Source organism: Pseudomonas sp. BIGb0558, assembly GCF_024807515.1.
GTDB lineage: Bacteria > Pseudomonadota > Gammaproteobacteria > Pseudomonadales > Pseudomonadaceae > Aquipseudomonas > Aquipseudomonas yamanorum_A.
Window position 1 is genome coordinate 111351 of record NZ_JANUEW010000013.1, and the last position, 55360, is coordinate 166710.

At 62.0% G+C, this 55360-nt stretch carries 59 protein-coding genes (2 of these 59 only partly in view); 42 read left to right on the forward strand and 17 right to left on the reverse strand.

Annotated elements, in window-relative coordinates:
• A protein-coding gene (locus M2400_RS17575; RefSeq protein ID WP_177042935.1) for an ATP-binding protein crosses the window boundary here: on the forward strand, nucleotides 1-833 show its 3' portion. 514 nt of this gene lie to the left of the window's left edge; 833 of the gene's 1347 nt are visible here — the last part of the coding sequence; its start codon lies beyond the left edge, outside the window; its stop codon occupies nucleotides 831-833.
• 173 nt (nucleotides 834-1006) lie between these two features.
• Here the strand turns inward: M2400_RS17575 and M2400_RS17580 are convergent, their stop codons facing one another.
• Nucleotides 1007-2005 (reverse strand): AraC family transcriptional regulator, encoded by a 999-nt coding sequence (locus M2400_RS17580; protein WP_177113694.1) that lies wholly within the window; start codon nucleotides 2003-2005, stop codon nucleotides 1007-1009.
• A gap of 332 nt (nucleotides 2006-2337) precedes the next feature.
• Between M2400_RS17580 and M2400_RS17585 the strand changes: the two genes are divergently transcribed.
• Together M2400_RS17585 and M2400_RS17590 are read left to right on the forward strand one after the other, a co-directional pair.
• Complete coding sequence (locus M2400_RS17585; protein ID WP_010165794.1) at nucleotides 2338-3672, forward strand: dicarboxylate/amino acid:cation symporter; 1335 nt, start codon at nucleotides 2338-2340, stop codon at nucleotides 3670-3672.
• A 152-nt stretch (nucleotides 3673-3824) separates the two neighbouring features.
• Entirely contained in the window at nucleotides 3825-5006 is a 1182-nt protein-coding gene (locus M2400_RS17590; protein ID WP_259196016.1) for a CaiB/BaiF CoA-transferase family protein, read from the forward strand.
• Nucleotides 5007-5129: 123 nt separating this feature from the next.
• On the opposite strand, the gene M2400_RS17595 is transcribed toward M2400_RS17590, so the two are convergent.
• Both M2400_RS17595 and M2400_RS17600 read right to left on the reverse strand, forming a co-directional pair.
• Nucleotides 5130-5624, reverse strand: coding sequence for a SprT family zinc-dependent metalloprotease (locus M2400_RS17595; protein WP_026077778.1), 495 nt, complete (start codon nucleotides 5622-5624; stop codon nucleotides 5130-5132).
• A gap of 129 nt (nucleotides 5625-5753) precedes the next feature.
• Entirely contained in the window at nucleotides 5754-6356 is a 603-nt protein-coding gene (locus M2400_RS17600; RefSeq protein WP_177042938.1) for a Yip1 family protein, read from the reverse strand.
• A 386-nt stretch (nucleotides 6357-6742) separates the two neighbouring features.
• Here M2400_RS17600 and ttcA point away from each other — a divergent pair, with 386 nt between their 5' ends.
• Both ttcA and M2400_RS17610 read left to right on the forward strand, forming a co-directional pair.
• Nucleotides 6743-7567 carry a tRNA 2-thiocytidine(32) synthetase TtcA gene (gene ttcA / locus M2400_RS17605; RefSeq protein ID WP_177077375.1) on the forward strand — a complete coding sequence of 275 codons (825 nt, stop codon included), beginning with the start codon at nucleotides 6743-6745 and terminating at the stop codon, nucleotides 7565-7567.
• Between the two features lie 67 nt (nucleotides 7568-7634).
• Nucleotides 7635-8306 (forward strand): DNA-3-methyladenine glycosylase I, encoded by a 672-nt coding sequence (locus M2400_RS17610; protein WP_088424607.1) that lies wholly within the window; start codon nucleotides 7635-7637, stop codon nucleotides 8304-8306.
• A 113-nt stretch (nucleotides 8307-8419) separates the two neighbouring features.
• On the opposite strand, the gene M2400_RS17615 is transcribed toward M2400_RS17610, so the two are convergent.
• Genes M2400_RS17615 through arsC form a run of 3 tightly spaced genes read right to left on the reverse strand, consistent with a single transcriptional unit; the run spans nucleotide 8420 to nucleotide 9781 of the window.
• Nucleotides 8420-8833 carry a DUF2069 domain-containing protein gene (locus tag M2400_RS17615; RefSeq protein ID WP_177042941.1) on the reverse strand — a complete coding sequence of 138 codons (414 nt, stop codon included), beginning with the start codon at nucleotides 8831-8833 and terminating at the stop codon, nucleotides 8420-8422.
• Nucleotides 8817-9431 carry an NAD(P)H:quinone oxidoreductase gene (gene wrbA / locus M2400_RS17620; RefSeq protein ID WP_017475837.1) on the reverse strand — a complete coding sequence of 205 codons (615 nt, stop codon included), beginning with the start codon at nucleotides 9429-9431 and terminating at the stop codon, nucleotides 8817-8819. Before wrbA ends, M2400_RS17615 begins: the two co-directional genes overlap by 17 nt.
• A complete protein-coding gene (gene arsC / locus M2400_RS17625; protein WP_177042942.1) occupies nucleotides 9428-9781 on the reverse strand; it encodes an arsenate reductase (glutaredoxin) in 354 nt (117 codons plus the stop codon). The genes wrbA and arsC overlap by 4 nt, the downstream gene beginning before the upstream one ends.
• A 115-nt stretch (nucleotides 9782-9896) precedes the next feature.
• Here arsC and M2400_RS17630 point away from each other — a divergent pair, with 115 nt between their 5' ends.
• Complete coding sequence (locus M2400_RS17630) at nucleotides 9897-10358, forward strand: TlpA disulfide reductase family protein (RefSeq protein WP_010165813.1); 462 nt, start codon at nucleotides 9897-9899, stop codon at nucleotides 10356-10358.
• A 99-nt stretch (nucleotides 10359-10457) separates the two neighbouring features.
• On the opposite strand, the gene M2400_RS17635 is transcribed toward M2400_RS17630, so the two are convergent.
• From M2400_RS17635 to M2400_RS17650, 4 genes are all read right to left on the reverse strand, one after another.
• Complete coding sequence (locus M2400_RS17635) at nucleotides 10458-10862, reverse strand: META domain-containing protein (protein WP_177042943.1); 405 nt, start codon at nucleotides 10860-10862, stop codon at nucleotides 10458-10460.
• A complete protein-coding gene (locus M2400_RS17640) occupies nucleotides 10859-11299 on the reverse strand; it encodes a hypothetical protein (RefSeq protein WP_177042944.1) in 441 nt (146 codons plus the stop codon). The genes M2400_RS17635 and M2400_RS17640 overlap by 4 nt, the downstream gene beginning before the upstream one ends.
• Before the next feature lie 71 nt (nucleotides 11300-11370).
• On the reverse strand, nucleotides 11371-12360 hold the full coding sequence (locus tag M2400_RS17645; protein WP_259196013.1) for a 2-hydroxyacid dehydrogenase: 990 nt from the start codon (nucleotides 12358-12360) through the stop codon (nucleotides 11371-11373).
• 231 nt (nucleotides 12361-12591) lie between these two features.
• Nucleotides 12592-15345: a response regulator gene (locus M2400_RS17650; protein WP_177042946.1), complete on the reverse strand. Its 2754-nt coding sequence runs from the start codon at nucleotides 15343-15345 to the stop codon at nucleotides 12592-12594.
• A 205-nt stretch (nucleotides 15346-15550) separates the two neighbouring features.
• Here M2400_RS17650 and M2400_RS17655 point away from each other — a divergent pair, with 205 nt between their 5' ends.
• Both M2400_RS17655 and M2400_RS17660 read left to right on the forward strand, forming a co-directional pair.
• Nucleotides 15551-16279: a response regulator transcription factor gene (locus M2400_RS17655; RefSeq protein ID WP_259196012.1), complete on the forward strand. Its 729-nt coding sequence runs from the start codon at nucleotides 15551-15553 to the stop codon at nucleotides 16277-16279.
• Entirely contained in the window at nucleotides 16266-17636 is a 1371-nt protein-coding gene (locus tag M2400_RS17660) for a sensor histidine kinase (protein WP_259196011.1), read from the forward strand. Before M2400_RS17655 ends, M2400_RS17660 begins: the two co-directional genes overlap by 14 nt.
• Before the next feature lie 3 nt (nucleotides 17637-17639).
• Here the strand turns inward: M2400_RS17660 and M2400_RS17665 are convergent, their stop codons facing one another.
• Complete coding sequence (locus M2400_RS17665) at nucleotides 17640-18155, reverse strand: DUF2062 domain-containing protein (RefSeq protein ID WP_177077363.1); 516 nt, start codon at nucleotides 18153-18155, stop codon at nucleotides 17640-17642.
• Between the two features lie 147 nt (nucleotides 18156-18302).
• On the opposite strand from M2400_RS17665, the gene M2400_RS17670 reads away from it, so the two are divergent.
• The 10 genes from M2400_RS17670 to M2400_RS17715 all read left to right on the forward strand — a co-directional run bounded on the left by M2400_RS17670 (nucleotide 18303) and on the right by M2400_RS17715 (nucleotide 26843).
• On the forward strand, nucleotides 18303-20594 hold the full coding sequence (locus tag M2400_RS17670) for a DNA internalization-related competence protein ComEC/Rec2 (protein ID WP_259196010.1): 2292 nt from the start codon (nucleotides 18303-18305) through the stop codon (nucleotides 20592-20594).
• A gap of 31 nt (nucleotides 20595-20625) precedes the next feature.
• A complete protein-coding gene (locus M2400_RS17675; RefSeq protein WP_177042951.1) occupies nucleotides 20626-21261 on the forward strand; it encodes a MotA/TolQ/ExbB proton channel family protein in 636 nt (211 codons plus the stop codon).
• Nucleotides 21258-21686 carry a biopolymer transporter ExbD gene (locus M2400_RS17680; protein WP_177042952.1) on the forward strand — a complete coding sequence of 143 codons (429 nt, stop codon included), beginning with the start codon at nucleotides 21258-21260 and terminating at the stop codon, nucleotides 21684-21686. Before M2400_RS17675 ends, M2400_RS17680 begins: the two co-directional genes overlap by 4 nt.
• On the forward strand, nucleotides 21686-22696 hold the full coding sequence (gene lpxK, locus M2400_RS17685; protein ID WP_177113680.1) for a tetraacyldisaccharide 4'-kinase: 1011 nt from the start codon (nucleotides 21686-21688) through the stop codon (nucleotides 22694-22696). Before M2400_RS17680 ends, lpxK begins: the two co-directional genes overlap by 1 nt.
• 24 nt (nucleotides 22697-22720) lie before the next feature.
• Nucleotides 22721-22906, forward strand: coding sequence for a Trm112 family protein (locus M2400_RS17690; RefSeq protein WP_003174668.1), 186 nt, complete (start codon nucleotides 22721-22723; stop codon nucleotides 22904-22906).
• Nucleotides 22903-23667, forward strand: coding sequence for a 3-deoxy-manno-octulosonate cytidylyltransferase (gene kdsB, locus M2400_RS17695; protein WP_259196008.1), 765 nt, complete (start codon nucleotides 22903-22905; stop codon nucleotides 23665-23667). Before M2400_RS17690 ends, kdsB begins: the two co-directional genes overlap by 4 nt.
• Nucleotides 23667-24131: a low molecular weight protein-tyrosine-phosphatase gene (locus M2400_RS17700; protein WP_010165863.1), complete on the forward strand. Its 465-nt coding sequence runs from the start codon at nucleotides 23667-23669 to the stop codon at nucleotides 24129-24131. The genes kdsB and M2400_RS17700 overlap by 1 nt, the downstream gene beginning before the upstream one ends.
• Nucleotides 24128-25147, forward strand: coding sequence for a UDP-N-acetylmuramate dehydrogenase (murB, locus tag M2400_RS17705; protein ID WP_259196007.1), 1020 nt, complete (start codon nucleotides 24128-24130; stop codon nucleotides 25145-25147). The genes M2400_RS17700 and murB overlap by 4 nt, the downstream gene beginning before the upstream one ends.
• Before the next feature lie 125 nt (nucleotides 25148-25272).
• Nucleotides 25273-26259, forward strand: coding sequence for an XdhC family protein (locus M2400_RS17710; RefSeq protein ID WP_259196006.1), 987 nt, complete (start codon nucleotides 25273-25275; stop codon nucleotides 26257-26259).
• On the forward strand, nucleotides 26256-26843 hold the full coding sequence (locus M2400_RS17715) for a nucleotidyltransferase family protein (RefSeq protein ID WP_177042957.1): 588 nt from the start codon (nucleotides 26256-26258) through the stop codon (nucleotides 26841-26843). Before M2400_RS17710 ends, M2400_RS17715 begins: the two co-directional genes overlap by 4 nt.
• Nucleotides 26844-26909: 66 nt before the next feature.
• Here the strand turns inward: M2400_RS17715 and rne are convergent, their stop codons facing one another.
• Complete coding sequence (gene rne / locus M2400_RS17720) at nucleotides 26910-30164, reverse strand: ribonuclease E (protein WP_405046175.1); 3255 nt, start codon at nucleotides 30162-30164, stop codon at nucleotides 26910-26912.
• 738 nt (nucleotides 30165-30902) lie between these two features.
• On the opposite strand from rne, the gene rluC reads away from it, so the two are divergent.
• The 3 genes from rluC to M2400_RS17735 are packed head-to-tail and all read left to right on the forward strand — an operon-like array spanning nucleotide 30903 to nucleotide 33525.
• Nucleotides 30903-31862, forward strand: coding sequence for a 23S rRNA pseudouridine(955/2504/2580) synthase RluC (rluC, locus tag M2400_RS17725; RefSeq protein ID WP_004371325.1), 960 nt, complete (start codon nucleotides 30903-30905; stop codon nucleotides 31860-31862).
• Nucleotides 31849-32511 carry an HAD-IA family hydrolase gene (locus M2400_RS17730; RefSeq protein WP_259196003.1) on the forward strand — a complete coding sequence of 221 codons (663 nt, stop codon included), beginning with the start codon at nucleotides 31849-31851 and terminating at the stop codon, nucleotides 32509-32511. Before rluC ends, M2400_RS17730 begins: the two co-directional genes overlap by 14 nt.
• A gap of 21 nt (nucleotides 32512-32532) precedes the next feature.
• Complete coding sequence (locus M2400_RS17735; RefSeq protein WP_177042960.1) at nucleotides 32533-33525, forward strand: S49 family peptidase; 993 nt, start codon at nucleotides 32533-32535, stop codon at nucleotides 33523-33525.
• Between the two features lie 129 nt (nucleotides 33526-33654).
• Here the strand turns inward: M2400_RS17735 and M2400_RS17740 are convergent, their stop codons facing one another.
• Nucleotides 33655-34233, reverse strand: a complete 579-nt coding sequence (locus M2400_RS17740; RefSeq protein ID WP_259196002.1) for a nucleoside triphosphate pyrophosphatase — start codon at nucleotides 34231-34233, stop codon at nucleotides 33655-33657.
• A gap of 105 nt (nucleotides 34234-34338) precedes the next feature.
• Between M2400_RS17740 and M2400_RS17745 the strand changes: the two genes are divergently transcribed.
• From M2400_RS17745 to M2400_RS17845, 21 genes are all read left to right on the forward strand, one after another.
• Nucleotides 34339-34866 (forward strand): YceD family protein, encoded by a 528-nt coding sequence (locus M2400_RS17745; RefSeq protein ID WP_017475815.1) that lies wholly within the window; start codon nucleotides 34339-34341, stop codon nucleotides 34864-34866.
• Nucleotides 34867-34879: 13 nt separating this feature from the next.
• Nucleotides 34880-35062 (forward strand): 50S ribosomal protein L32, encoded by a 183-nt coding sequence (gene rpmF / locus M2400_RS17750; RefSeq protein WP_004371305.1) that lies wholly within the window; start codon nucleotides 34880-34882, stop codon nucleotides 35060-35062.
• A gap of 4 nt (nucleotides 35063-35066) precedes the next feature.
• The gene (gene plsX, locus M2400_RS17755) at nucleotides 35067-36077 is read left to right on the forward strand and encodes a phosphate acyltransferase PlsX (protein ID WP_177077350.1); all 1011 of its coding nucleotides are present in this window, start codon (nucleotides 35067-35069) and stop codon (nucleotides 36075-36077) included.
• Nucleotides 36078-36203: 126 nt separating this feature from the next.
• The gene (fabD, locus tag M2400_RS17760) at nucleotides 36204-37142 is read left to right on the forward strand and encodes an ACP S-malonyltransferase (protein ID WP_177042963.1); all 939 of its coding nucleotides are present in this window, start codon (nucleotides 36204-36206) and stop codon (nucleotides 37140-37142) included.
• A gap of 27 nt (nucleotides 37143-37169) precedes the next feature.
• Nucleotides 37170-37913 carry a 3-oxoacyl-ACP reductase FabG gene (gene fabG, locus M2400_RS17765; protein ID WP_004371297.1) on the forward strand — a complete coding sequence of 248 codons (744 nt, stop codon included), beginning with the start codon at nucleotides 37170-37172 and terminating at the stop codon, nucleotides 37911-37913.
• Nucleotides 37914-38105: 192 nt separating this feature from the next.
• Complete coding sequence (gene acpP, locus M2400_RS17770; RefSeq protein WP_003175607.1) at nucleotides 38106-38342, forward strand: acyl carrier protein; 237 nt, start codon at nucleotides 38106-38108, stop codon at nucleotides 38340-38342.
• Between the two features lie 110 nt (nucleotides 38343-38452).
• Nucleotides 38453-39697: a beta-ketoacyl-ACP synthase II gene (gene fabF / locus M2400_RS17775; protein WP_259195997.1), complete on the forward strand. Its 1245-nt coding sequence runs from the start codon at nucleotides 38453-38455 to the stop codon at nucleotides 39695-39697.
• Nucleotides 39697-40512 (forward strand): aminodeoxychorismate lyase, encoded by an 816-nt coding sequence (gene pabC / locus M2400_RS17780; RefSeq protein ID WP_259195996.1) that lies wholly within the window; start codon nucleotides 39697-39699, stop codon nucleotides 40510-40512. Before fabF ends, pabC begins: the two co-directional genes overlap by 1 nt.
• 1 nt (nucleotide 40513) lies before the next feature.
• On the forward strand, nucleotides 40514-41638 hold the full coding sequence (mltG, locus tag M2400_RS17785; protein WP_259195995.1) for an endolytic transglycosylase MltG: 1125 nt from the start codon (nucleotides 40514-40516) through the stop codon (nucleotides 41636-41638).
• A 19-nt stretch (nucleotides 41639-41657) separates the two neighbouring features.
• Nucleotides 41658-42290: a dTMP kinase gene (gene tmk, locus M2400_RS17790; protein ID WP_259195993.1), complete on the forward strand. Its 633-nt coding sequence runs from the start codon at nucleotides 41658-41660 to the stop codon at nucleotides 42288-42290.
• A complete protein-coding gene (locus M2400_RS17795; RefSeq protein ID WP_259195991.1) occupies nucleotides 42283-43272 on the forward strand; it encodes a DNA polymerase III subunit delta' in 990 nt (329 codons plus the stop codon). The genes tmk and M2400_RS17795 overlap by 8 nt, the downstream gene beginning before the upstream one ends.
• Nucleotides 43273-43335: 63 nt before the next feature.
• Nucleotides 43336-44121, forward strand: a complete 786-nt coding sequence (locus tag M2400_RS17800; RefSeq protein ID WP_177042968.1) for a TatD family hydrolase — start codon at nucleotides 43336-43338, stop codon at nucleotides 44119-44121.
• A 436-nt stretch (nucleotides 44122-44557) separates the two neighbouring features.
• Nucleotides 44558-45211: a TetR/AcrR family transcriptional regulator gene (locus M2400_RS17805; RefSeq protein WP_004371278.1), complete on the forward strand. Its 654-nt coding sequence runs from the start codon at nucleotides 44558-44560 to the stop codon at nucleotides 45209-45211.
• Nucleotides 45212-45353: 142 nt separating this feature from the next.
• Nucleotides 45354-46322, forward strand: a complete 969-nt coding sequence (locus M2400_RS17810; protein ID WP_259195990.1) for a GTP 3',8-cyclase MoaA — start codon at nucleotides 45354-45356, stop codon at nucleotides 46320-46322.
• 75 nt (nucleotides 46323-46397) lie between these two features.
• Nucleotides 46398-47003, forward strand: a complete 606-nt coding sequence (locus M2400_RS17815; protein ID WP_177042970.1) for a DUF4823 domain-containing protein — start codon at nucleotides 46398-46400, stop codon at nucleotides 47001-47003.
• A gap of 17 nt (nucleotides 47004-47020) precedes the next feature.
• The gene (locus M2400_RS17820; RefSeq protein WP_259195988.1) at nucleotides 47021-47581 is read left to right on the forward strand and encodes a DUF1285 domain-containing protein; all 561 of its coding nucleotides are present in this window, start codon (nucleotides 47021-47023) and stop codon (nucleotides 47579-47581) included.
• 70 nt (nucleotides 47582-47651) lie between these two features.
• A complete protein-coding gene (locus tag M2400_RS17825; RefSeq protein WP_259195987.1) occupies nucleotides 47652-48365 on the forward strand; it encodes a GntR family transcriptional regulator in 714 nt (237 codons plus the stop codon).
• Nucleotides 48362-49363, forward strand: a complete 1002-nt coding sequence (locus M2400_RS17830; RefSeq protein ID WP_177042973.1) for an ADP-ribosylglycohydrolase family protein — start codon at nucleotides 48362-48364, stop codon at nucleotides 49361-49363. The genes M2400_RS17825 and M2400_RS17830 overlap by 4 nt, the downstream gene beginning before the upstream one ends.
• 198 nt (nucleotides 49364-49561) lie before the next feature.
• Nucleotides 49562-51028 (forward strand): cytosine permease, encoded by a 1467-nt coding sequence (locus tag M2400_RS17835; RefSeq protein ID WP_177042974.1) that lies wholly within the window; start codon nucleotides 49562-49564, stop codon nucleotides 51026-51028.
• Nucleotides 51021-51941, forward strand: coding sequence for a PfkB family carbohydrate kinase (locus M2400_RS17840; RefSeq protein ID WP_259195986.1), 921 nt, complete (start codon nucleotides 51021-51023; stop codon nucleotides 51939-51941). The genes M2400_RS17835 and M2400_RS17840 overlap by 8 nt, the downstream gene beginning before the upstream one ends.
• A gap of 38 nt (nucleotides 51942-51979) precedes the next feature.
• A complete protein-coding gene (locus M2400_RS17845; protein ID WP_259195985.1) occupies nucleotides 51980-52708 on the forward strand; it encodes a class I SAM-dependent methyltransferase in 729 nt (242 codons plus the stop codon).
• Between the two features lie 5 nt (nucleotides 52709-52713).
• Here M2400_RS17845 and M2400_RS17850 read toward each other — a convergent pair whose 3' ends face one another.
• From M2400_RS17850 to M2400_RS17865, 4 genes are all read right to left on the reverse strand, one after another.
• Nucleotides 52714-52980: a hypothetical protein gene (locus M2400_RS17850; protein WP_017475797.1), complete on the reverse strand. Its 267-nt coding sequence runs from the start codon at nucleotides 52978-52980 to the stop codon at nucleotides 52714-52716.
• Nucleotides 52981-53028: 48 nt separating this feature from the next.
• Complete coding sequence (locus M2400_RS17855; protein WP_259195984.1) at nucleotides 53029-53376, reverse strand: hypothetical protein; 348 nt, start codon at nucleotides 53374-53376, stop codon at nucleotides 53029-53031.
• Between the two features lie 85 nt (nucleotides 53377-53461).
• On the reverse strand, nucleotides 53462-54655 hold the full coding sequence (locus M2400_RS17860; protein ID WP_177077335.1) for an MFS transporter: 1194 nt from the start codon (nucleotides 54653-54655) through the stop codon (nucleotides 53462-53464).
• Nucleotides 54656-54741: 86 nt separating this feature from the next.
• Nucleotides 54742-55360, reverse strand: partial view of an HD domain-containing protein gene (locus M2400_RS17865; protein ID WP_177077333.1) — the 3' portion only. It continues 41 nt past the right edge of the window; 619 of the gene's 660 nt are visible here — the last part of the coding sequence; the start codon falls outside the window, past its right edge — the gene reads right to left on this strand; it ends in the stop codon at nucleotides 54742-54744.

Genomic DNA, 55360 nt, shown 5'->3' on the forward strand with positions numbered 1-55360 from the left:
CCGCCTTGCTGGTGCTGCTCACCCTGTTGTGGCTGGGCCTGACCTGGGGCCTGCAAGCGCTGCGCCGGCTGAGCCAGGAACTGGATGAGATCGAAGGCGGCACCCGGGAAAGCCTCAGCGAGCAACACCCCCGCGAACTGCTGCGCCTGACCGGCTCCCTCAACCGCTTGCTCCACAGCGAGCGTGAGCAACGTACCCGTTACCGCGACTCCCTGGACGACCTGGCCCACAGCCTGAAAACCCCGTTGGCGGTGTTGCAGGGCGTGAGCGAAGACATGGCCCAGCGCCCCGAAGACCGGGACCAGGCCTGGGTGCTGCAATCGCAGATCGAGCGCATGAGCCAGCAGATCAGCTACCAGTTGCAACGTGCCAGCCTGCGTAAAAGCGGCCTGGTGCGCCACCAGGTGCGGCTGGAGCCGGTGCTGCAAAGCCTGTGCGACACCCTGGACAAGGTCTACCGCGACAAAGGCGTGAAGGTGGCTTTTGATTTGCCGGAAGAGTGCGACGTGCCGATCGAGAAGGGCGCTTTGCTGGAATTGCTCGGCAACCTGCTGGAAAACGCCTACCGCCTGTGCCTGAGCGAAGTGCGCATCAGCTTGCAGGAAAGCCTGGAAGGCACCGAGCTGTGCATCGAAGACGACGGCCCCGGCGTGCCACCGGACCAGCGTGCGCGAATCCTGCAAAGGGGCGAGCGGCTCGACCGCCAGCATCCGGGGCAGGGGATTGGCCTGGCGGTGGTCAAGGACATCATTGAAAGCTACAGCGCACGGCTGACCCTTGGGGATTCACCGCTGGGTGGTGCCGCGTTCAAGATCCACTTCCCGGCTGCTTGAATGCATCCAGGCTCAGTGAGCTTCCTGTGGCGAGGGAGCTTGCTCCCGTTGGGGCGCGAAGCGGCCCTCAAACCTGCCACCCAGTTCTCACAGGAATACACTGTTGGCTGCTTTGGGTCTGCTGCGCAGACCAACGGGAGCAAGCTCCCTCGCCACACATTTTGCATTCGCCTTCAGTTTTCCTGTGCTCTATAAGCCCCCGGCGTCAGCCCGGTCCACTTCTTGAACGCCCGATGAAACGCCGACGGTTCGGAAAACCCCAACTGCTCGGCGATTTCCTGCAACGACAAATCCGCCCGTCCCAAATGATAAATCGCAATGTCCCGGCGCAACTCATCCTTGAGTGCCTGAAAGCTGGTGCCTTCCTCCCGCAAGTGCCGACGCAAGGTCTGCGGGCTGATATGCAGGTGCTGGGCGACAGCTTCCAGGTCGGGCCAGGGCGTGCGGTCGCGGCTCAATAGACGCCGCAATTGGCTGCTCAAGCTGTCGCCTTCATCCGGCCGCGACAACAGGTCGGCCGGTGAGCGCTCAAGGAAGTGCTTGAGGGTGCGCTCGTCCTGCAACAGCGGCAGGCTCAGGTAGCGGCTGGGAAACACCAGGCTGCTGGTGGGCGCTGCAAATATCTGCGGGCAGGGGAACAGCAGGTCGTATTCGGTGGCGTGGGGCGGCATCGGGTAGCTGAACGTGGCCTGGTCCAGGCGGATGCGCTGGCCAATCAGCCAACTGCCGAGGCGATGCCAGATCACCAGCAGGCATTCGCTGAGGAAGTGATCCGGGTCCCAGAGCTGCGAATCATCCAGGCTCAAGCGGGCCATTTCGCCTTCACGCGTCAGGCGCCAGCGCGGACCCTGCGGGAATAGGCTATAAAATAATAAGCCACGCTCCAGAGCCTTCTCCAGGGTGCGGCAATGGATCAGCGCGTGGCACATCATGGCGAAGGTGCCGCGCTTGCTCGGGCCTTCGGCGAAACCCAGGTATTCGTCATCCAGCGCCAGCCACAGCATCTGCAGCAAACGCGTGAATTGCTCCGGGGCGATGCGGGCGCGGGGTTCGCTCAGCAGTTCCGGGGTAATGCCCACTTGCTGCAGCAGGCCCGAATAGTCATAGCCGGCCCGGCGTGCACCGCCGAGCGCGGCCCGGGCGTAGTGACTGGCGATGGTACGTTCACGCATAGAGGCCTCGTCCATTGAGTGGCGGATGTTAGCCACACCGGGTGAGTGCAACAAGGCGGATATCCGCCAAATTGTAGGACGGGATTGGGCAGCCAGGCGGAAATCCGCCACTGCCTGCAGGTGGAGCCTGAAGCTGAAAATACCCCGAGCGCTGATGTCTAAAGGCCTTCAGCGGTTTTCAAGGAAAGTGGCACGACGCTTGCGATAGGAGACGCAGATCTGCCGTGCGCAGCTCGCAAAAAACAAATCCCTCCAGTGCAGGAGGGTTCGCAATTCAAGTGTCGTGGGCAATGGCGGATATTTGCCACACGGGACGATTGAGGAACTTTGCAATGACGACTCGTCAGCCACTGTACAAATCCCTGTATTTCCAGGTGATCGTTGCAATCGTTATCGGTATTTTGCTCGGTCACTTCTACCCGCAGACCGGCGTGGCCCTCAAGCCACTGGGTGACGGCTTTATCAAGCTGATCAAAATGGTCATCGCCCCGATCATCTTCTGCACCGTTGTCAGCGGCATCGCTGGCATGCAAAGCATGAAATCGGTCGGCAAAACCGGCGGCTACGCGCTGCTGTACTTCGAAATCGTTTCCACCATCGCCCTGCTGATCGGCCTGGTCGTGGTCAACGTTGTGCAACCGGGCGCCGGCATGCACATCGACGTGGCTACCCTGGACGCCTCTAAAGTCGCTGCCTACGTGACTGCCGGTGCCGACCAGAGCATCGTTGGCTTCCTGCTGAACGTGATCCCGAACACCATCGTCGGCGCATTCGCCACCGGTGACATCCTGCAAGTGCTGATGTTCTCGGTGATCTTCGGTTTCGCCCTGCATCGCCTGGGTGCCTATGGCAAGCCGGTGCTGGACTTCATCGATCGCTTCGCCCACGTGATGTTCAACATCATCAACATGATCATGAAGCTCGCGCCACTGGGTGCCCTGGGCGCCATGGCGTTCACCATCGGTGCCTACGGTGTAGGTTCGCTGGTGCAGCTGGGTCAGCTGATGATCTGCTTCTACATCACCTGCATCCTGTTCGTGTTGATCGTGCTGGGTGGCATCTGCCGCGCTCACGGCTTCAGCGTCCTGAAACTGATCCGCTACATCCGTGAAGAACTGTTGATCGTACTGGGTACTTCCTCGTCCGAATCCGCACTGCCACGCATGCTGATCAAGATGGAACGCCTGGGCGCCAAGAAGTCGGTAGTGGGTCTGGTTATCCCGACTGGCTACTCCTTCAACCTGGACGGTACTTCGATCTACCTGACCATGGCTGCCGTGTTCATCGCCCAGGCGACTGACACCCACATGGACATCACCCACCAGATCACCCTGTTGCTGGTTCTGCTGCTGTCCTCCAAGGGCGCGGCTGGCGTCACCGGTTCGGGCTTCATCGTACTGGCCGCGACCCTGTCGGCTGTCGGCCACCTGCCGGTTGCCGGCCTGGCGCTGATCCTGGGTATCGACCGCTTCATGTCCGAAGCCCGCGCACTGACCAACCTGGTCGGCAACGCCGTTGCGACCCTGGTTGTGGCCAAGTGGGTGAAGGAACTGGACGAAGACAAGCTGCAAGTCGAACTGGCTTCCGGTGGTCGCGGTATCTCCGAGACTCGTGAAGAAGACGACCTGGGCGTGGCCGAAGGCCCGACCCCAACCGCCGTCAAGTAAGGCTGCACCGTTTGTGAAAAACCCATCTTCGGATGGGTTTTTTTATGCCTGTGCAAAACCACAACGGTCACTTCCGATGATGGTTTATGTGATTGCCGCTTGGGCTCAGGTTTGCCTACTCTGTGAGCTATCGAACCGGAATCGGAGTCTTCATGTCAGGCCCCTTGGCGTCCCTCAAAGTACTGGATTTCTCCACCTTGCTGCCGGGGCCGTTCGCCTCGTTGCTGCTGGCCGACATGGGCGCCGAGGTGCTGCGCATCGAATCCCCCACCCGCATGGACCTGCTGCGGGTATTGCCGCCCCACGACCAGGGCGTGTCCGCCAGCCATGCCTACCTGAACCGCAACAAGCGCAGCCTGGCCCTGGACCTCAAGCAGGCCGAGGCCGTGGCGATCGTGCGACAACTGGTGGCGGACTACGACATCGTCCTGGAGCAGTTTCGCCCCGGGGTCATGGAGCGCCTGGGCCTGGGCTACGAAGCGTTGAAGGCGATCAACCCGAAGCTGATCTATGTCTCCATCACCGGCTACGGCCAGACCGGCCCCTACAAGGACCGCGCCGGCCATGACATCAACTACCTGGCCCTGGCCGGTATCGCCAGCTACACCGGGCGCCAGGACAGCGGGCCGTTGCCCCTTGGCGTGCAGTTGGCAGACGTGGGCGGCGGCTCGTTGCACGCGGTGATCGGCTTGCTGGCGGCGGTGATCGCCCGGCAGCAGAGTGGAGTGGGGCAGTACCTGGACGTGAGCATGACCGATTGCGCCTTCAGCCTGAATGCCATGGCGGGTGCGGGTTACCTGGCCTGCGGTGTGGAACCGGCGTGGGAGAACCAGGTGCTCAATGGCGGCAGCTTCTATGACTATTACCGCTCGCGTGAGGGGCGCTGGTTGTCGGTGGGCAGCCTGGAACCGGCCTTTATGCAGCAGTTGTGTACAGCGCTTGGGCGCCCAGAGTTGGCGGCGCAGGGGTTGTCGCCCAGGCCTGAGCAGCAGAAAGCCCTCAAGCTGGCATTGCAGGTCGAGTTCGAGAAACGCAGTTTTGATGAGCTGTGTGCGTTGTTTGCCGGGATTGATGCGTGTGTCGAGCCGGTGTTGAGTTTGAGCGAGGCTGTCGAGCACCCACAGTTGAAAGCCCGGGAGTTGGTCAGCCAGGTACCGCGGGGCGATGGTTCCAGCCAGGCGCAAATGGCCTGCCCGCTGAAGTTTTCCGAGGGTTTACCGGCGGCCAGGCACATTGGCGCGGCGGTGGGCGCTCACAGCGATGAAGTGCTGGCTGAGTTGGGATTCAGTGTTCAGCGGATAGACGATCTGCGGCGTGCCAAAGTGATTCAGTAGTGCTTGGGCTGACGCCATCGCAGGCAAGCCAGCTCCCACATTTGACTGCATTCCAAAGGTGGAACCCGGTCTAATGTGGGAGCTGGCTTGCCTGCGATGAGGCCCTTACAGGCACCACAAAACTCACTCCACCCGGGTTTCCCCGGTAAACACCAAAGTCTGCCGACACCGGCGGCACAAATACCGTCGCCCCTGGCTCACCAACCCGTGACGCTGGGGCGAAAACGGAAAGTCGCTGTCGGCACACGGGCAGCGGTAGATATACCGCGTCACGCGCCGCCGCTGGATTTCATAGGTGTGGCAGCGATCCGGCGGCAGTTCGTACACCCCGCGCATGATCAACTGCCATTCCTCGCCATGGGGCTGGATGCGCTCGCCGAACAATTGGTGGGCAATCAGGTGCGCCACTTCATGGGCGACCGTCTGTTTAAGGAAGTGCTGGCTGTTTTCACGGTACAGCTGCGGGTTGAAGCGCAGCAGGTTCTCGTGCAAATGCGCGACACCGGCCTTCTGGCCCCGCAGCTTGAGGCTGACCTGGGGGCGCTTGAAGCTTCGTTTGAAAAAGGATTCGGCTTGCAGGAAACAATCTTCGACGCGGGTATTGAGTTGCTCGGGCATGCTGTACATATCTCCAGAGATGTCCAGTATGCCGCAAACAACGGTGTATCCGAATCTGTCAGGCGCCGAATGGTCATGCATAACGCACAAAGCCACCTTGCGGTGGCTTTTCCTGCGGGTTGAACCGCGTCAGTTGGTGTAGATCGGGCCTACGCCCAGCCCCCAGACGATCACGGTAAAGGCCATGATCGCCACCAGTACCACCAGGCCTACCGCCAGTACCGAACTCGAAAACAGGAAGCCCTCGTCCGGGTGGATGTTCATGAAGGTCGGCAGCCCGACGTACAGCAGGTACACCGTGTAGCAAATGGCCGCAGTGCCAACCACCATGCCCAGCCACATATGTGGGTATAGCGCCGCCAGCCCGCCGATAAACAGGGGCGTCGCGGTGTAGGTGGCAAACGCCACGCAGCGCGCCATGCTGGGGTTGGCGTCATAGGTGCGGGCCATCCAGTGGATAAACGCGCCCATCACCGCCACGCCACCGAGCATCGCGGCGTAGGACATGATGGTCATCCACAGCGCGCTTTCCACCGTCAGCATCACCGGGGCGCGGCTGCCGATGACCCAACCTACTTGAGTGGTACCGATAAAGGCTGATACCGCGGGGATCGCCGCCAGAATCAGCGTGTGGGTGAGGTACATGTGGCCGATGCTTTCTTCTTTATCGCCACGAATTTCCCGCCATTCCTGATCGGGGTGGGTGAAAAGTCCCACGACGTGATGGATCATGCCAGTCACTCCTGTCGTTATTACCATCGCCCCCCAGTGGAGCGCCCACGGGCCAATTGGCCTGAAAGGTCTGGATATATGTGCGACCTTATGTCGCAGTATAGGAACTGATGACCGGAAAAACTGTAAGGCTTTAGAGCAAATTGCGCTGTAAACATTGGGCTTAATCGCGCGGAGGTCTGTCAGGGGTAACCCCGGCAACTGTGGGAGCTGGCTTGCCTGCGATGCAGGCACCTCGGTGCTTCAGACAAACCGAGTTGATCCCATCGCGGGCAAGCCCGGCTCCCACCCAGGCCGGCTCCCCACTGGAACGGCGTCGCTCATAGTGGATTTTTTGCGTAAAATACCCGGCTTTTCGTCACACACCTTTCGCGGATCCAAGCGCCATGGGCACTCTTACGGTCAACCAGAACAAACTGCAAAAACGCCTGCGTCGCCAGGCTGGTGAGGCAGTCGCCGATTTCAACATGATCGAAGAGGGCGACAAGGTCATGGTCTGCCTGTCCGGCGGCAAAGACAGCTACACCCTGCTCGACGTGCTGATGCACCTGCAAAAGGTCGCGCCGATCAAGTTCGACATCGTCGCCGTGAACATGGACCAGAAGCAGCCGGGGTTTCCCGAGCATGTGCTGCCGGCCTACCTCAAGGAATTGGGGATCGAGTACCACATCGTCGAGAAAGACACCTATTCGGTGGTCAAGGAACTGGTCCCGGAAGGCAAGACCACCTGCTCGCTGTGCTCGCGCCTGCGCCGTGGCACGCTCTACACCTTTGCCGACGAAATCGGTGCGACCAAGATGGCCCTGGGTCATCATCGCGATGACATCGTCGAAACCTTCTTTCTCAACATGTTCTTCAACGGCAGCCTCAAGGCCATGCCGCCCAAGCTGCGGGCCGACGACGGGCGCAACGTGGTGATTCGCCCGTTGGCGTACTGCCATGAGAAAGACATCCAGGCGTACTCCGACCTCAAGCAATTCCCGATCATCCCGTGCAACCTCTGCGGCTCCCAGGAAAACCTGCAACGCCAGGTGGTCAAGGACATGCTCCAGGAGTGGGACCGCAAGACCCCGGGCCGCGTCGACAGCATCTTCCGCAGCTTGCAGAACGTGCAGCCGTCGCAGTTGGCCGACCGTAACCTGTTCGACTTCACCAGCCTGCGTATCGACGAAAGTGCCGCATCGCGCTTCGTCAGCGTAGTGAACCTCTGAGCGTTTTCACCGCTCTGACAGACGGCGCTCCTGGGCGCCGTTTTCATTTCAATCCTTAGGAGAGGGCATGCGCGATTACAAGTGGCTGCACGAATATTGTCTGAACCGTTTTGGTTCGGCGGCCGAGCTGGAAGCCCATCTGCCTGTGCCCCTGACCCCGGCGCAATTGCGCAAGATCAGCGATGACCGCTACCTGTCGACCCTGTCGCTGCGGGTGTTTCGCGCCGGGCTCAAGCACAGCGTGGTGGACGCTAAGTGGCCGGCATTCGAGCAGGTGTTCTTTGGGTTTGACCCTGAAAAAGTCGTGCTGATGGGTGCCGAACACCTGGAGCGGCTGATGCAGGACACCCGCATCATCCGCCACTTGGGCAAGCTCAAGAGCGTGCCGCGCAATGCGCAGATGATTCTGGATATCGAGAAGGAAAAGGGCAGTTTCGGTGCGCTGATTGCTGACTGGCCGGTGACCGATATCGTCGGCCTGTGGAAATACCTGAGCAAGCACGGCCACCAGTTGGGCGGGCTGTCGGCGCCGCGTTTTCTGCGGATGGTCGGCAAGGACACGTTCGTGCCGAGCTATGACGTAGTGGCGGCGCTGAACGCGCAGAAGATTGTCGACAAGGTGCCCACCAGTCTTCGGGACCTGGCCACGGTGCAGGGTGCGTTCAACCAGTGGCATGCCGAGAGCGGGCGGCCGATGTGCCAGCTGTCGATGATGTTGGCCTACACCGTCAACCATTGAGATCGCGTTGACGCTATCGCAGGCAAGCCAGCTCCCACATTTGACCGAGTTGTCATGGATGACAATGATCACTGTGGGAGCCGGGCTTGCCCGCGATGACTGGCTGTCAGACGCTACAGGCCTTCCCCCGCCAACCGCCGATTCAACTGATGCCGGTACCGCACATACATCAACGCGGTGCAGAACACCGCCAGGCTCGCCAGCATCTCCAGCACCCCAAACCATTGCCGGTTCGGGTCATACGCGGCCAGCGCGCCCTTGATGAAGTAAAGATTCACCACAAAGCACATCCACGAATGCCCACGCGCGCTGCCCAAAATCATCCCCGGTGCCAGCAATAGCAGCGGCACCAGCTCGATCAGCAGAATCACCCACGGCCGTGCGCCATGCAGGTCGGCAAACACCAGATAGTAAACACACAACAACCCCACCAGACCCAGGAATGCCAGCAGGCTCAACGCCCGCATCGCCTTGACCCGTGGCTCCAGCCACGCCTGGGACGGCAGTGCCTTAGGCTTCCTGGCCACGGCCGTTCTCCAGTAGCGCGGCGGTCTTCGCCAGGCGCAGGCCGAGGGCGCGGCACAGGGCGATCTCGTGCTGATCCAGCGCGCGCTTGCCGTCGGCACCGGAATGGTGGCTGGCGCCATACGGCGTACCGCCGCCTTTGGTGTCGAGCAGTGCCTGTTCGCTGTAGGGCAGGCCGGTGATCAGCATGCCGTGGTGCAGCAGTGGCAGCAGCATCGACATCAGCGTGGTTTCCTGGCCGCCGTGCAGGCTGGCGGTGGAAGTGAACACACCCGCCGGCTTGCCCACCAGTGCGCCGGTCAGCCACAGGTTGCTGGTGCCGTCGAGAAAGTACTTGAGCGGCGCGGCCATGTTGCCGAAACGGGTCGGGCTGCCCAGGGCCAGGCCGGCGCAGTTCTTCAGGTCGTCGAGGCTGCAGTACAGCGGGCCATCCACCGGAATGTCCGGCGCTACGGCTTCGCATTCGCTGGAGATGGCCGGCACGGTGCGCAACCGCGCCTCCAGCCCGGCTTGCTCGACGCCCCGGGCAATCTGCCGGGCCATTTCGCTGACCGAGCCGTTGCGGCTGTAATACAACACCAGCACATACGGCGCACTCACGAAACCAGCTCCAGGACATTTTCCGGAGGACGGCCAATCACGGCCTTGTCGGCGGTTTCGAGGATCGGGCGTTCCATCAGTTTCGGATGAGCGGCGATGGCGGCAATCAACTGCGCTTCGCTGAGGCTGGCGTCGGCCAGGTTGAGGGTTTTGTATTCGTCTTCGCCGGTGCGCAGCAGTTGCCGCGCGCTGATCCCAAGCTTGCCCAGCAAGGCCTGCAATTGCGCGGCGTCGAGCGGGGTTTCCAGGTAGCGCACCACGGTTGGTGTCAGGCCACGGGCCTCCAGCAGTTCGAGCGCACCGCGGGATTTCGAGCAGCGCGGGTTGTGATAAAGCGTCAGATCGGTCATGTGCGGGTCGCATCTTGCGTTAGGTGGCGGGTATTCTACCCGCGCTGCGTCACGTCCTTAAACCATGAGAGGCGATCGGCCGCAGCCAATGTTCATTTTTACGAAGGATTACCCCATGACGAGGCGACTGTTAGGCGCATTGGCAATCATCGGCACACTGCTGCTCAGCGGCTGTGGCAATGACTATGGCGTTGACCAATACGGTCAGAAAGTGGCCGCCGAACGCCTGGACAAGCAATGGCTGGTGGTCAACTACTGGGCCGAGTGGTGTGGCCCGTGCCGTACCGAAATCCCGGAGCTGAATGCCTTGGCCGAACAGCTCAAGGGCCAGTCGGTGGGCGTATTTGGCGTGAACTTCGACAACGCCCAGGGTGAAGAACTCAAGAGCGCCAGCGAGAAGCTGGGCATCAAGTTCACCGTATTGGCGCAGAACCCGGATGAAATCTTCGATATTCCCCGCAGCGAAGCGTTGCCGGTGACCTACATCATCGATGACAAGGGCAAGGTGCGCGAGCAACTGATGGGTGAGCAGACGGCCGAGGGTGTGTTGGCCAAGCTCAAGGCGTTGCGCGGTTAAATGTAGGAGCTGGCTTGCCAGCGATGCAGGCAACTCGGTCTGTCAGCCAGACCGAGGCGATGCCATCGCAGGCAAGCCAGCTCCCACAGAAGAGCGGAATCAGCCTTCTTCCAGCCACAACCGCAATGGCAGGCCATCCGCCGGCCAGAAACGGGTCTGTTCGATCGGCGAGATGTCCCAGCGTTGCACGCCTTGCAGGGCCTGGAAGAAACGGTGCTCCTGCTCCATCAGCGCTTCGGCGCAGAGTTTGCGGGTGCTGCCGACCTTGCCGAAGGTCAGCTTGTCGCCGTCCAGGGTGTAGGGCGCGAACCAATGGTTGCAGCCACCATTGCCGTAGGCCCGGCCATCGGCGCCGAGGGTCACGGTCAGGTGCGCGTAATCCATCAGCGGCCGTTCACCGATCCACTCCACCACGTAGCTGTGATCCTGCTTGAGCTTGACCTCGTCGCTGGCGCAGCCCGCAAGGCCTGCACCCAGCACGGCCAGCATCAGCACGGCTTTCATTGCGCGGCCTTCTGGCATTTCGGGCAGCGGTGCTTGTCGCCCAGGGTGGCCCAGCCCAGCTCGCTGACACGCGCGGTAGCGGCCGGTTGCAGCGGCTCTTTGCTCAGCTTGGTTTCCACCGCGAATTCAAACTCCAGCACGTTGTCGCAGCTGTCGCAGTTGACCTTCCAGGTGTGAATCTCCAGTTCGCCGAACTTTGGCCCCTGGGCCATGGCGACCCACTGGCCTGCCGGGCGGATGGAGTAGCGCGCATCGCCTTCGACGGTCAGGCGCATCGACAGGGTTTTACTGCCGCGCAGGGTGACGATCAGAACGTCGCCGTTCTTGATCGAGCCACCGTTGCCGGTGACTTGATAACGGCCCGGCACCAGGGCGCGGCATTCGATCAGGGTGTGTTGCGGGCTCAGCAAGCTGAAGCGGAAATCGTGTTCGGCCATGGATCCTCCAAATAGGCGCGGCATCCTATCACGGGCCGCCACCCATCATGGCGCGGCTATGTGACCGCTGATCATCCTTCGACGAGGTTTTGCGCCCGCCCATCAGCCCACGCCGTGATGTTGGCCAGGGTGGTGCCGGCAATCGCCCCCAGCGCCTCGCGCGTCAGGAAGGCCTGGTGCGCGGTGATGATCACGTTGGGGAAGGTCAGCAGGCGCGCCAGCACGTCGTCTTGCAGGGGCAGGTCCGAGCGGTCTTCGAAAAACAGCTGGGCCTCTTCTTCATACACATCCAGCCCCAGGTAGCCGAGTTGGCCGTCCTTGAGCGCGTCGATCAGCGCCGGGGTGTCCACCAGGCCGCCGCGCCCGGTATTGATCAGCATCGCGCCGGGTTGCATATGGGCCAGGCTCCGGGCGTTGATCAGATGTTTGCTGTCTGCCGTCAGCGGGCAATGCAGGCTGATGATCTGTGACTCGCCGAGCAACTGCGCCAGGCTCACGTAGCGCGCGCCAAGGGCTTCGACCTGCGGGTTGGGGTAGGGGTCGTACGCCAGCAACTGGCAGCCGAACCCGGCCATGATCTTGGCGAATGTGGCGCCGATCTGCCCGGTACCGACCACGCCGACGGTCTTGCCCACCAGGTCGAAACCGGTCAGGCCATGCAGGCTGAAGTCGCCGTCGCGGGTGCGGTTGTAGGCGCGGTGCAGGCGGCGATTGAGGGCCAGGATCAGCGCGACTGCATGTTCGGCCACTGCATGGGGCGAGTAGGCCGGCACCCGCACGATGGTCAGGCCCAGGCGCTTGGCGGCGGCCAGGTCGACATGGTTGTAACCGGCCGAGCGCAGGGCGATCAGGCGGGTGCCGCCGTTGGCTAGTTGCTCCAGCACCGGGGCGCTGAGGTCGTCATTGATAAAGGCGCAGACCACTTCATGGTGTTCGGCCAGGGCCACGGTGTCGAGGTTCAGCCGGGCCGGTTGGAATTGCAGTTGCATGCCTGCGGGCAGCGGTTGGGCGAGAAAACTGTCGCGGTCGTAGGTTTGGCTGCTGAAGAGGATGATGCGCATCAAATATTCCTTCTTGATGATTGAAAGCTGCTTTTGTGGCGAGGGGCTTGTTTGTGGCTAGGGAGCTGCTGTGGCAAGTGAGCTGCTGTGGCGAGGGAGCTTGCTCCCGCTGGAGTGCGAAGCGCTCCCAAGATTTTTGGGGCCGCTGCGCAGCCCAGCGGGAGCAAGCTCCCTCGCCACAGCAAGCTCCCTAGCCAAAGACAAGCTCCCTCTCCACATTGCCCCGAAAGTTTACGCGCTCACCCGCGCCTCGCTGGCCAGCCGCGCTATCGCCATGTCCAGTTCATCCAGGGCCGGCATGGCCTTGGCATCGTCCTGTTTGAGCAGGGTTTCGGCCCGTTGGCAGGCCGCGCGCAGTTGCGGCACGCCGCAATACCGGGTGGCGCCGTGCAGGCGATGAACCCGCTCGATCAGGGCGTTACGGTCGTTGGCGTCACGGGCCACGCGGATCGCTTCCCGGTCAGCCTCCAGCGAAGCCAGGAGCATCGCCAGCATGTCCGCTGCCAGATCCGCCTTGCCGGCAGCCAGTCGCAAGCCTTCTTCATGGTCCAGTACCGGCAGTTGCGTGGCCTGCCCGAAACTTTCGGCGCCGCGCTCCGGGCCTTGGTTGCGCAGGGCCAGCCCGGTCCATTTCAACACCACCTGGGCCAGTTGCCGTTCGCTGATGGGCTTGGTCAGGTAGTCATCCATGCCACTTTGCAGCAACGCACGTTTTTCGTTGGCCATGGCGTGGGCGGTCAGCGCGACGATGGGCAGCGGCGTGCCGTGGCGTTCGCTTTCCCATGAGCGAATCGCTTCGGTGCTCTGGCGCCCGTCCATGCCGGGCATTTGCACGTCCATCAGCACCAGGTCGAAGGCTTCCTGCTTCACCGCTTCGATGGCCGAGTAACCGCTTTCCACCGCCTGGACCTTGGCGCCCATGTCTTCCAGCAGGGTTTGCACCAGCAGCAGGTTGGCCGGGTTGTCGTCGACACACAGTACCCGTGGTGCGCGACTCGACAGCGGCTCGCCGGGTTCGCTGCGCAGCGGGCGCGGGCTGATCAGGTCGGCCAGGGCGCGGCGCAGTTTGCGTGTGCAGGCGGGTTTGGCCTGCAGTTGACTGTTGGGGTTGGGCACCGACGGGTTGAACAGCAGCTGTTCGGTGGTGGGGCACAGCACCAGCACCTTGCAGCCCAGGTGCTCGAGGTCCCACAGGTGTTGGTTCAAACGCTCCGGTGGAATGTCGTTGGCGGTGATACCCAGTACCGCCAGGTCAATCGCCTGTTCGGTCTGGTGGGCGCTGGTGATGCCGTTGGTCAGGCTCTCCAGGCTGTTGAACGGGGTGACTTCCAGGCCGCAGTCTTCCAACTGATGTTGCAGGGCCTGGCGCGCCAGCTCGTGGTTTTCCAGCACCGCCACGCGCCGGCCCAGCAGTGGCGCGCAGGGCAGGTCTTCGACGTCGTCGCGGGTTTTCGGCAGGTTCAGGCTGATCCAGAATTCCGAGCCTTCCCCCGGCGTGCTGTCGACGCCAATCTCACCGCCCATCTGTTCGATCAGGCGCTTGGAAATCACCAGGCCCAGGCCGGTGCCGCCGGGTTGGCGTGACAGCGAATTGTCCGCCTGGCTGAATGCCTGGAACAGCGCGCGCACGTCCTGGTTCGACAGGCCGATGCCGGTGTCCTGCACGCTGATGCGCAGTTGCACGCTGTCTTCCTGTTCGTCTTCAAGCATCGCGCGGGCAACGATGGTGCCTTCGCGGGTGAATTTGATCGCGTTGCTCACCAGGTTCGTGAGGATTTGCTTGAGCCGCAGCGGGTCACCCACCAGCGACAGCGGCGTGTCGCGGTAGACCAGGCTCACCAGCTCCAGCTGTTTGGCGTGGGCGGCCGGGGCGAGGATGGTCAGGGTGTCTTGCAACAGGTCCCGCAGGTTGAACGGGATGCTGTCGAGCACCAGCTTGCCGGCTTCGATTTTCGAGAAGTCGAGGATTTCGTTGATGATGCCCAACAGGTTGTCGGCGGACTTTTCGATGGTGCCCAGGTAATCCAGCTGGCGGGGCGACAGCTCGCTTTTCTGCAACAAGTGGGTGAAACCGAGGATGCCGTTCAGCGGTGTGCGGATTTCATGGCTCATGTTGGCCAAAAACTCCGACTTGATGCGGCTGGCTTCCAGCGCTTCCTTGCGGGCCAGGTCCAGCTCGATGTTCTGGATCTCGATGGTTTCCAGGTTCTGCCGCACGTCTTCGGTGGCCTGGTCGATGCTGTGTTGCAATTCTTCCTGGGCATTTTGCAGGGTCTCGGCCATGCGGTTGATGCCCGAGGCGAGGTGATCGAGTTCCTGGCTGCCCAGTGGCGGCAAGCGGGTTTCCAGATTGCCGTCCTTGAGCTGCGCCACGGCCTGCTTGATCAGGCCAATCGGCGAGTTGATCGTACGGCTGATGCGCAACGCCAGGGCTGCGGTGCAGATCAGGCCGATGGCGATCAGCAGCAGGCTGGCGAACAGGCTGCGATAGCCGCGCAGCAACATGCCATTGTGGGAAAGCTCCAGCTCGACCCAGCCCAGCAGGCGGTCGGACTCATCCGGGATCAGCTCACCGGCGAGGTTGCGATGGCGGCCGAACACCGGCAGCAGATAGCGGGTTGCGTCATTGCCGGTGCGCTGCAACAGGTGCGAACTGTTGCCGATGGGCGGCTGGTTGAGCATGGTCGGGCCGGCGTGGGCCAGGGGCGTACGGTCGGGCCCGAGGAACGACACGGCGCGCACGTCGGTTTGTTCCAGGGACTGGGTGGCGATGCGTTCCAGCAGGTCGGTGTTTTTGGTGCCCAGTGCTGGTGCGACCAGCGGTGCCAGTTGCTCGGCGATCATCTCGCCCCGTTGCAGCAACTGCGACTGCAGTTCCGACAGTTGCATCCAGGTGAAATAGCCGCCCAGCAGCAACGCCATCAGGCTGGTAGGCAATAAGGTCAGCAACAGTACGCGGCCTTTTATCCCCATTCTTCTAAGCACGCCACTCTCCTGCTACCACACTGTTGTCGAAATTCCACGCAGGCATCCGGCCCGCGCCACCTGCGCAGTGTAGCCATTTGCGCGGTCTGGAATCTTGCAAATTAATGACCTGAGGCAAACCTTGGACCATCGGACGCCCGGCGGCGGTTGCTCATGGGGGGGCAATCTTGAATAATCAGTCATTGAGAATGACTTGCAGACGCTAATGAATCCCGTAGCACTTGGCTTACCCAGTATCCTGGCGATTGAAGATGATCCTGTGCTTGGCGCCTATGTCCATGAGCAGTTGGGCCGCTGTGGCTTCCAGGTGACCTGGTGCCAGGACGGCCAGCAGGGTCTGCAAATGGCCCGCGATCAAAGCTTCGACGTGGTGTTGATGGACATCCTGTTGCCGGGCATGGACGGCTTGTCGGTGCTCACGCATTTGCGCCAGAGCCATTCGATCCCGGTGATCCTGATGTCGGCCCTGGGCGCCGAAGCCGACCGCATCAGCGGCTTTCGCCTGGGGGCGGATGATTACCTGCCCAAGCCATTCAGCATGGCTGAGTTGCGGGTGCGCATCGAAGCCATACTGCGCCGGGTTGCCCTGGATCGGCGGCCGTTGCCGGCCCTGGCGACGGTGCGCGACGATGCCCTCGGCCTGCGGTTCGATGATGAACTGTGTGACGTCTTTCATCGGGAGTACTGGGCCGGGCTGACCCGCAGCGAATATCGCCTGCTGGAAACCCTGCACCGCAACGGCGAGGAAGTCCTCAGCAAAGCCTTCCTTTACCAGCATGTCTTTCAGCGCGGCTATGCGCCTCATGATCGCAGCCTGGACATGCACATCAGCCAGATTCGTCGCAAGCTCAAGGCTATTGGCTACAGCGAGCGGGAAGTGCGCACGGTGTGGGGCAAGGGCTATGTGTTGAGCGGTCACGATGACGGGCTTTAAGGCCACCCTCAAACGGCTGCCGGGCAAGCATTCGTTATTCTGGAAACTGGCCTGCCTGCTGATCGCCTTCTGCCTGCTGATGATCTGGCTCAGTTGGTCCTGGGGCCGGTACATGGAAGAGCAGAATGCCTTTCTGTCCAGTGAGGCCCGCGCCACTTTGAGCGGTTATGCGGCCGGCGCGGAACTGGCCTGGAACAAAGGCGGCAACGCCGGTGTAGATGCGTGGTTGAGCACCATGGGCAAGCACGAGCGCACGTGGCTGGGCGTTATCGGTAACGATCTGCAATCCCTGAGCAGCTACCCGCTGACAGACAAGGAAAGCCAGCGCCTGACCTTCCTGCGTGGCCTGGACTGGCCCGTCAGCCGGCATGCCAAAGGCCTGCCGTGGTTGAAAATCCCGTTTCCGGGTGACCCGGGTGCGGGATCCCTGGTGATTGAATTGCCACGGCGCTTTATGCCCGGGCAAAACCAATTGTTCTGGCGGATTGTGACCAATGGCGTGATTCCCGGCCTGTTCACCCTGCTGTTGTGCATCGGCCTTTACCGGTTGCTGATCATGCCCCTGAACCATCTGCGGGAGCAGGCCAATGCCTGGCGTGCCGACCAGTTGAGCACCCGGCTGTCCCGCGACACCACCAGCCGCCAGGATGAGCTGGGGGAATTGGGCCGCGCGTTTGACCAGATGTCTGAACGCTTGCAAGGCACCGTGGCCCTGCAACAGCAAATGCTGCGGGATTTGTCCCATGAGTTGCGCACGCCGCTGAGCCGCTTGCGCGTCGCCTGCGACAGCGAGCAGGACCTGACCCAGCTGCGCGAACGCCTGGGCAGGGAAGTCGACGGCATGCAACGCCTGGTGGAAGACACCTTGCAACTGGCCTGGCTCGACACCGAACGTGCGCCGCTGCCCAAGGAGGACATCCAGGTGCAGGCGCTGTGGGACATGCTCCGGGAAAACGCCTGTTTTGAAAGTGGTTGGCCGCCGTCACGTTTACAGTGCGAACTTGAGGCTGACTGCTGGGTGCGCGGCAATCTGAACCTGCTGGCCCAGGCACTGGAAAACATCCTGCGCAATGCCATCCGGCATTCTCCGCCAAGCGGGACGGTGCAATTGGGCGGGCAACGCGAGGGTGATCATTGGCACTTGTGGCTGGAAGACCAGGGCGGCGGGATCGATGAATTGGAACTGGAGCGGATCTTTGCGCCGTTCACCCGGCTGGACGGTTCACGCCCCGGCGACGGTGGTTTTGGCCTGGGGTTGAGCATTGCGCGCAACGCCGTGCAGCGCCAGGACGGCAGCCTGTGGGCGGAAAACAGCGGCCAGGGGTTGCGCGTGCATATGCGCTTGCTGGCTCGCTAACCCTTACCTCCTGCGCTGTTTGCGTTTTTTCCACTGGCGGGCAACCCACCAGCGCCAGTAACCCATGGTCAGGCAATACCCCAGCGCCGCCATCACCAGCCCCAATACCACCGAGCCCAGCAGGAAGGGTTGCCACAGCGTCGACAGTTGCCCGCTGATCCACTCCCAGGTCAGCTCGTCGGGCATGCTGCGGGGCGGCACGTTCATCAGCCAGGCGCCCGTCATGTAGGTGCAGAAGAACACCGGCGGCATGGTGATCGGGTTGGTCAGCCACACCAGGCTGACGGCAATCGGCATGTTGCCGCGCACGCTGATGGCGAGGACCGCGGCCAGCAGCATCTGCAAGGGAATAGGGATAAACGCCGCGAACAGGCCCACCGCCATAGCGCGGGCGACCGAGTGCCGGTTGAGGTGCCAGAGGTTCGGGTCATGCAGCAATTTGCCGAGAAAGCGTAAGGACTTGTGTTCCCGAATGCTGGTCGGATCGGGCATGTACCGTTTGAATAAGCGCCGTGGCATAAGGGGTCCAGGTCAGTTCGAGGGGCAAGTATGCCCGCATTCCATGAACGGGAAATTCAGACTTTGTGACAAATAATAATAGGCCGCATTTACAGGCCGGCTAAGACTCAATGGGTCACTTTCAAGGAAAGATCCATGAGAACAGGGATGTTCACACTCGCGCTGGGGCTGCTCGCCTTGCGCTTTTTACCCGTGTTGCCGTCCAGCGGCTGGCTGCTGTTGATGCCGGTGCTGGCCCTGATGTTGTTGCCTTTTCGTACGTATCCGCTGGCGTTTTTCCTGCTCGGATTGAGCTGGGCGTGCCTCAGTGCACAGTGGGCACTGGATGATCGATTGGCCCCGCATCTGGATGGCCAGACCCGCTGGGTGGAAGGGCGTGTTACCGGGTTACCGCAGCAGACGGGCGACGGTGTGCGCTTTGAACTGACCGACAGCCGGTCACGCAAGGCGCTGCTGCCCAAGCACATCCGTGTGTCCTGGCGTGGCGGCCCGCCGGTTCAAAGTGGTGAGCGCTGGCGGTTGGCCGTTACGCTCAAGCGTCCCGCCGGTTTGCTGAATGCCGAGGGATTTGACTATGAGGCCTGGTTGCTGGCCCAGCGGATTGGCGCCACCGGCTCGGTCAAGGATGGCCAGCGGCTGGCGCCTGCGCGGCATGCCTGGCGTGACGGGGTTCGCCAGCGGTTGTTGGCGGCGGATGCCCAAGGGCGCGAGGCGGGCCTGGCGGCGTTGGTGCTCGGGGATGGTTCCGGGTTGGCCGCCGAGGATTGGCAGGTTCTGCAAGCGACCGGCACCGTGCATTTATTGGTGATTTCCGGCCAGCACATTGGCCTGCTCGCAGGGTTGATCTATGGCCTGGTGGCCGGTCTGGCGCGTTATGGATGTTGGCCGAAACCCTTGCCGTGGTTGCCCTGGGCCTGTGGCTTGGCATTCGCTGCGGCGCTGGGCTACGGCCTGCTGGCGGGTTTCGAGGTGCCGGTGCAGCGGGCCTGCGTAATGGTGGGATTGGTCCTGCTGTGGCGCCTGCGCTTTCGTCACCTGGGCATCTGGTGGCCGCTGTTGCTGGCGCTGAATGCCGTACTGATCCTCGAACCGTTGGCCAGTCTGCAGCCGGGATTCTGGCTGTCATTTGCGGCGGTGGCCGTGCTGATTTTGGCGTTCAGTGGTCGGCTGGGGCCGTGGAGTGCCTGGCAGGCCTGGACCCGGGCCCAATGGTTGATTGCCATCGGCCTGTTTCCGTTGCTGCTGGTGCTCGGGCTGCCCATCAGCCTGAGCGGGCCGCTGGCCAACCTGGTGGCGGTGCCGTGGATCAGCCTGGTGGTATTGCCCCTGGCGTTGCTGGGTACGGCGTTATTGCCGCTGCCTTATATAGGTGAGGGGTTGTTGTGGCTGGCGGGTGGCACGCTGGGCTGGCTGTTCAAGGCCCTGGCGCTGCTGGCGCAGTACATGCCGGCCTGGGTTCCGGCGCAAGTACCGGCAGGCTATTGGCTGGTCAGTGCGTTGGGCGCGGTGCTGTTATTGATGCCCAAGGGCATCCCGTTTCGGCTGCTGGGCTGGCCGATGTTGCTGCTGGCGGTGTTTCCACCTCGGGAGTCGGTGCCCCACGGGCGGGTCGAGGTGGTGCAACTGGATGTTGGCCAAGGGTTGTCGATCATCCTGCGTACCCGCAACCATGTGCTGCTGTATGACGCCGGGCCGCGCTCCGGCGAGTTCGACCTGGGCGCTCGTGTCGTGTTGCCCGCGTTGCGCAAGCTGGGGGTAGCGGAGCTGGACGTGATGCTGCTCAGCCATGCCGACGCTGATCATGCCGGTGGTGCATTGGCTGTCGCCCAAGGGATGCCGATCAAGCGTGTGATAGGCGGTGAAACAGAGCGGTTGCCAGTCTCTCTCGGTACTCAACCCTGTGTCAGCGGCGAGCAGTGGCAGTGGGACGGCGTGACGTTCGAGCTATGGCAATGGCCTGATGCGACGGACGGTAACCAGATGTCCTGCGTATTGCTCGTGCAGGCCAATGGCGAGCGGTTGTTGCTGACCGGGGATATTGACCGCGAGGCCGAGCGAGCATTGCTCGCCACACCCTTGGGCGCCCCTGTCGATTGGCTGCAAGCGCCGCATCATGGCAGCCGCAGCTCGTCTTCATGGCCATTCCTGCTGCGCCTGGCGCCCAAGGCCGTATTGATTTCCCGTGGCCGCAGCAATGGGTTTGGCCATCCGCATCCGCAGGTGCTGGAGCGTTACCAGGCTGTGGGCAGCACAATTTATGACAGCGCCGAACAAGGCGCGCTGCGCCTGCAACTGGGCACCTTCCAGCCGCCGGTGGCCGCGCGCAGCCAGCGGCGTTTCTGGCGCGAGCGCCCGCCGCAAAACAGCGTTACCAAAGACCGGCCGCTGCGACAGGATGCTCTGGGGCAGGCCAGCCCTTCCACCGGACCCTTATGGTAAAGTGGCGCACTTTTTCGAGGGGACATTCACTGTGTGGGAATTGGTCAAATCCGGCGGCTGGATGATGTTGCCGATCATTTTGAGTTCCATCGCCGCACTCGGCATCATCGCCGAACGCCTGTGGACCCTGCGTGCCAGCCGTGTAACACCTGACCACCTGCTGGGCCAGGTCTGGGGCTGGATCAAGAACAAACAGCTCGACAAGGCCAAGCTCAAGGAACTGCGCGCCAACTCGCCCCTGGGTGAAATCCTCGCCGCCGGCCTTGCCAACTCCAAGCATGGTCGCGAGATCATGAAGGAGTGCATTGAAGAGGCTGCTGCCCGGGTCATCCATGAGCTGGAGCGCTATATCAACGCCCTGGGCACCATCGCCGCCATGGCGCCATTGCTCGGGCTGCTCGGCACCGTGCTGGGCATGATCGATATTTTCAGCTCCTTCATGGGCTCGGGCATGACCACCAACGCCGCGGTGCTGGCCGGTGGTATTTCCAAGGCCTTGATCACCACGGCGGCGGGCCTGATGGTCGGTATTCCTTCGGTGTTCTTCCACCGTTTCCTGCAACGGCGCATCGATGAGCTGGTGGTGGGCATGGAGCAGGAGGCCATCAAGCTGGTGGAAGTGGTGCAGGGCGACCGTGACGTGGACTTCGTTGAGGGCAACGCGTGAAATTTCGCCGCAAGCAACGGGAAAACGTCGATATCAACCTGGCGTCGTTGATCGACGTGGTGTTTATCCTGCTGCTGTTTTTTGTCGTCACCACCACCTTTACCCGGGAAACCCAACTGCGGGTCGACCTGCCGGAAGCCGTCAGCGGCTCCCCGGCGGAAGACCAGCAGGCCAAGCAACTGGACATCGCCATCAGCGCCGATGGCGTGTTCTCGGTGAATAACCAGTTGCTGGAGAAAAATGACCTGGCCAGCCTGATGGATGCGCTGCAAAAAGAGTCGGGCGGTGATACCAACCTGCCACTTTCCATCAGCGCCGATGGCAACACCAAGCATCAGGCCGTAATCACGGCAATGGACGCTGCCGGCAAGCTCGGCTTCAGCCATTTGCGCATGACCACCGTCGAGGCGGCGAGCCAACCCTGATGGCCATCACCGATCGTTTGCTCAAGGCCTGGTACGAAGGCCATCCGGCGCTCGCGTTGTTGCAGCCGCTGGAATCCCTCTATCGCCGGGTGGTACAGCGCAAACGCGCGCGGTTCCTGGCGGGCGAGGGCGAGATATATCAGTCGCCGGTGCCGGTCGTGGTGGTGGGCAACATCACCGTCGGCGGCACCGGCAAGACCCCCTTGATTCTCTGGCTGATCGACCATTGCCAGCGCAGCGGCTTGCGCGTCGGTGTGGTGAGCCGCGGCTATGGCGCCAAGCCGCCAGCGTTTCCATGGCGGGTTGAAGCCAGTCACACCGCCGCGCAGGCGGGGGATGAACCGCTGCTGATCGTGCAGCGCAGCGGCGTGCCGCTGATGATCGACCCCGACCGCAGCCGCGCGGTAAAGGCGCTGCTGGCCAGCGAAACCCTCGACCTGATTCTCTCCGACGACGGCCTGCAACATTACCGCCTGGCCCGTGACCTGGAACTGGTATTGATTGATGCCGCTCGTGGGCTCGGTAACCGCCGCTGCCTGCCAGCGGGCCCGTTGCGTGAGCCGGTCGAGCGTTTGCAGAGCGTCGATGCGCTGCTTTACAACGGCGCGGGTTCTGACCGTGACGATGGTTTTGCCTTCCGCCTGCTGCCCACCGCGTTGGTCAACCTGCACACCGGCGAACGCAAACCCGTCGATCACTTCCCGGTGGGGCAGCAGGTGCACGCGGTGGCCGGCATCGGTAACCCGCAACGTTTCTTCAACACCCTTGAAACGCTACACTGGCGCCCAATACCCCATGCTTTTGCCGACCACGCGCCGTATAGCGCCGAGGTCTTGAATTTCACACCGGCACTGCCGTTGGTCATGACGGAAAAGGACGCGGTGAAGTGCCGCGCCTTTGCCAGGCCCGACTGGTGGTACCTTGCGGTGGACGCGGCACCGTCACCGGCGTTTGTCGCCTGGTTCGACACGCAGTTGATGCGCTTGCTGCCCGCTCGCCTTTTGCCTTAAAACGCTGCTCTCCAGGACACACTCATGGACACCAAACTGCTCGATATCCTCGCTTGCCCGATCTGCAAAGGCCCGCTCAAGCTCAGCGCCGACAAAACCGAGCTGATCAGCAAGGGCGCCGGCCTGGCGTACCCGATCCGTGATGGGATTCCGGTAATGCTCGAAAGCGAAGCCCGTACCCTGACCACCGACGAGCGCCTGGATAAATGACCACCGCCTTCACTGTTGTCATCCCGTCCCGCTACGCCTCCACCCGCCTGCCCGGCAAACCACTGCAACTGATCGGCGATAAGCCGATGATCCAGCTGGTGTGGGAACAGGCCTGCAAAAGCAGCGCCGAACGGGTGGTGGTCGCGACCGACGATCCGCGCATCATCGAGGCCTGCAAAGGCTTTGGTGCCGAAGCGGTGCTGACCCGTGAAGACCACAATTCCGGCACCGACCGCCTGGCCGAAGTGGCCACCCAGCTGGGGCTGGCGGCGGACGCCATCGTGGTCAACGTGCAAGGCGACGAGCCGTTGATTCCGCCCTGCGTGATCGACCAGGTGGCAGCCAACCTGGCAGCCCATGGCGAAGCCCGCATGGCGACCCTGGCCGAGCCGATTGAAGACATCGAGACCCTGTTCAACCCCAACGTGGTGAAAGTGGTCAGTGACCTCAATGGCCTGGCGCTGACCTTCAGCCGCTCCACCTTGCCATGGGCGCGGGATGCGTTTGCCAAGCAGCCTGACGTGCTGCCGGCGGGCGTGCCTTACCGCCGCCACATCGGCATCTACGCCTACCGCGCCGGTTTCCTGCATGACTTCGTCAGCTGGGGCCCGTGCTGGCTGGAAAATACCGAATCCCTGGAACAACTGCGGGCTCTGTGGCACGGCGTGCGCATCCACGTGGGCGATGCCCTGGAAGCGCCACCGGCCGGTGTCGACACCCCTGAAGACCTCGAGCGCGTTCGTCGCCTGCTGGGGGCCTGATGCAGGTTCTGTTCGTCTGCCTGGGCAACATCTGCCGTTCACCGACGGCAGAAGGCGTGTTGCGCCACAAACTGCGGGAAGCCGGCCTGGCTGATCAGGTTGAAGTGGCCTCCGCCGGCACCGGTGAATGGCACGTGGGCAATCCGCCGGACAAGCGCAGCCAGCGGGCAGCGCTGCAGCGTGGCTACGACTTGTCGGCCCAGCGGGCCCAGCAGGTCTCCCGGGCCGACTTTTCCCGCTACGACCTGATCCTGGCCATGGACCAGAGCAACCTGCGTAACCTCAAGGCGATGCAGCCGGCCCAAGGCAAGGCGGACCTGGATCTGTTCCTGCGCCGTTACGACTCGGTGGTGGATGAAGTACCGGACCCTTACTACGAAGGCGACCAAGGCTTCGAAACCGTCCTCGACCTGATCGAGCGCGCGTGTGACTTGTTGGTGATTGAATTGAAGGGCCGGTTATGACGTTGCAGGTGCAAGCCCAGGTTTCGCTCAAACCGTTCAACAGCTTTGGCATCGACGTGCGCGCCCGGCTGTTTGCCGAGGCCCATAACGATAGCGACGTGCGTGAAGCCTTGGCCTATGCCGCCGGGCATCAACTGCCATTGCTGGTGATTGGCGGCGGCAGCAATCTGTTGCTGACCCAGGATATCGACGCGCTGGTGCTGCGCATGGCCAGCCAGGGCATCCGGGTCGTGCAGGATGATGGCATCCAGGTGGTGGTTGAGGCCGAAGCTGGCGAAGCCTGGCATCCGTTTGTGCTGTGGACCTTGGCCCAGGGTTTTTCCGGCCTGGAAAATCTCAGCCTGATCCCCGGCACCGTTGGCGCCGCTCCCATGCAGAACATCGGCGCCTATGGTGTGGAGATCAAGGACGTGTTCGCCGGCCTGACCGCCCTCGATCGCCACACCGGCGAGCTGCGGGATTTCAGCCTGGCCGAGTGCAACTTTGCCTACCGCGACAGCCTGTTCAAGCACGAAACCGGCCGCTGGCTGATCCTGCGGGTGCGTTTTGCCTTGAGTCGCGCCGCGCACCTGAAGCTGGAGTACGGGCCGGTGCAACAGCGCCTGACCGAACAAGGCATTACGCAGGCCAGCCCGAGCGACGTCAGCCGCGCCATTTGCAGTATTCGCAGCGAGAAACTGCCGGACCCGGCGGTGCTCGGCAATGCCGGCAGCTTCTTCAAGAACCCGCTGGTGTCACAGGCGCTGGCCGCCGAGTTGCAGCTTCAATATCCGGACATGGTGGCTTACCCCCAGGCCGACGGGCAGATGAAACTGGCTGCCGGCTGGCTGATCGACAAGGCCGGCTGGAAGGGCTTTCGCGACGGTGATGCCGGCGTGCATCGCTTGCAGGCACTGGTGCTGGTGAACTACGGCGCGGCCACCGGCCAGGACATTGCCGGCCTCGCGTTGCGTATCCAGCAGGACATCGAAAAGCGTTTCCAGGTGGTGCTGGAAATGGAGCCCAATCGCTATTGAACTAAGCTTGTTTTTTGACGCACCAAGCCCTGCATTGCAGGGCTTTTTTATTTGCGCTGAGTTAACTTAGCTGACTACTCATATTTTTATCCGCTCACGGAAGATTGGCAGGAGGCGAACGCCTGATGGACAGCGTCGATCTGAATGTATTGCGCAGCGTATTGGAATGGCGCCGCGCCGGGCAGCGGGTGGTGCTGTACAGCGTGGTCCAGACCTGGGGCAGCGCGCCACGTCCGCCGGGGGCCATGCTGGCCCTGCGCGGTGACGGGGTGGTGATTGGCTCGGTGTCGGGCGGGTGCATCGAGGATGACTTGATCGCCCGTTTGCAGGATGGCCGGCTGCCTGACGACGGGCCGCCTGTGCAGTTGGTGACCTATGGCGTCACCCGCGACGAGGCTGCGCGTTTTGGCCTGCCTTGCGGTGGCACCCTGCGCCTGACCGAGGAGCGGGTGGGGGATCCGGGTTGGGTGGCTGAACTGCTGGCGCGCTGTGAGGCGCACGAGATTGTCGCCCGCGAGTTGGACTTGGCCACCGGTGAGGTGGTGCTGAGCGGTGCGAGCAAGACCGATGTGGTCAGCTTTGACGGCGAGCGATTACGGGCGATTTATGGTCCGCGCTGGCGCCTGCTGTTGATCGGTGCGGGCCAGCTGTCACGGTACGTGGCGGAAATGGCGCGGTTGCTGGATTTCGAAGTGCTGATCTGCGACCCGCGCCAGGAGTTTGTCTATGGCTGGGAAGAACAGCACGGGCGTTTTGTGCCGGGCATGCCGGATGAAGCGGTGCTGAATATCCAGACCGACGAACGCACCGCCATTGTCGCGCTCACCCATGACCCGCGCCTGGATGACATGGCGTTGTTGACGGCCCTCAATTCCAGGGCGTTCTACATTGGTGCCCTGGGTTCGCGGGTCAACAGCCAGAAGCGCCGGGAAAATCTCGCGGCGCTCGGGTTGAGTGTGAACGCCATTGCGCGGCTGCATGGGCCTATCGGCCTGCATATCGGCAGCCATACACCGGCGGAGATCGCCTTGTCGTTGATGGCGGAAATCGTCGCCATCAAGAACGGGATTGATCTGTTGCAGAAAAAGCCGTTGCAGGCAGCCGTCAGTTGACGGGCATCACCGCGATCATCCTGGCGGCGGGGCAGGGCAGTCGTTTTCGGGCTGAGGCGGGTGCCGATCAGGACAAGTTGCTGGCGCCCTGTGTGGGCCGGGACGGCGTCACGCGGCCGGTAATCGAACAGGTGCTGGTGAGTTTGCCATCTGCCGTTGCAAAACGTTGGTTGGTGACGTCGCCGGATCGCGCGGAAGTCATCCGGTTGGCAAAGGTGCACGGTTGCGAAGTGCTGCTGTTGCGCTCGCCGGGCATGGGCGACAGCATCGCCGCCGCAGTGGCTGCCAGTGGGCCGTCTGCCGGTTGGCTGGTGGTGCTGGGGGATATGCCGTTTATCCTGCCTGCGAGTATCGGGCAGGTGATGGCAGGCGTTGGAGAGGACGGTATCAGTGTCCCGGTGCACGCAGGCCAGTATGGTCATCCTGTAGGATTTGGCCGTTCGTTCGGCCCGGCATTAATGGCACTGACCGGTGATCGCGGAGCAAAGCCACTGTTTGCCCATGCCTCGCTACAGGAAGTGGCAGTCGATGATCCCGGTGTGTTGTGGGATGTGGACGTGCCGGCTTTGCTGAACTACCGCTAGCTGATAGGCAGACATAAAAAAGCCCCGCCTGATCACTCAGGCGGGGCTTTTTAGTAGCCGATGGAATCAGACGAGGGGTTTAGGCTCGTGCTCTTCTTCCAGGGCTTTAGGCTGGTGCTCTACCACTTCTTCAACGGAACGCACTTTCTCGTCGATGACAGGGGCAGTGTGCTCAACCACGGCTTCGGTGACCGGAGCAGGGGCTGCTTCGACCACTTCAGCAACGGCTGGAGCTGCTTCGGCAGCGGCCTTGGCAGCAGCGGCGGCTGCTTCAGCTTCCTTGCGACGACGACGCACTTCACGCGGGTCATTCGGCGCACGGCCGTTTTCGGTCAGGGCGCTGACTGGAGTGGCTTCAACCACCGGAGCGGCGACTTCGGCAACCACTGGCGCTTCAACCACTGGCTCAGGCTCGGCAACCACGGCAACAGGTTCCGCGGCGACAACCACTTCAGCGACTGGCGCTGGAGCTTCTTCGACGACTGGAGCCGGTGCTGGTGCTTCGACTGCTTCAACCACTGCGGCTGGCTCGGCGGTCCACTGGAACGCGGTCTGTTCTTCGCGAACTTCACGCACTTCAGGGGTTGGCTCTGCAACCGGTGCTTCAACAGCGGCTTCAACCACTGGCTGTTGTTCAACAACAACCTCAGGCTCGGCAACCACTTCAGCTACAGGCTGAGGCTCGCGAGCTTCACGAACGTGACGAACCGGCGCTACTTCCACTTCCACTTCCGGAACAGCTGGCGCTTCGACCGGAGTCGTTGCTTCAACTACCGGTGCTTCGACGACTGGCGTCTCTACAACGGTGTTTTCCTGGATGGCGGCGGTGGCGGCTTCAGCTTGCTCGTTGGCTTGGGCTTCAGCAGGTGCGCTGATGACCGAGCTGGCAACAGCGGCGGTAACGGCCAGGCCGGCAGCCAGTTCGGCGCCAGTCGGTTCGCCAGTAGCGGTAGCTTCGCCGGTCTCTTCCGAGCCTTCGATTTCATTGCCGTTGGCATCACGTTGACGCTCACGACGGTTGCTGCGACGACGCTGACCACGGGAGCGGCGGCGTGGACGATCGCCTTCGGCGTTGTCCTGGCCGTCTTCCTGTTGCTGGTCTTCGTTGGACAGCAGCTCTTCTTCTTCACCGGCTGGAGCCGCTTGCTCGGCACGTGGTTGACGCTCTTCACGAGGAGGGCGTGGCGCACGTTCTTCACGGGGCTGGCGAGCTGGACGCTCTTCAGCGGTGGCAACGGTTGCAGCAGCGGCGGCTACGGCCGGAGTGGCATCCAGCGGCTCACGCAGTTCACGCACGCGTTCTTCGCGCTCGCCACGTGGCTTGCGGTCTTCACGAGGGGCGCGTGGAGTGCGCGGTGCACGTTCTTCGCGCGGTGCGCGCTCTTCACGGGCTACGGCTGGGGTTTCTTCACGGGCTTCGCGCGGTTGGCGCTCTTCACGTGGCGCGCGATCTTCGCGAGGTGCACGTTCTTCACGAGGCTTGCGCTCTTCGTCACGGCGACCGTTGCGATTGCGGCTCTGCTGGCGACCGTTGCGACGCTCTTCATTGCGCGCAGGGCGTTCAGTCACAGGCTTCTCGACCACAACCGGCGCAACCGGCTCTTCCTTGGTGGCGAACAGGCTGACCAGCGACTTCACCAGGCCTTTGAACAGGCTTGGTTCAGGCAGGGTAACTGGCGCGGCAACCGGAGCGGCAGCTTCAACCGGAACCGGTGCGTTGGCACGGGCTGGTGCGGTCTTGACGGCAGCTTCCTGGCGAACCAGGGTGCGGGTCGCAGCAGCTGGCTGGACTTCTTCCACTTCGGCAGCGGCAGCAGCGATTTCGTAGCTGGACTGGTTGACGTGGGCTTCCGGGCTGTCATCACGCAGGCGCTGCACTTCGAAGTGCGGCGTCTCGAGGTGATCGTTCGGCAGGATGACGATGCGGGCACGAGTGCGCAGTTCGATCTTGGTGATCGAGTTGCGTTTTTCGTTGAGCAGGAACGCAGCGACCGGGATCGGCACCTGGGCGCGCACTTCGGCAGTGCGGTCTTTCAGGGCTTCTTCTTCGATCAGGCGCAGGATCGCCAGGGACAGCGATTCAACGTCACGGATGATGCCGGTGCCGTTGCAACGCGGGCAGACGATGCCGCTGCTTTCGCCCAGGGATGGACGCAGGCGCTGACGGGACATTTCCAGCAGGCCGAAGCGGGAGATACGGCCGACCTGTACGCGGGCACGGTCAGCTTCCAGGCATTCGCGGACTTTCTCTTCCACGGCGCGCTGGTTCTTGGCCGGGGTCATGTCGATGAAGTCGATCACGATCAGGCCGCCGATGTCACGCAGGCGCAGCTGGCGGGCGATTTCTTCAGCCGCTTCCAGGTTGGTCTGCAGGGCGGTTTCTTCGATGTCGCTACCCTTCGTGGCACGCGCCGAGTTGATGTCGATGGACACCAGGGCTTCGGTCGGGTCGATCACGATGGAGCCGCCGGAAGGCAGTTCGACCACGCGCTGGAAAGCGGTCTCGATCTGGCTTTCGATCTGGAAACGGTTGAACAGCGGAACGCTGTCTTCGTACAGCTTGATCTTGCTGGCGTACTGCGGCATCACCTGGCGGATGAAGGTCAGGGCTTCGTCCTGGGCTTCAACGCTGTCGATCAGCACTTCGCCGATGTCCTGGCGCAGGTAATCGCGGATGGCGCGGATGATCACGTTGCTTTCCTGGTAGATCAGGAACGGCGCGGAACGATCCAGCGAAGCTTCTTTGATAGCGGTCCAGAGTTGCAGCAGGTAGTCGAGGTCCCACTGCATTTCTTCGCTGCTGCGGCCAAGGCCGGCAGTGCGCACGATCAGGCCCATGTCGGCCGGAGCGATCAAACCGTTCAGCGCTTCACGCAGTTCGTTGCGCTCTTCGCCTTCGATGCGACGGGAGATGCCGCCGGCACGCGGGTTGTTCGGCATCAGGACCAGGTAGCGGCCAGCCAGGCTGATGAAGGTGGTCAGGGCGGCGCCCTTGTTGCCACGTTCTTCTTTTTCCACCTGGACGATGACTTCCTGGCCTTCGCTCAGGACGTCCTTGATGTTCACGCGGCCTTCAGGAGCTTTCTTGAAGTATTCGCGGGAGATTTCTTTGAGGGGCAGGAAGCCATGGCGCTCGGAGCCGAAATCGACAAAGGCAGCCTCAAGGCTTGGTTCGATGCGAGTAATCCGGCCTTTATAGATGTTGGCCTTCTTTTGCTCGCGTGCACCGGACTCGATGTCCAGGTCGTAGAGGCGTTGGCCATCTACCAGTGCAACACGCAACTCTTCGGGTTGAGTTGCGTTAATCAGCATTCTTTTCATGTTGTACCGTCGGTTTCCGGGCTGCCGGAAACGGCGTTCGGCACACACGACTTCTCACGGTCGGTGTCAGGTGCGTCAAGAGTGGTTGGCCACTCCAGTGTCCAGCAATACCCGCCAAAATGGGCGATATCGCGACGTACGCTTCCTGCTTGCTGTGGTGACTTAAGCACTCAGTCAGGAGGAGGAATCAACCGGCGACTGTGGACGAGATGAAGCGTCTAAATATAAGCCTAGTGCTACACGGTCCGACGGTTGTGCATCTCCACCCTACACGTATCCCTGATAATTCGGGTGCTGCCGCGCGCAGAATCCGCAGCGGGTTGGCATTTACCGTGTTCTCCAATGGGGAGAACACGCTCATGGCTAAACAAGACCGGGTGTGGGCGACTGTGCTCTCACTCAGCTCGTAACAGGCGTTGTTTCCGAAGCATTCGCCGTGGTCTGGCTCAAGACTGACTGCACTTTGTGAACTGGCCGTAAATATCGGCGCAAAAGGCGAGTAATCACTCTGCTTCTTGCACTCGCTTCAGGCCTCATGTCACCTGCGCTTGTTACAATCTCGAGCCTTCCAGGGTGGCGAAAGCCCCGTAGGACGGCCTCGCGTCCTGATGAATTGCGATGGTCAGGGCCGGCAGTTTGCCGCTAGTCCTCTGTCCAGGCCGCTTTTGGCGGCGTTCGCGACTATAGCAGCAATGATTAAGTGCTTCAATTCCATAAAAAATTGTTATCATCGCCGCCATGACGACTACCGCCCCCCAGACCCCCAGCGTCCAGCTGCTTGAGGTCTCGCCGGAATATGCCGGCCAACGCATCGACAACTTTCTTCTTGCCAGGCTCAAAGGCGTGCCCAAGACCTTGATTTACCGCATTTTGCGTAAAGGCGAAGTGCGCGTGAACAAGGGCCGGATCAAGCCCGAGTACAAGCTGCAGGCGGGCGACATCGTCCGTGTGCCGCCGGTGCGGGTGCCTGAGCGGGACGAACCGGTCCCCCTGGCCCAAGGCCTGTTGCAACGCCTTGAGGCGTCGATTGTCTTTGAAGACAAGGCGCTGATCGTGATCAACAAGCCTTGCGGCATCGCCGTTCACGGCGGCAGTGGCCTCAACTACGGGGTGATCGAAGCCTTTCGTCAGTTGCGCCCGGACGCCAAGGAGCTGGAGTTGGTCCACCGTCTGGACCGCGACACCTCCGGCCTGCTGATGATCGCCAAGAAGCGCAGCATGTTGCGCCACCTGCATGCCGCCCTGCGCGGCGATGGCGTGGACAAGCGCTACATGGCGCTGGTACGCGGCAACTGGGCAACCTCGATCAAGAGCGTCCGCGCGCCGTTGCAGAAGAGCAACCTGCGTTCCGGCGAACGCATGGTCGAGGTGGACGAGGAGGGCAAGGAGGCGCTGACCCTGTTCAAGGTACTGCGCCGCTTTGGTGACTTCGCCACCATGGTCGAGGCCAAGCCGGTCACCGGCCGTACCCACCAGATTCGGGTGCACACCCTGCACGCGGGCCACTGCATCGCCGGCGATACCAAATACGGCGACGAGGATTTCTCCAAGGAGATTCGCGATCTGGGTGGCAAGCGCCTGTTCCTGCACGCCTACATGCTCACCGTGCCGCTGCCCGATGGCGGCGAATTGAAGCTGCAAGCGCCTGTCGATGAGATGTGGGCCAAGACCGTGGAGCGCCTGAGTGTCGCACCTTGACTACAAGCTGCTGATCTTTGATTGGGATGGCACGTTGTGTAATTCCATTGGTCGGATTGTCGAGTCGATGCACGCTGCGTCGACCCGTTCCGGTTACGCGTTGTGCGACGACCTGGCGGTCAAGGGCATTATCGGCCTGGGCCTGCCGGAAGCGATCCGCACCCTGTATCCGGAGATCGGCGACGACGACCTGATAGCCTTTCGTCAGCACTATGCCGATCACTACATGGCGCTGGATGCCCAGCCTTCACCGCTGTTTGAAGGCGTAGCCCAGGCCATGGAAGCGTTTCGCGCCGACGGCTATCACCTGGCAGTGGCCACCGGCAAGGCCCGTCGCGGCCTGGATCGGGTGCTCAAGGCGCATGGCTGGGAAAATTATTTCGACGCCACCCGTGCGGCGGATGAAACCGCCAGCAAACCCCATCCTCTGATGCTCGAACAGATCCTCGCTCAATGCGGTGTGTCGCCTCGGCAGGCGTTGATGGTGGGGGATGCGTCGTTCGACCTGATGATGGCGCGTAATGCTGGCATGGACTCCGTGGCGGTCAGCTACGGCGCCCAGTCTGCCGAGGCATTGCAGGCGTACGAGCCGAGACTGACGATTGACCGTTTTTCTGAATTGCAGGCCTGGCTGAGCCGGGCCCATTAAGTCTTTGCTGGGGTAGATGGCATGACCGACGAGTGGAAAGCGCCTGAGAAGGCCAATGCCGATAACAATGGCGATGACAGAAGCTGGAAGTTGCTGGAGAAGACCCTGCTGGCCAGTGTGCAGGAACAGCGTCGCTCCCGGCGTTGGGGGATCTTTTTCAAGCTTCTGACCTTTATTTACCTGCTGGGCATGCTGGCGTTGTTCAGTCCGCTGATGGATATGGAAAAGAGCGCCACCCGTAGCGGTAACTACACGGCGTTGATCGAAGTGCGAGGGGTGATTGCCGACAAGGAGTCCGCCAGTGCCGACAATATTGTCAGCAGTCTGCGGGCCGCTTTCGAAGACTCCAAGGTCAAGGCCGTGATCCTGCGCATCAACAGCCCGGGTGGCAGTCCGGTGCAGTCGGGTTATGTGTATGACGAGATTCGTCGCCTGCGCGCCTTGCACCCGGACATCAAGCTGTATGCAGTGATTTCCGATCTGGGGGCCTCGGGTGCCTATTACATCGCCAGCGCGGCCGACCAGATCTACGCCGACAAGGCCAGCCTGGTGGGTTCCATTGGTGTGACGGCGGCCGGTTACGGCTTTGTCGGCACCATGGAGAAGTTGGGGGTTGAACGCCGTACCTATACGTCCGGCGAGCACAAGTCGTTCCTGGATCCGTTCCAGCCGCAAAAGGCGGATGAAACCCAGTTCTGGCAGGGCGTGCTGGATACCACTCATCGGCAGTTCATTGCCAGCGTCAAGCAAGGGCGCGGTGACCGGCTCAAGGATAAAGAGCATCCGGAATTGTTCTCCGGCCTGGTCTGGTCCGGCGAGCAAGCGCTGCCGCTGGGCTTGATCGATGGCCTGGGCAGTGCAAGTTCGGTGGCGCGGGATGTGATTGGCGAGAAAGAACTGGTGGACTTCACGGTTCAGGAATCGCCGTTTGACCGTTTCTCCAAGAAGCTGGGTGCCAGCGTGGCTGAAAAGCTGGCGCTGTACATGGGCTTCCAGGGGCCGACCCTGCGCTGAGACCTCAACGCAGCACGGTTCAAAATGTGGGAGCTGGCTTGCCTGCGATAGCATCACCTCGGTGCGACTGATGGACCGAGGTGTCTGCATCGCAGGCAAGCCAGCTCCCACATTTGTTTTGGGGTGTTCTCAGGGAATCTGCACGCCTTCGGCCAGCAGCATGTCCACCAGTCGAATCAATGGCAGGCCGACCAGGCTGGTAGCGTCCGGGCCTTCGGTGCTTTGAAACAGGCTCACCCCCAGCCCTTCGGCCTTGAAGCTGCCAGCGCAGTCGTAGGGCTGTTCGATGCGCAGGTAGCGCTCGATGCGCGCTGCGTCCAGTGTGCGCATGTGTACGGTGAAGGGGATGCAGTCGACCTGGCAGTGCCCGGTGTCACTGTTCAGTAGTGCCAGCCCGGTGAGGAAGCTGACGCGCTTGCCACTCGCCGCCAGCAGTTGCTCACGGGCCTTCTCGAAGGTGTGGGGCTTGCCGATGATCTGGCCGTCGAGCGCGGCGACCTGGTCCGAGCCGATAATCAGGTGCCCCGGATGACTGCTGGCCAGGGCGCGAGCTTTTTCTTCGGCGAGGCGCTTGACCAGTTCCACGGCGGACTCGTCCGGGCGGCGGCTTTCGTCGATATCCGGCGAGCTGCAGATAAACGGCAGGTGCAGACGATTCAGCAATTCCCGGCGATAAACCGAGCTGGAAGCGAGTAATAAAGGCAGCATGGGCGTCTCCTCAAGGCAGTCGCGGATTCTAGCGGGGAGGCCCCGCGACGGACAGGGCTGAATTTCCTTTGACATGGGCGGGTGCATCCCTATAATGCTGCGCCTATGTTGAATGACCCGATTCCACCTCACGTTGACCCGCGCAAATTGGCTGATCGTGGCACTACCCTTCAAGGTGAAGTGCTGCTGGCCGATTTGGAGAGACTCTGCGACCCGCTTTCCGACACTGTCGGTACGGTGCAGGCTAAATTCGTTTTTGAACGAGATGAACGTAAGTCTGTGGTAATCCACAGCTTTATCGACACCGAAGTCAAAATGGTTTGCCAGCGTTGTCTTGAGCTGGTCACCCTGCCGATCCACAGCGAATGCAGTTATGCTGTGGTGAAAGAGGGTGCGAATACCCAGTCGTTGCCGAAAGGTTATGACGTGCTGGAACTGGGCGAAGATCCTTTGGATCTGCAGTCACTGATCGAGGAGGAGCTTTTGCTCGCCTTGCCCATTGTGCCTGCTCATCATCCGGAAGAATGCCAGCAGCCGGCGGGTCTCGATGAGCCCGAACCGAGCGAGGACGAGGTAACGCGGTCCAACCCGTTCAGTGTATTGGCGCAGTTAAAGCGTGACCCAAACGTTTAGGAGTTAATCAATTATGGCTGTTCAGCAGAACAAAAAATCCCGCTCTGCCCGTGACATGCGTCGTTCCCACGACGCCCTGACGGCAAGCACTCTGTCTGTAGAAAAAACCACCGGTGAAGTTCACCTGCGTCACCACGTATCGCCAGAAGGCGTATACCGTGGCCGTAAAGTGATCGACAAGGGCGCTGACGAGTAATCACTTGTCTGCTCAAGTCATCGCGATTGACGCAATGGGCGGGGACTTCGGTCCCCGCAGCATTGTTCAGGCCTGCATTGCTTGCCTGTCTGCCACGCCCTCGCTGCACCTGACCCTCGTCGGTCAACCCTCCTTACTTGAAGAACTGATTGCCAGCCATCCGGCGGTGGATCGCGCGCGCCTGACGATTACTCCGGCCAGCGAAGCCATCACCATGGATGAAAAGCCTGCCCAGGCCTTGCGCGGCAAACCTGATTCTTCGATGCGGGTGGCCCTGGAGCTGGTGCGCGACGGCAAGGCCCAGGCCTGTGTCAGTGCCGGCAACACCGGGGCGTTGATGGCGTTGTCCCGGCATGTGCTGAAAACCCTGCCGGGAATTGATCGGCCGGCGATGGTTGCGGCGATCCCGACCCAGCAGGGCTACTGCCAGTTGCTGGACCTGGGGGCGAACGTCGATTGCAGTGCCGAGCACCTGCTGCACTTTGCCCTGATGGGCTCGGTGGCAGCCGAAGCGCTGGGTGTGGCCCGGCCACGGGTGGCCTTGCTGAATATCGGCACCGAAGACATCAAGGGCAACCAGCAGGTCAAGCTGGCAGCGACGTTGTTGCAAAGCGCGCGCGGCTTGAACTACATCGGTTTTGTCGAGGGTGACGGTTTGTACCGCGGCGAAGCGGACGTCGTGGTGTGCGACGGGTTTGTGGGCAATATCCTGCTCAAATCCAGCGAAGGCCTGGCGACCATGATTGCCGGGCGCATCGAGGCCTTGTTCAAGCGCAACCTGGCTTCGCGGCTGGTGGGCGCTTTGGCGTTGCCCTTGATGCGGCGCTTGCAGGCTGACCTGGCACCGGCGCGGCATAATGGCGCGAGTTTCCTGGGGTTGCAGGGTATTGTGGTGAAAAGTCACGGCTCGGCAGGGGTGCAGGGTTTTCAAAGCGCCATCCAGCGCGCCTTGATCGAGATCCAGGAAAACCTGCCGCAACGCTTGCACGGGCGCCTTGAGGACCTGTTGCCTTAGGCGAATCGGGCCGGAAATGCTTAAATGTGACCGGCCAGTTCAATTGACCATCCAATCTGTCAGTTTCTTGTGCTCCCACATGTGGGGCGCCAATTTCCGACGACCAGATCATTAGGGGCTTGTTACATGTCTACATCCCTCGCATTCGTCTTTCCAGGGCAGGGTTCGCAGTCCCTCGGCATGTTGGCCGAGCTGGGCGCGGAACATCCGCTTGTACTGGAAACTTTCAAGGAAGCTTCCGATGCCTTGGGTTACGACCTGTGGGCACTGACCCAGCAAGGGCCGGAAGAGCTGCTCAACCAAACCGACAAGACCCAACCGGCCATCCTGACCGCCTCCATCGCCCTGTGGCGCCTGTGGCTGGCTGAAGGCGGTGCGCGTCCGGCCTACGTCGCCGGTCATAGCCTGGGCGAATACAGCGCCCTGGTGGCGGCTGGCAGCCTGACCCTCGGTGAAGCGGTCAGGCTGGTCGAGCGTCGTGGCCAGTTGATGCAGGAAGCGGTTCCGGCCGGGCAGGGCGGCATGGCTGCTATTCTTGGCCTGGAAGATGCTGACGTGATTGCTGCCTGTGCCGAAGCGGCCCAGGGTGAAGTGGTCAGCGCCGTGAACTTCAACTCCCCTGGTCAGGTGGTGATCGCCGGTGCCAAGGCCGCTGTAGAGCGCGCCATCGAAGGCTGCAAGGCCCGTGGCGCCAAGCGTGCATTGCCGCTGCCGGTCAGCGTGCCGTCCCACTGCGAACTGATGCGCCCGGCTGCCGAGCGTTTCGCCGAGTCCGTCGCCGCCATCAACTGGCAGGCGCCGCAGATTCCGCTGGTGCAGAACGTCAGCGCCGCGGTGGCTCCCGACCTGGAAACCCTCAAGCGCGACCTGCTGGAGCAGCTGTACAAGCCGGTTCGCTGGGTTGAGTCGGTGCAGACCCTGGCCGCCAACGGCGCCACTCAATTGGTAGAGTGCGGCCCGGGCAAAGTCCTGGCCGGCCTGAACAAGCGTTGCGCCGAAGGCGTGTCGACTTCCAACCTCAATACCCCGGATGCCTTCGCTGCCGCTCGCGCAGCCCTGGCCTGATAATTTCCGAACCTAGGAGAAGCCTGCATGAGTCTGCAAGGTAAAGTTGCACTGGTTACCGGCGCTAGCCGTGGCATTGGCCAGGCGATCGCCCTGGAGCTGGGCCGTCTGGGCGCTGTGGTCATCGGTACCGCCACCTCCGCCGCCGGCGCTGAGCGCATTGCTGCGACGTTGAAGGAGAACGGCGTTCAGGGCACCGGCCTTGAGCTTAACGTGACCAGCGATGAGTCCGTGGCTGCCGTGTTGGCTGAAATCACAGCGCAATTCGGTGCACCGGCTATTCTGGTGAACAATGCCGGTATTACCCGCGATAACCTGATGATGCGCATGAAAGACGACGAGTGGCATGACGTCGTGGATACCAACCTGAACAGTCTGTTTCGCCTGTCCAAGGGTGTTTTGCGCGGCATGACCAAGGCTCGTTGGGGTCGAATTATCAATATTGGCTCCGTAGTGGGTGCCATGGGCAACGCAGGCCAAGTAAACTACGCAGCCGCCAAGGCCGGTCTGGAAGGTTTCAGCCGTGCACTGGCGCGTGAAGTGGGCTCGCGGTCGATTACGGTCAATTCGGTGGCCCCAGGGTTCATCGACACCGATATGACCCGCGAACTGCCTGAAGCGCAGCGTGAAGCGTTGCTGACGCAGATTCCGCTGGGCCGTCTGGGCCAGGCTCAAGAGATCGCGAATGTGGTCGCTTTCCTGGCATCCGACGGTGCGGCATACGTGACTGGGGCTACAATCCCGGTGAACGGCGGGATGTACATGAGTTAAATTGTGACGGATCGCTTCAAAAAAATGTCATACGAGCTGTCTAAAATCCGTTATAAAGCTGCAATCTATTTATAGGCAGATGGCCGATAGGGTACGAGGGTGAAGCTTTCAGTTGAAAAGCTGAAAAGCCTTTCTATACACTTACCCACTGGCCAGCTGCCTGAATTTGTCCATTAGGAGTGAAAACAAGGTATGAGCACCATCGAAGAGCGCGTCAAGAAAATCGTTGCTGAGCAACTGGGCGTTAAAGAAGAAGAAGTGGTAAACACTGCTTCCTTCGTTGAAGACCTGGGTGCCGACTCCCTTGACACCGTTGAGCTGGTGATGGCTCTGGAAGAGGAATTCGAGACCGAAATCCCGGACGAAGAAGCTGAAAAAATCACTACCGTTCAAGCTGCTATCGACTACGTTACTAGCCACCAGGCGTAATAGTTTGTAATCGTCGCTTGCTGTGATGGAAAAACCGCACTGCCCTATGGCGTGCGGTTTTTTCCTTTAAGCCTGATGCAAAGTGTCGTCATTAGAAAAAGGAGAGTGCTGTGTCGCGTAGACGCGTCGTAGTCACCGGTATGGGTATGTTGTCGCCACTGGGTACGGATGTGCCGAGCAGTTGGCAGGGCATTCTGGCTGGCCGCAGTGGTATTGGTCTGATCGAACACACGGACCTTTCTGCCTATTCCACCCGTTTTGGCGGCTCGGTAAAGGACTTCAATGTCGAGGAATATCTCTCGGTCAAAGAGTCCCGCAAACTCGACCTGTTCATTCAATACGGCCTGGCAGCCGGTTTTCAGGCGGTGCGTAATGCCGGCCTGGAAGTTACCGACGCCAACCGTGAGCGCATCGGCGTGGCCATGGGTTCGGGTATTGGCGGTCTGACCAATATCGAAGAAACCAGCCGCACGTTGCACGAGTCTGGCCCTCGTCGAATTTCACCGTTCTTCGTGCCTGGCTCGATCATTAATATGATTTCCGGTTTCCTGTCCATCCACTTGGGTGCCCAGGGGCCTAACTACGCCATTTCCACGGCGTGCACCACGGGTACTCACTGCATCGGCATGGCGGCGCGCAACATCGCCTATGACGAAGCCGACGTGATGATCGCCGGCGGCGCCGAGATGGCCGCCTGTGGCCTGGGCATGGGCGGCTTCGGCGCGTCCCGCGCACTGTCGACCCGCAATGACGAGCCGACCCGTGCCAGCCGTCCCTGGGACAAGGGCCGTGACGGCTTTGTGCTGGCCGACGGTGCCGGTGCGCTGGTACTCGAAGAGCTGGAGCACGCCAAGGCCCGTGGCGCCACTATCTACGCCGAGCTGATTGGTTTCGGCATGAGCGGTGATGCGTACCACATGACCTCGCCGCCGTCGGACGGCGCCGGTGCGGCACGTTGCATTACCAACGCGTTGCGTGATGCCAAGGTCAACATCGACCAGGTGCAGTACATCAACGCCCACGGCACTTCTACGCCGACGGGTGACCTGGCGGAAGCCGAGGCCATCAAGTCGGTGTTCGGCGAGCACGCCTACAAGCTGGCGGTCAGCTCCACCAAGTCCATGACCGGCCACCTGTTGGGCGCGGCGGGCGCGGTCGAGGCGATCTTCAGCGTGCTGGCCATCAAGGATCAGGTCGCTCCGCCGACCATCAACCTCGATGAGCCGGATGCAGGCTGCGACCTGAACTTCGTGCCGCACGAAGCGCAGAAGATGCCGATCGACGTGGTGCTGTCCAACTCGTTCGGTTTCGGTGGTACCAACGGTTCCCTGGTGTTCCGCCGGTTCGCCGAGTGATGGAGAGCTGGGTCGACGGTCAGCCGGCGGGCGCAGTGCCCCTGAAAGACCGTGGCCTGGCGTACGGTGATGGGTTGTTCGAGACCATTGCCGTCAAGGCCGGGCAGCCCGTGCTGCTCGACCGCCACCTGCAGCGCCTTGAAGAGGGTTGCAGGCGGTTGGCGATTGTTGCGGATCAGCCGTTGATCCGCAGCGAATTGCTGGCCTATGCCGCCGCCCTCGGTGACGGTGTACTCAAGTTGATCCTGACCCGTGGCGACAGCCAGCGCGGTTATGGCATCAGCGCTGGCGCTCCCGCGCGGCGCATTCTGCAAGGCAGTCCGCCTGCCACTTATCCCCCGGAACATGCAGCCTCAGGCATTCGCCTGTTTGCGTGTACCACCCGTTTGTCCGAGCAGCCGTTGCTCGCTGGCCTCAAGCACCTCAATCGCCTGGAACAGGTGTTCGCCCGCGCCGAGTGGCAGGATGCCGAGCACGCCGAAGGTTTGATGCTGGATATGTCCGGTCGAGTCATCGAAGGCGTGTTCAGCAACCTGTTCCTGGTGCGTGACGGCGTGTTGCTGACCGCTGATCTGAATCGCTGCGGTGTCGCCGGCGTCATGCGGGCCGAGGTGTTGGCCCAGGCGCAGGCGTTGGGCATCCCGACGAGCGTGGCCGATATCAGCCTTGAGCAGCTGCAACAGGCCGACGAAGTCTTTGTGTGCAACAGCGTATATGGCATTTGGCCGGTGCGCGGATGTGCTGCGATGAGCTGGCCGGTTGGGCCGCTCACCCGTAAACTGCAGGGCATTGTTCGCGCACTATTGGATATTTGATTTGAGACGTAAATTTGTATTGCTGCTGGAGATCGGTCTGGTCCTGGCGGGTTTGCTGCTGGGCGCTTCGGCCTGGAAGCTGAACTCGGCCCTTGAACAACCCCTGAATCTGACCCAGGAGCAATTGCTGGACGTACCGGCCGGTGCGACGCCCACCGGCACCTTCAATCGCCTGGAAAATGACGGCGTGCTCAAGGATGCGTTCTGGTTGCGTCTTTACTGGCGCTTCAACCTCGACGGCCAGCCGCTGCACAGCGGTGAATACCGCATGACCCCGGGCCTCACCGCCGAAGGCCTGATCGGCCTGTGGCAACGTGGCGAAGTGGTGCAGTACAGCATCACGCTGGTGGAAGGCTGGAACTTCCGCCAGGTGCGCGCCGCCCTGGCCAAGCATGAAAAGATCGAGCAAACCCTGTCGGGCCTGACGGACAGCGAAGTCATGGAAAAACTCGGCCACCCAGGCGTGTTCCCGGAAGGCCGCTTCTTCCCGGACACCTACCGCTTCGTGCGTGGCATGAGCGATGTCGAGTTGCTGAAAAAATCCTACAACCGTCTGGACGACGTCCTCGCCCAGGAGTGGAGCAAACGTGCGGCCGATGCGCCGTACACCGAACCCTATCAAGCGCTGATCATGGCCTCGCTGGTGGAGAAAGAGACCGGTGTGCCGGAAGAACGCGGCCAGATTGCCGGGGTGTTCGTGCGGCGCATGCAGATCGGCATGCTGCTGCAAACCGACCCGACGGTGATCTACGGCCTCGGCGAGCGCTATACCGGCAAGCTGACCCGCGCCCATCTCAAGGAAGCCACGCCCTACAACACCTACGTGATCGCCGGCCTGCCGCCGACGCCGATTGCCATGGTCGGGCGCGAGGCGATCCATGCCGCGCTGAACCCGGTAGCCGGGAGCAGCCTGTATTTTGTCGCCCGTGGCGACGGCAGCCATATTTTCTCGGACAACCTGGATGCGCATAACGCCGCAGTGCGTGAGTTCCAGATGAAGCGTCGCGCCGATTACCGTTCCAGCCCGGCGCCCGCGCCGGCGGCAAAACCTGCGGACGCGCCCGTGGATACGCCCGCCGAGCCGTCTCCCGCACCCGACGACGCCGCACCGCAAAGCCCGCAATGACTCTGACTAAGGACTGCCTGTGACTGGCTTGTTTATTACCCTGGAAGGCCCGGAAGGCGCCGGCAAAAGCACTAACCGCGAATACCTGGCCGAGCGCCTGCGCGCCGAAGGTATCGAAGTGCTGCTGACCCGCGAGCCCGGCGGCACGCCGCTGGCCGAGCGCATCCGTGAAGTGCTGCTGACCCCGGGCGACGAACAGATGAACCCCGACACCGAGCTGCTGCTGGTGTTCGCCGCCCGCGCCCAGCACCTGGCCGAAGTCATCCGCCCGGCCCTGGCCCGTGGCGCGGTGGTGATTTGCGACCGGTTTACCGATTCGACCTACGCCTATCAGGGCGGCGGCCGGGGTTTGTCCCTGGAGCGCATTGCGACCCTGGAGACCTTCGTCCAGGGCGATCTGCGTCCCGACTTGACCCTGGTGTTCGATCTGCCGGTGGACGTCGGCATGGCCCGCGCCACTGCCCGTGGTCGCCTGGACCGTTTCGAACTGGAAACCCAGGTTTTTTTTGAGGCCGTGCGCAGTGCGTTTCTCAAGCGTGCCGAAGCCGACCCTGCCCGGTATTACCTGCTGGATGCCGCGCAGCCTCTGACTCAAGTACAACAGGCGATTGACGCCCTGTTGCCGAAACTCGTGGAGCGTGTCCGTGGCTGAAGCCTACCCGTGGCAGGACAGCCTCTGGCAGCAACTGGCAGGCCGTGCCCAGCACGCCCATGCCTACTTGCTCCACGGCCCGGCGGGCATCGGCAAGCGCGCCCTGGCCGAGCGGCTGATGGCCAGCTTGTTGTGCCAGCGGCCCAACGGCCTGGAAGCCTGCGGGGAATGTAAATCCTGCATGTTGCTCAAGGCCGGCAGCCACCCGGACAACTACCTGCTGGAACCGGAAGAAGCCGACAAGGCGATCAAGGTCGACCAGGTGCGTGACCTGGTCGGTTTCGTGGTGCAGACCGCGCAGATGGGCGGGCGCAAGGTGGTGCTGATCGAGCCGGTGGAGTCGATGAACATCAACGCCGCCAACGCCTTGCTCAAGAGCCTGGAAGAGCCGTCCGGCGATACTGTGTTGCTGCTGGTCAGCCACCAGTCCAGCCGCCTGCTGCCGACCATCCGTAGCCGCTGCGTGCAACAGGCTTGCCCGTTGCCCAGCGAAGCCATGAGCCTGCAGTGGCTGGCCCAGGCGTTGCCGGAGTGCGGCGAGGCCGAGCGTGTCGAGTTGCTGACCCTGGCAGCCGGTTCGCCCCTGGCGGCGGTCAAGCTCCAGGCCCAGGGCGTGCGTGAACAACGTGCACTGGTGGTGGACGGTGTGAAGAAGCTGCTCAAGCAGGAACTGTCTGCCACGCAACTGGCGGAAAGTGCCTGGAAAGACATTCCCCTGTTGCTGCTGTTCGACTGGTTCTGCGACTGGTCGAGCCTGATCCTGCGCTACCAGTTGACCCAGGACGAAAACGGCCTGGGCCTTACGGACATGCGCAAAGTCGTGCAATACCTGGCGCAGAAGAGCGCCCAGGACAAGGTCCTGAACATTCAGGACTGGATCCTCGCCCAACGCCAGAAGGTACTCGGCAAGGCCAACCTCAACCGTGTGTTGTTGCTTGAGGCTCTGCTGGTGCAGTGGGTCGGCTTGCTCGGCCGGCGTTAATTTCAGTGGCCGACGGGTGTATCGTTGGCCAGACACTTCCCGTGACTCAAGTTGTAGATGCCCATGCTCGTAGATTCCCATTGCCACCTTGACCGCCTCGACCTGGCCCAGCACGGCGGTTCCCTCGATGCCGCCCTTGAAGCAGCGCGCCAGCGCGGTGTAGGGCACTTCCTGTGCATCGGCGTCAGCGCGCAAAACGCCGCCGACGTCAAAGCCCTGGCCGATCGTTATGCCGACGTCGACTGCTCGGTGGGCATTCACCCGCTGGACCTCAAGCCCGGCGAAGCCCCGGCCCTCGACTGGCTGCTCGGCGAACTCAATCACCCGCGCGTGGTGGCCATCGGCGAGACCGGCCTGGATTACCACTACGAACCGGAAGCCGCCGAGTTGCAGCAGGCCTCCTTCCGCCTGCACCTGCAAGCCGCCCAGCAAACCGGCAAGCCGGTGATCGTCCACACCCGTGGCGCCCGCGCCGACACCCTGACCCTGCTGCGCGAAGCCGCATTGCCCCAGGCCGGTGTGCTGCATTGCTTCACCGAAGACTGGGACATGGCCAAGGCCGCCCTTGACCTGGGTTTCTACATCTCCCTGTCGGGCATCGTGACCTTCCGCAACGCCGAAGCCCTGCGGGATGTGGCGCGCCAAGTGCCGGCCGACCGCCTGCTGGTGGAAACCGATTCGCCGTACCTGGCGCCGATTCCCCATCGCGGCAAGCCCAACCTGCCGGAATACGTACGGGATGTGGCGGATTACCTGGCGATGCTGCGGGGCGAGTCCTACGAGCGATTTGCCGAACAGACCACCGAAAACTTCAAGCGCCTGTTCCCGCTGGCCCACGTCGGCCACTGAATTTCAGGCAAAAAAAACCCGGGTTCTGGGGGGTGAATCCGGGTTAAGACCATTAGGAGTAAAACAAGGGCACACAGTCCGTCGGTACCCAGGTCGACGCGTCACTTGGGGGAGATGCCACGCCGACATTTCAAGTATTGATCAGTATCTGATTCAGTCCAGCCACATCTGATCGTTTTTTAAACAGATTTGGAATACGCCCGCTTCGGTTGAGTTCTCATTGATTGCGATGCACAGGCGGCCATCACCTGTTTTATTTCTGACTCAAATCGGCTTATTCGTTGGCGCGCTGTAAGTTAAGTGCAAAGGTTGTTCATATAGGCGTTGCCCAACGACCGTTCAGTCGGGATAATCCCGCGCACCGGGTAAAACGTTCCGACAAGCATGGCTTGGGGCGCGCCACCCTCCCAATATCCACCTCTGCAGACCTTTTCTTATGCACAAAGAACCCCGCAAGGTCCGTGAGTTTCGCCGCCGCGAGCAGGAAATTCTCGACACCGCACTCAAGCTGTTCCTCGACCAGGGTGAAGACAGCGTCACCGTCGAGATGATTGCGGATGCCGTGGGTATCGGCAAAGGCACCATCTACAAGCACTTCAAGTCCAAGGCCGAGATCTACCTGCGCCTGATGCTCGACTACGAGCGCGACCTGAACGAGCTGCTGCACTCGGCCGATGTCGACAAGGACAAGGAAGCGCTGTCCCGCGCCTACTTCGAGTTCCGCATGCGTGACCCTCAGCGCTACCGCCTGTTCGACCGCCTGGAAGAAAAAGTGGTGAAGGGCCATCAGGTACCGGAAATGGTCGAGGAGCTGCACAAGATCCGTGCCTCGAACTTCGAACGCCTGACCCTGCTGATCAAGGGCCGTATCAGCGAAGGCAAGCTGGAAGACGTGCCGCCGTATTTCCACTACTGCGCCGCCTGGGCGTTGGTGCACGGCGCCGTGGCGCTGTACCACTCGCCGTTCTGGAGCAATGTGCTGGAAGACCAGGAAGGGTTCTTCCAGTTCCTGATGGATATCGGCGTGCGCATGGGCAACAAGCGCAAGCACAGCACCGATCTGCCGAACGCCGAAACGCCGGCCACTTGAATCATTCGCCAGCGTGATGGCGATATGATTTCCTGCCCAGCGCAGTAACCCAGGAATATACTCAGGCAAGGACTCTTGCTAAAACTTGATTTTTCAGTCAGGTTTTAGCGCGCCCCCACATTATCCTCTGCCGGAGTGATCCATGATCGTTGATCGTCAAGGCAGGCGATTCCGCAATTTGCGGATCAGCCTGACCTCAGCCTGCAATTACGCTTGTACCTACTGCGTGCCCAACGGCAAGCGGCTGGTGGCTGCGCAGGATGAACTGTCGGCCGAGGCGATGGCGCGGGGCGTCGAGTACCTGATCGAGGCGGCGGGCATCGAGCGCCTGCGTATTACCGGCGGTGAGCCGCTGGTCAGCCCCAAGCTGGAAGCTTTCATGGGCGCGGTGGGGCAGATGGGCTTGAGTGATATCAGCCTGACCACCAATGGCCAACTGCTCGCGCGCAAACTGCCGCTGCTGGTGGACGCCGGGATCCGCCGGATCAACGTGTCCCTCGACACCCTGGACGCCGATGCCTTCCGCAGCATCGCCCGTGGTGGCGACCTGGCTACCGTGCTCGACGGCATGGACCAGGCCAGCGCCGCCGGAATCAAGATCAAGGTCAACATGGTGCCGTTGCGTGGCCAAAACCTCGACCAGGTGATGCCGCTGCTCGACTACTGCCTGGAGCGTGGATACGAACTGCGCTTTATCGAACTGATGCGCATGGGCCACCTGGCCAGCGACTCCAACGCATTCCTCCAGCAATTCGTCAGCCTGCAGCAATTGCTCAGCCTGATCGGCGAGCAGCACGAATACCTGCAAGCCAACGCCCCGGTGGACGCCACCGCGGTGCGCTACGAAGTGCCCGGCAAGGGTTTCTTTGGCGTGATCGCCAATGAAAGCGTGCCGTTCTGCCGCACCTGCTCGCGCCTGCGCCTGTCGTCTACCGGCTGGTTGCATGGCTGCCTGTCGTCGAGCAACCGCCACTACGTCGGCGACCTGCTGGACAAACCCCGCCACCAGTCCCTGCCGGCCTTGCAGCGCTTGTTGGTCAAGGCCCTGGGCGACAAGCAGGAAGTCGCATTCTCCGGCGGCGCCACCATCATGAAGATCATCGGCGGCTAGTCCCGCAAGCTGGCGCAAAATCTGCATCTCGTGCCCATTCGCCGGTTTTCCGTCACCGGCCTCTGGAGAATTAGGATGCGTAGTCTGGTTTTGGTGCTGGCGTCACTCGCGCTGGGTGGCTGCATGACCGTCAGTGATATGGCCGAAGGCACGCGCTATCAGATGAGCGATGCCGGGCTGCTGGACCACAGCGATACCCGCCGCGTCAATTCGATCCGCATACAGCCGGACTCCTTTGTGTTTATCGCCCAAGGCGCGTTCACCCCGCCGGGCAGTGCCTATCCACGGCCTAACATCGTGGCCGAGGAAGCCTTCAACGGGTTTGTCGAATACTTCCCGATGGTCCGCCGCGCCCGCAAGCCGGAAGGCCTGGAACAGGCGATGTCAGAAGCCCGCGCGGCCGGCGCCCATTACCTGTTGTACTGCCGCTTCGCCCAGGCGGATGACCGTATCGGCAACGCCGATGAATGGTCCGACCAGGAGGCGGTGGATCGCCTGGGCCTCGACACCGGGACCATTCAGGTGATGTTGATCGAGACCAGCACCCAGTATTTGATTGATACTGTGCGGATTCGCAGTCGTGGCGGTTTACTGACGTTCCACGACAACAAGCCTGAAGATCTGATCGGCAAGCCCCTGGCGCAGTACGCGCGCAGCCTGTTGGGCATGAGCGATCAGTAAGTCACAAGGAGAGCTGCATGACCGACTCGGCCAAGGCCAACGACCTGTTGGCGCAATTGCCCAAGGGCAAGGGGCCCGCACCGGTGCATCTGTGGAACCCGGCGTTTTGCGGCGATATCGACATGCGCATCGCCCGCGACGGCACCTGGTTCTACATGGGCACCCCGATCGGCCGCAAGCCGATGGTCAAGCTGTTCTCCAATATCATCCGCCGCGATGGCGATGATTATTTCCTGATTACTCCTGTGGAAAAGGTCGGGATCAAGGTCGATGACGCGCCCTTCGTCGCCGTTACCCTGGAAGTCGAAGGGCAGGGCGAAAGCCAGGTGTTGCGCTTTACCACCAACGTGGATGAACAGGTGGAGGCCGATATCGAGCACCCGCTGCGGGTGGTGATCGACCCGGACACCCAGGAACCCTCGCCGTACCTGCGGGTGCGCACCAACCTCGAAGCCCTGGTTCACCGCAACGCGTTCTACCAATTGGTGGAGTTGGCGGTAACCCGTCCGATCAACGGTAAGAACTGGCTTGGCGTCTGGAGCAGCGGGGTATTTTTCCCCATCGGCCTGGAGCCCTGAGGCTGATTTTTCCCTTTCCCTGAAATAATTCGCTTGCTGTAGCCGGGCGCTTTCGGTTATCAATTTGTACATGATTAGACATGTCCGATTTGATAAGAAAAAACGCGTCGTCGACGAGCTGATCCGCCGGATTGAGGGCGGAGTGATGGCTGACGGTGTCCTGCTGCCGGGCGAGCACCAGTTGGCGGAAGAGTTTTCCGTCAGCCGCGGCACCCTGCGTGAAGCCCTGGCTGAGCTCAAGCGCCGCAGCTACATCGCCACCCAGAGCGGTGTCGGCTCCATCGTCACCTTCGACGGCATGGTGCTGGACCAGCGCAGCGGCTGGGCCCAAGCCCTGGCCGACACTGGTGCGGTGGTGACCTCGGAAATCCTGCGCCTGGAAACGGTCACTCGCCCGGACCTGCTCAGCAGCCACGGTACCGACCAATTCGTCGCCCTCGACCGCCGCCGTCGCGCCGCCGACGGCACGTTCGTATCCCTGGAACGCTCGCTGATGCCCGCTTCCGGCGGCCTCGAAAGCCTGCCCCAAGTCGGCCTGATCGATAACTCCCTGACCATCACCCTGGCCGCCTACGGTTACGTCGGCGCCACCGGCAATCAGTGGATCGGTGCCGAACCCTTGAGCGAGGAAGACGCCCGGTTGCTCGATCGCCCGGTGGGCACCGTGTTCCTCAAGGCCCTGCGCACCACCTACGACCGCCAGGACCGCTTCATGGAATCCGTCGAAAGCCTGCTCGACCCTCTGCACTTTCGCCTGCACCTTCAATTTGGAACACCCACATGACCGCCACTACCCGCGCCCTCGGCGCCTTCTACGGCCTGGCCCTGGGCGATGCGTTGGGCATGCCCACCCAGTCCCTGAGTCGCGAGCAGGTCAAGGCGCGTTTCGGTGCGATCACCGCCCTGGAAGATGCCGACGCCGATCAGCCGATCGCGCCGAACATGCCCAAGGGCTCGATCACCGATGACACCGAACAGGCGATCCTTGTCGGCCAGTTGCTGGTGGACGGGCAGGGCAAGATTGAACCTGCTGAACTGGCCCAACGCCTGATCGACTGGGAAGCCGTGATGCGCGCCAAGGGCTCGCAGGACTTGCTCGGCCCGTCCACCAAGCGTGCGATCGACATGATCCTGGCCGGCCATACCCCGGAAGAATCCGGGCGCTACGGCACCACCAACGGCGCCGCCATGCGCATCACCCCGGTGGGCATTGCGGCCGACGTCAACGACCCGGCGCAGTTTATCCAGGCGGTGATCCAGGCCTGCCAGGTCACCCACAACACCAACCTGGGCATCTCCAGTGCTGCGGCGGTGGCGGCGGTGGTGTCTGCCGGGATCAACGGTGTCGACCTGGGCGAGGCGCTGAACATCGGCACCCAGATCGCCCAGCAGGCGGAAAACCACGGCCATTGGATTGCCGGTGGGCGTATCGCCACGCGCATCAGTTGGGCCCGCACCTTGAGCGTCGACAGCGGCGACAAGGCCCTGTTTACCGACCTGCTCTACGAATTGATCGGCACCTCCGTGGCGTCCCAGGAATCGGTGGTGGTGTCGTTTGCCCTCGCGCAGCAAGTCGCGGTGGGTGAAGTGAACGCCTTCGAAGCCCTGTGCATGGCCGCCAGCCTTGGCGGCGACACCGACACCATCGCCGCGATTCTCGGCGCGATGCTCGGTGCGTGCCTGGGGATGCAGTGCTGGCCGGAGGCGATGATCGAACAGGTCAAACGCGTCAATGGCCTGGACCTGGAGCCTCTGGTCCAGGGGCTGCTCGATCTGCGCTGAGCACCGCAGATCAAAAAATGTAGGAGCTGGCTTGCCTGCGATAGCGGTCGATCAGTTGATGAATCATCGACTGACACCACGCTATCGCAGGCAAGCCAGCTCCCACATTGATCGCACCGAGTCAGGAAGACCGGAACAAAGATTCAACTTGCCAACCTGCCACAACCACAAAAAAACAGGCATCAGGAGCACCCCACCATGAGTACGTCCTCTTCCGGCCAAAGCGCCGGGCAATTGGAAACACGCGGCATCGAGCCGGTCCCGGAAGGCGAGTGCAACGGCCATCCGCTGCAACTGTTCTGGGTCTGGTTTGCGGCCAACATCAGCATCCTCGGCTTGCCCTTGGGCGCGACCCTCGTGGCGTTTCGCGGCCTGGCAATCTGGCAGGCGATCATCGTTGCGGTCCTCGGCGCCGCCGGTTCATTTGCGGTGGTCGGCATCATCTCCATCGCCGGCCGTCGTGGCCGTGCCCCGAGCCTGACCCTGTCCCGGGCGATCTTCGGCGTACGCGGCAATATCGGGCCGACTCTGGTGTCGCTGATGTCGCGCCTCGGCTGGGAAACCGTCAACACCACCACCGCCGCGTTCGTGCTGCTGTCGTTGTGCTCGATCCTGTTCAACTCGCCGGTTGCGGCCAAAAGTGCACCGGTACTGACCCTGTTGTTCATCGGCATCTTCGTGCTGCTGACCCTCGCCGTATCCGGCCTGGGCCACGCCACCTTGCTGGTGATCCAGAAGTGGGCCACCTACGTGTTCGGCGCGCTGAATATCCTGGTGGGCGGTTTCCTCTGCGCCACCATCGACTGGAGCGCGGTGTTCAACGCCACGCCTGCACCGTTGAGCGCGATGATCATCGGCGTCGGCACCATGGCCGCCGGTACCGGTATCGGCTGGGCCAACGCCGGCGCGGATATGTCGCGCTACCAGCATCGCAGCGTCAAGGCCGTGCGCCTGGTGGCGTCGGCGGCCTTTGGTGCGGGGATTCCGCTGGTGCTGTTGATCACCCTCGGCGGCCTGCTGTCGGTGGGCAACAACGACCTGGCGTCGGCCACTGACCCGATTATCGCGATCCGCGACATGCTGCCGACCTGGATGGCGGTGCCGTACCTGATCACCGCGTTTGGCGGGCTGCTGCTGTCGAATAACCTGTCGGTGTACTCGGCAGGCCTCACCACCTTGACCCTCGGTTTGAAGGTCAAGCGCGTGCACGCGGTGATCGTCGACATCGTCGCGATCTTCGCCGGTTCGATCTACTTCATGTTGATCGCCGACAGCTTCTACGGCCCGTTCATCACCTTCATCTCGTTGCTGGCCGTGCCGATCACCGCTTGGGTCGGGATCTTTGTGGTCGACCTGATCCATCGCCACTACTACAGCCCCAAAGACCTGCTGGACGTGACCCCAAGCAGCGCCTACTGGTATCGCGGCGGGGTTGAGTGGCGTGCATTTGGCGCCTGGGCCATCGCGATTGTTTTGGGCTTCAGCTTCACCACCATCGGCACCACGGCCGAGAACATCTGGTTCGCCGGGCCGCTGTCCGATTCGTGGCTGGGCCACAACGGCCTGGGCTGGATCGTCACCTTCCTGGTGGCCGGCGGGATTTATGCGGTACTGGGTGGCGCGGCTGATCGTCGCCCGGCTTTGGTAGAGAGCGCTAATGTCTAGATTGCTGCACAGCGGCCAGGTCATCGTCGACCTGGTCATGTCCCTCGACACGTTGCCCGCCACTGGCGGCGATGTATTGGCCAATTCCGCCAGCTTCGAAGCTGGCGGCGGCTTTAACGTGATGGCCGCCGCCCGGCGCAACGGCTTGCCGGTGGTCTATCTGGGCCGCCATGGCACCGGTCGCTTCGGCGACCTGGCGCGCGCGGCGATGCAGGCCGAGGGCATTGAAATGGCCCTGGCCGCCAGCGATGACAAGGACACCGGCCTGTGCGTGTCCCTGACCGAAGCCACTACCGAGCGCACCTTCATTTCCCATATCGGCGCCGAAGGCGACTTGCTGGCGCAAGACCTGGCCAATGCCGTGCCCCGTGCCGACGACTATGTGTACGTCAGTGGCTACAGCCTGCTGCTGGAGGGCAAGGCCAAGGCATTGCTTGACTGGCTGTTGGCGTTGCCGAGGGCGATCACAGTAGTCTTCGACCCGGGCCCGCTGGTGAAGGCGCCGGACTCGGCCTTGATGGTCGCCCTGTTGCCGCGCATCGATATCTGGACCAGCAACGGCCCGGAAGCCTTGGCGTTTACCGGCGCCAGCGATCTGGCCGGCGCCTTGCTCAAACTCAACGGGCATCTGCCCGCCGAGACCTTGCTGGTGGTGCGCGACGGGCCGAATGGCTGCTGGGTCAGCCGTCACGGCCAGGCCGAGCATGTGCCGGGTTTCAAGGTCAAGGCGGTGGACAGCAACGGTGCGGGCGATGCCCATGCCGGGGTGTTTATCGCGGGCCTGGCCAACGGCCTGGCACCGACGGCTGCGGCACGTCGCGCGAATGCGGCGGCAGCACTGGCGGTCACGCGCTGGGGCCCGGCCACCTCACCGGGCACGGCGGAAGTGGACGCGTTGTTGAGTGCGGGCTGATTCGGCAGAATAGCCGGCATTGAGCACGGAGCGACGCCATGACCCAGAACATCTACGACACCGAGGTTTTCTTCGAGGGCTACAGCAAGATGGGCCGCTCGGTGGAAGGCCTCGCCGGCGCCCCGGAGTGGCCGGCGTTGCAGGCCATGCTGCCGCCGATGTCGGGGCTGAACGTGGTGGACCTGGGTTGCGGCTACGGTTGGTTCAGTCGCTGGGCCTGGGAGCAGGGCGCCGAGCAGGTGTTGGGGCTGGACGTGTCCCACAAGATGCTGGCGCGGGCGAAGGAGATGACGTCCTCTTCGGGCATCACTTACGCCATTGCCGACCTTGAGCAACTTGAGCTTCCCACCGCCACTTTCGACCTGGCCTACAGCTCGCTGGCCTTCCATTACATCGTCGATCTCAAAGGCCTGTTCGCGCGTATCCATCAAGCGCTGGTGCCGGGCGGGCGGTTGGTGTTTTCCATCGAGCACCCGATCTTCATGGCGCCCCGGCAACCGGGTTGGCTGATTGATGATCAAGGGCGCAAGAGCTGGCCGGTGGACAGTTACCAGCTGGAAGGACCACGGGTGACCAACTGGTTAGCGGATGGCGTGATCAAGCAACATCGCACCTTGGGCACGTTGCTGACGTTGTTGATCGAGGCGGGTTTTACCTTGAGCCATGTCGACGAGTGGGGCCCGAGCGAGGCGGACCTGAAGGCCCGCCCGGCACTGGCCGAAGAACTGGAACGGCCGATGATGCTATTGGTCGCCGCTCACCGCTGACACCGCTATTGGCCTGCTTCGCTTTCCAGCTTGCGGGCCGCTTCCACGCCGGACGCAGTGAGCTTGATCGGCAGGTTCAGCGCGTGTTCCCCGGCATCGTTGCAGGTCACATGGCCTTCCTTGATCCACCCGCGGTCCTGCAAGGTGGCCAGGGCGCTGGCCACCACTTTTTCACCTCGGTAGTTGTCCAGCACTTCCTTGCCCAGCCCACTGGGATGGGCGTGGAGCAGGCGGGTGAGGACTTCTTTTTCGAGATTGTGATCGACGTTCATGCATACCTCTTCACTGGGAAATGGTTGGGTGTTCGTCTTTGCTGCGCGTTAAGGCGCTGGCTGTTTTGGCGCGCCGGGGATGTTTGAGTCATCACCTTTGTTGATCGATGGCGAAGTGGCGCCCGGGCCAATTTTGCCGTTAGGCACCGCACCGCTGTTGCGATTGGTATCGTTGCCTTGGGTGTGCGGGTCTTTGCTGTTGTCGATGATCGCGCCGCCGTTGGTGTCCATGCCGGTGCCCATCGAGTCCTTCGACTCCTGGGTGGCCGGGTTGGGCGGGCTGCCGACCGGGTCTGTCGGGCCAGTGCTGGAACCTGTGGAGGCGGCAAAGCTGCTCAGCGAAACCGCAGACAGCAAACCGGTGAGGGCGAGGGCGGCAAATTTGGAAGTCGTCATGATGGTGTCTCCATATGATTAATGTCCTTACCTGATATTGGTCCGCCCCTGTTTGCGATTCGTGCCTCGATACCGACGAACGGTCTTAGGTCGCTTGTAAGATTTTGTGTGATGCGATTCGACGCCAGATCAAGCGCGCCACCGTGATCAACCAGTTGAGCGACGCCACGGCCAGCACGCTCATCAACAGGGTCGGCATGCCGTATTCGACGATGACCTTGCCCGCCAGCAACGGGAAACCGAACACCCCGATAAAGTACGCCAGGCTGAACAACAGCAACGCCTGGGACGTAGTGCCGGCAGGTGCCTCGTTGGCCGCCAACCCGTTGATCACCGAATACGTCAGGCCATAACCCACGCCCAGGGTGACCGCCGCCAGCAGGTAGCTGAAGTTGCCACTGACCTTGAACCCGAACAGGAAAATCGACACCAGCATCAACCCGGACAACACACACGCCGCCCAATACGGATCACGCCTGACCACGATGCTGGCGATCAGCAGGCGGCTGGTAATCGCCGCGCTCATGAAGCCCAGGAAGAACAGCGAATAGTCCAGCCCGTGCAGCGCCGCGTAGCTGGTCTGGAAACTCGACAACCCGCCAAACACACAACCGCCGAGGCCCACCATGATGATCGCGAACACCGCCCTGGACGACAGCACCTTGCGCGTGGCCGACCACGAAATCTTCGACACCGGCGCAGTGTGCTGACTGAGTGCCGCACCCAGCCGCCAGAAAATCACCACGCCCACCAGGCTCGCCAGCGCTGCGATATGGAACGCCGCCGTCAGCGAGAAATCCAGGGCACTGGCCGCCCGACCCAGCAGCGGCCCGGAGCCGATCCCGGTCATCATGCTGCCCGACAGCAGGGCGAAATACTTGGCCCGTTGCGCCGGCTCCACCAGCATCGCCACGATGATCGGCCCCAGTGTGTAGAACACGCCCCAGCCCAAGCCCAGCGACAAGCCAAAAAACATCAGCCCTTCGCCAAACCCCGGCGCCAATGCAAAGCCCAGGCACGCCACCACCAGCAATATGCCGAGGAGGGCGATCGAGCGGGCAGCCCCCAGCATGTCCGCCAGATGGCCGGAAACCAGCACCGCTACAAAGGTGCTGAGCATCGCCATGGAGATCACGCTGCCGGCGTCGTGTTCGTTGCCGCCACGGGCATGGATCAGCAGCGACAGCAAGAATGTCGAACCATATGACAAGGAAAGCAGGTAACTGGCGAGGCAGAAAAGGGCGAACAGTTTCCCGCCAACCGCAGGGGAGGAGTGCATGAAGAGGCCTTGCGTCTGTTGGATTTATGGCCAACTTTTTACCATGCACAGCCCGAGGGTTTGTTCTGTGGTTAGCGGTTCTTGCATTAGCTCGCAGCGGAGTATGGCGTGCCGATTTCTTCGATGAACAGGTCCATGAATCCCTTAAGCCGCTCATGCCGGATCAGCGCCAGGCGTTGCCCGGTCGGCGTCTGAAATCCGTCCGCCAGATGCAGCAGCTTGGTCTGGAAATGGTCGAGGCAAAAGCGCTTGTCGTCGTACTCGCGGTGCCGTGCCGTTGGGTCTGCCGGGTCATACAGCCCGCTGCCCATGCGCCCGGCGATGTAAAACGTACGGGCCACGCCGATCATGCCGAGGGAATCCAAACGGTCGGCGTCCTGCACAATCTTCGCCTCAAGGGTCAGCGGCGTCAGGCCCGCCGAAAAGCTGTGAGTCTCGATGGCGTGGGTCACCGCAGCAATCGTCTCGGGCTGCCATCCCAGCCCCTGCAAAATTTCACCGGCCTTGTCCGCCGCCAGTTTCGATGCCTTGGACCGCAACGGCGAATTCTTCTCCACCGCCACGCAGTCATGCAGCAGCACCGCCGCCAGCAGCACTTCAAGTTCGCCGCCTTCCTCGGTCTGGATCGAGCGCACGTTGTGCCACACCCGCTGCAAGTGGGACAGGTCGTGGGCGCCGTCTTCCGAAGGCTCAAGGGCGTGGGGC

What these genes read in the sequence shown, in the direction of transcription:
- M2400_RS17580 (WP_177113694.1), bottom strand. Translation starts at nt 2,005, where the DNA reads ATGCGTGAACGTACCATCGCCAGTCACTACGCCCGGGCCGCGCTCGGC.
- M2400_RS17585 (WP_010165794.1), top strand. Translation starts at nt 2,338, where the DNA reads ATGACGACTCGTCAGCCACTGTACAAATCCCTGTATTTCCAGGTGATC.
- M2400_RS17590 (WP_259196016.1), top strand. Translation starts at nt 3,825, where the DNA reads ATGTCAGGCCCCTTGGCGTCCCTCAAAGTACTGGATTTCTCCACCTTG.
- M2400_RS17595 (WP_026077778.1), bottom strand. Translation starts at nt 5,624, where the DNA reads ATGCCCGAGCAACTCAATACCCGCGTCGAAGATTGTTTCCTGCAAGCC.
- M2400_RS17600 (WP_177042938.1), bottom strand. Translation starts at nt 6,356, where the DNA reads ATGATCCATCACGTCGTGGGACTTTTCACCCACCCCGATCAGGAATGG.
- ttcA (WP_177077375.1), top strand. Translation starts at nt 6,743, where the DNA reads ATGGGCACTCTTACGGTCAACCAGAACAAACTGCAAAAACGCCTGCGT.
- M2400_RS17610 (WP_088424607.1), top strand. Translation starts at nt 7,635, where the DNA reads ATGCGCGATTACAAGTGGCTGCACGAATATTGTCTGAACCGTTTTGGT.
- arsC (WP_177042942.1), bottom strand. Translation starts at nt 9,781, where the DNA reads ATGACCGATCTGACGCTTTATCACAACCCGCGCTGCTCGAAATCCCGC.
- M2400_RS17630 (WP_010165813.1), top strand. Translation starts at nt 9,897, where the DNA reads ATGACGAGGCGACTGTTAGGCGCATTGGCAATCATCGGCACACTGCTG.
- M2400_RS17635 (WP_177042943.1), bottom strand. Translation starts at nt 10,862, where the DNA reads ATGAAAGCCGTGCTGATGCTGGCCGTGCTGGGTGCAGGCCTTGCGGGC.
- M2400_RS17640 (WP_177042944.1), bottom strand. Translation starts at nt 11,299, where the DNA reads ATGGCCGAACACGATTTCCGCTTCAGCTTGCTGAGCCCGCAACACACC.
- M2400_RS17645 (WP_259196013.1), bottom strand. Translation starts at nt 12,360, where the DNA reads ATGCGCATCATCCTCTTCAGCAGCCAAACCTACGACCGCGACAGTTTT.
- M2400_RS17655 (WP_259196012.1), top strand. Translation starts at nt 15,551, where the DNA reads ATGAATCCCGTAGCACTTGGCTTACCCAGTATCCTGGCGATTGAAGAT.
- M2400_RS17660 (WP_259196011.1), top strand. Translation starts at nt 16,266, where the DNA reads ATGACGGGCTTTAAGGCCACCCTCAAACGGCTGCCGGGCAAGCATTCG.
- M2400_RS17665 (WP_177077363.1), bottom strand. Translation starts at nt 18,155, where the DNA reads ATGCCACGGCGCTTATTCAAACGGTACATGCCCGATCCGACCAGCATT.
- M2400_RS17670 (WP_259196010.1), top strand. Translation starts at nt 18,303, where the DNA reads ATGTTCACACTCGCGCTGGGGCTGCTCGCCTTGCGCTTTTTACCCGTG.
- lpxK (WP_177113680.1), top strand. Translation starts at nt 21,686, where the DNA reads ATGGCCATCACCGATCGTTTGCTCAAGGCCTGGTACGAAGGCCATCCG.
- M2400_RS17690 (WP_003174668.1), top strand. Translation starts at nt 22,721, where the DNA reads ATGGACACCAAACTGCTCGATATCCTCGCTTGCCCGATCTGCAAAGGC.
- kdsB (WP_259196008.1), top strand. Translation starts at nt 22,903, where the DNA reads ATGACCACCGCCTTCACTGTTGTCATCCCGTCCCGCTACGCCTCCACC.
- M2400_RS17700 (WP_010165863.1), top strand. Translation starts at nt 23,667, where the DNA reads ATGCAGGTTCTGTTCGTCTGCCTGGGCAACATCTGCCGTTCACCGACG.
- murB (WP_259196007.1), top strand. Translation starts at nt 24,128, where the DNA reads ATGACGTTGCAGGTGCAAGCCCAGGTTTCGCTCAAACCGTTCAACAGC.
- M2400_RS17710 (WP_259196006.1), top strand. Translation starts at nt 25,273, where the DNA reads ATGGACAGCGTCGATCTGAATGTATTGCGCAGCGTATTGGAATGGCGC.
- rne (WP_405046175.1), bottom strand. Translation starts at nt 30,164, where the DNA reads ATGAAAAGAATGCTGATTAACGCAACTCAACCCGAAGAGTTGCGTGTT.
- rluC (WP_004371325.1), top strand. Translation starts at nt 30,903, where the DNA reads ATGACGACTACCGCCCCCCAGACCCCCAGCGTCCAGCTGCTTGAGGTC.
- M2400_RS17735 (WP_177042960.1), top strand. Translation starts at nt 32,533, where the DNA reads ATGACCGACGAGTGGAAAGCGCCTGAGAAGGCCAATGCCGATAACAAT.
- M2400_RS17740 (WP_259196002.1), bottom strand. Translation starts at nt 34,233, where the DNA reads ATGCTGCCTTTATTACTCGCTTCCAGCTCGGTTTATCGCCGGGAATTG.
- M2400_RS17745 (WP_017475815.1), top strand. Translation starts at nt 34,339, where the DNA reads ATGTTGAATGACCCGATTCCACCTCACGTTGACCCGCGCAAATTGGCT.
- rpmF (WP_004371305.1), top strand. Translation starts at nt 34,880, where the DNA reads ATGGCTGTTCAGCAGAACAAAAAATCCCGCTCTGCCCGTGACATGCGT.
- fabD (WP_177042963.1), top strand. Translation starts at nt 36,204, where the DNA reads ATGTCTACATCCCTCGCATTCGTCTTTCCAGGGCAGGGTTCGCAGTCC.
- fabG (WP_004371297.1), top strand. Translation starts at nt 37,170, where the DNA reads ATGAGTCTGCAAGGTAAAGTTGCACTGGTTACCGGCGCTAGCCGTGGC.
- acpP (WP_003175607.1), top strand. Translation starts at nt 38,106, where the DNA reads ATGAGCACCATCGAAGAGCGCGTCAAGAAAATCGTTGCTGAGCAACTG.
- pabC (WP_259195996.1), top strand. Translation starts at nt 39,697, where the DNA reads ATGGAGAGCTGGGTCGACGGTCAGCCGGCGGGCGCAGTGCCCCTGAAA.
- M2400_RS17800 (WP_177042968.1), top strand. Translation starts at nt 43,336, where the DNA reads ATGCTCGTAGATTCCCATTGCCACCTTGACCGCCTCGACCTGGCCCAG.
- M2400_RS17805 (WP_004371278.1), top strand. Translation starts at nt 44,558, where the DNA reads ATGCACAAAGAACCCCGCAAGGTCCGTGAGTTTCGCCGCCGCGAGCAG.
- M2400_RS17810 (WP_259195990.1), top strand. Translation starts at nt 45,354, where the DNA reads ATGATCGTTGATCGTCAAGGCAGGCGATTCCGCAATTTGCGGATCAGC.
- M2400_RS17815 (WP_177042970.1), top strand. Translation starts at nt 46,398, where the DNA reads ATGCGTAGTCTGGTTTTGGTGCTGGCGTCACTCGCGCTGGGTGGCTGC.
- M2400_RS17820 (WP_259195988.1), top strand. Translation starts at nt 47,021, where the DNA reads ATGACCGACTCGGCCAAGGCCAACGACCTGTTGGCGCAATTGCCCAAG.
- M2400_RS17825 (WP_259195987.1), top strand. Translation starts at nt 47,652, where the DNA reads ATGATTAGACATGTCCGATTTGATAAGAAAAAACGCGTCGTCGACGAG.
- M2400_RS17830 (WP_177042973.1), top strand. Translation starts at nt 48,362, where the DNA reads ATGACCGCCACTACCCGCGCCCTCGGCGCCTTCTACGGCCTGGCCCTG.
- M2400_RS17835 (WP_177042974.1), top strand. Translation starts at nt 49,562, where the DNA reads ATGAGTACGTCCTCTTCCGGCCAAAGCGCCGGGCAATTGGAAACACGC.
- M2400_RS17840 (WP_259195986.1), top strand. Translation starts at nt 51,021, where the DNA reads ATGTCTAGATTGCTGCACAGCGGCCAGGTCATCGTCGACCTGGTCATG.
- M2400_RS17845 (WP_259195985.1), top strand. Translation starts at nt 51,980, where the DNA reads ATGACCCAGAACATCTACGACACCGAGGTTTTCTTCGAGGGCTACAGC.
- M2400_RS17850 (WP_017475797.1), bottom strand. Translation starts at nt 52,980, where the DNA reads ATGAACGTCGATCACAATCTCGAAAAAGAAGTCCTCACCCGCCTGCTC.
- M2400_RS17855 (WP_259195984.1), bottom strand. Translation starts at nt 53,376, where the DNA reads ATGACGACTTCCAAATTTGCCGCCCTCGCCCTCACCGGTTTGCTGTCT.
- M2400_RS17860 (WP_177077335.1), bottom strand. Translation starts at nt 54,655, where the DNA reads ATGCACTCCTCCCCTGCGGTTGGCGGGAAACTGTTCGCCCTTTTCTGC.